Here is a 46533-nt window from a genome sequence, read left to right as displayed (position 1 = left end):
AAAATCCTAATGTCTAACTTTTTGGGTTCAGTTCAAGCATGTCCGGCCTTTTTTACTTACTTAAAGTATTTGTTTAATCCGACAGCAATGCCCGCCGCCGCTTTTTGTTGATACGTAGCTGTTTTAATAATACTTACTTCTTTCGGATTGGATACAAAGCCTAGTTCTACTAATACACATGGACGTGTATTCGTACGAAGCACTTGTAAATTGTTTGGTCCAATTCCACGGTTTGTTAAACCGGTATATTTCACAATACCCGACTGAATATACGAAGCCATATTGCGATATTTTGAGCCTTGTTGATAATACGTTTCCAAGCCATGTCCTGCACTTGGACCTGAATTATAATGAACAGCAACGAATGCATCAACATGGGCACGATTGCTCATTTGTGGACGCTCAGCTAGTTCAATGAATACATCTGAAGAACGTGTCATTAATACTTTAGCACCCGCCGCTCTTAACTTACGCGCTAAAATAATCGACGTGGAAAGTGCTAGGTCTTTTTCATAAACAACCGATTTATAACCAACGGCTCCTGAGTCATGTCCACCATGACCTGGATCAATCATAATCGTTTTTCCTTTTAAGTGTGAAAAATTCGAAGGTAGATGCTGACCGCCATCGTCTTTTGGAATTTTCAAATAGGAAATGTAATGTTTATTTACCCAGCCTTTAATGCCTTTGGGCGTTTTAATATGCAACCAGCCATTTTTGCTTGAATATACCGTTACTTTATCCGCTTGATTCACTTGAGTAACGACTTTATAGCTTGTTCCTGCATTTGAACGAACATTGAGGTCATTAACGGTTACATAACCTGTTTTTGTAGCTAACGACTTTACTTCATCTGTTTTCGGTGGTGTGTTAAGGACGTAGCGTTTACTCACCCAGCCACATTCTCCACTCTTTGTTGTTACGTATAGCCAGCCGTCTTTTTCTTTTGAAACCGTTAATGGGTCACCCACCTTTAGCTTCGAAACGACGTGTCCAGCTGTAGAAGCGGTATCACGAAGGTTGAGTGTGCCTGAACCAACATATACGATAATGGTTTCTGGTTTCGGTTTCGGCTTTGGTGTTGTTTTCTTACCAGGCTTTTTCGCACTCAGATACGAGGCAGCAACCCAGCCTTTTTTTCCGTTTACTTCAACGTATTTCCATTTTCCTGATGTGGAAAGGACGGTTAACTTAACACCTGATTTTAATTTCGCCAGTGATTTAGAGCGAGTCGAAGGTTTTGCGCGTAACGTAAGATAGTCTGATACTTTTACATACGCATATTCTTTTTTTGCAGGTTTCTTCGTTGGCGCTTTGTTGGATACATAGCGATTAGAAACCCAGCCTACTTTTGATCCTTTTTGAATCTTCGTCCAAGAACTTGTTGTTTGTAAAATCGTTACCTTGTCACCTGTATTGAGTGTCATACTAACAGCACTAGATGTTGTTGCTTTCTTGCGAACATTTACTGCTTTAGCAGTTATGTATCCTACTTTGTGTGTTGGGGTCGTTTCTTTCTTTAAATACTGCGAATATACCCAACCTGTCCCTTTTTTCACAATGATTTTTGACCATTTACCCATTTCTGAAGCAATCAGAACGGTTTCATTTTTCTTCGCTTTACCGATTACTTTACTTTTCAAATCTGGCTTTGATCTGACATTTAAACTACTGGCTGTTACTTTTGCTTTCGTATAAGCTGTTTCTTTTGCCGCATAAGCGTGCGGAGTAAAAAGTGAAACAATAAATGTCAAAACGAGAGCCAATGAAGTCAATTTCTTCAATGCAGTAAGCCCCCTTTATCTCTCTCTTTTTCAAGATGTGATGATATGCGTTTACAAGATCGTTTTTTCCTTAAGTACCATCTCCTTACGACCTTCTATAAATCTTCTAATCTACTTGCATAATCTTCAATGCTATTCATTATACATTAGAAATAAAGATTTGGTAGACATTATATAAAAATGGCTCTAGAGCCCTATTTTGTACAACAAAAATAACATTTTTATAACGTTTTTCAAGGCAAACATTACAATCATTACGAACTCAGTAACAAACATTTACTGTAATAATTTGAACAGTTTACCTTTTTATAAGCCAGTAGAGTTTTTTCTCGCCTCATTGTCTACAATTGTTTCCTCTAACGCTCTTTCATACGGTTCTCGTTAAAGCATACAAAAAAGGAGCTCCATCATCACTAAGTGATCATGAAGCTCCTTGTCTTTTATTTCGAAAGCTCTTCAGTTGTGCTTCCTTCTTTTTGTTTCAGCTTTTCTTTAGCTTTCTTGCGTTGCTCCATGAGCTTCGCTTCAGATTCTTGCAGCTTTTTCGCAATTTCTTGCGCGCGTTCTTGAATTTTTTCAGATTCTGCTTTTGTCATGTTGTAGTTGTAATCATTGCGATCTACTGGCTTAAACCCTTTCGGTGTGTAGTAGCGCAATAAATCTTTGTATACTAGCTTATCAGACATCGCTAACGTTTTCTCAGTAAAGTTCTGAGCTTTCTTAATGCGTTTGTCTTTTTCTACAGCTGCTTCATCTAGCAATTCACCTGTTTGCGAATCATAATATTTACCATTTACGCTTGTTACAAATGGACTTACAAAGCTTCCGTTACGGAATGGAACGATTTGTTGATGTTGTTTACTTAACAAGTCTGTACCAAATTGAACGTATTTCTTCGTATCAATACCGAGTAAATGCATCAGTGTCGGCATTACGTCGATTTGACCACCATATTGGTGCATCGTGCCACCTTTAACACCTGGTGCGTGAATCATAAACGGAACTTTTTGCAATTGAGCTGAGTCGTATGGCGTAATTTCCTCTTTATTAAGTACTTTTGCCATCGCCTCGTTATGGTTTTCAGAGATCCCATAGTGATCGCCGTACATGACGATTACCGAGCGATCATATAAGCCTGTCTTTTTCAAGTAATCGACAAACTTTCGAACCGATTCATCTAAATAGCGAGCAGTTTGGAAATAGCGGTCAACGGAACCATCTCCTGTGTCAGCAGGCTCAATAGACGATTGATCTTCCGGTGTTGTATACGGGAAGTGATTCGATAACGAAATAAATTTCGCATAAAATGGTTCTTTTAAATCTTTCATAAGCGGTAATGCTTCGTTAAAGAATGGTTTATCTTTCAAGCCGTAATTCAATACGTCTTGATCGTTCATATCAAAGAAACCAGCATCATAGAACTTGTCATAACCGAATGATTTATACACTTCATTACGGTTCCAGAACGTTTTCTTATTTCCATGGAACACTGCAGATGAATAGCCTTTTTGACCAAGAATTGCAGGTGCTGCTTGGAACGTATTCGTAGAGTTTGTCGTAAATGCTGATCCTTGCGGCAATCCGTAAATAGAGTTTTCTAACATGAACTCAGCATCAGACGTCTTCCCTTGTCCTGTTTGGTGGAAAAAGTTATCAAAATACATTGTGTTCTTATTTTTCGTAAAGGAATTTAAGAACGGCGTAACTTCTTTTCCATGTAGCTTATAGTTGATCAAGAAATTTTGGAAAGATTCTAAGTGAATATAAATAACATTCTTCCCTTTTGCTTTACCAAAATACACTGGATCTGGTTTTGCATAGTTGGCGTTTTTAAAGTTTAAAATATCGCCTAAGTCGTTAGAGCTTGCAGATGCTTTTTGCGCAGAAATACGCAGATTTTGCACAGCGTCATACACGATAAAGTTGTACGTTCCTAAATATTTAACTAAATAGTTACGATCAAATGTACGTGTTAACAATTGCGGGCGATCTGTTTCTGCTAAACCAATGTTTACAATTAAGAGAGCAATAGCAGATGCTAAAACGATTTGTACTTTCTTTAAGCCCATGCGAACAGGCGCTGGTTTAACGACCTTCGTTGCTACTAACACAATCAAAATAATCGTATCTAGGAAGTAAATTGGATCGTAGAACTTAAGAAGTTCCCATACACTTCCACCTAGACTGCCGAAGTTATTTGTTTGTGTTAACGTTGGAATCGTAATAAAGTCGTTGTAAAAACGATAGTACACAATATTTGCAAATAGGATAAAAGAAAGAATAAAGTTAAAGATAATCGTCCAAATATACGCTCTTCTTCCTTTTGCAAATAACGCTAAGCCAAAAATAAATAAGGCAGAGCTAATTGGGTTAATGAGCAGCAAGAACTTTTGCATCCCATTATCAATACCAAGTTTAAATTCAAATTGATAGCCAAAATACGTTTTCAGCCAAAAAAGAATAACGGCTAATATAAAGAAACCAAATGATTTCTGTAGCGCGTTATGGCCGGCTTTCAATAAACCCTTCATATTCATTCACCTCTTCTAAGCACATCAATAACTAAATAATAACTAAATAACTAATAAATCATATCACGCAAAATAAGCACCTGTAAATTTTAGTCTATTTCATTGTAAATAGCAAAAGTGAAAATATGATGAAAAGAGAACATTTCATTTAAAGTTTATCTTTTTTTGCCCACATTAACCCCTGTTATCCTCGGTTTTCGTTTATTATTGTGGAATTTTAATTGTAAAGGTCGTTCCCTTCCCTACTTGTCCATCTGCTGTAATCGTACCGTTATGCGAGGCAACAATCCATTTAGCAATCGACAGTCCTAATCCGTGACCACCTAATTGCTTTGAACGCGATTTATCTACGCGGTAAAAGCGTTCAAAAATTCGTTCACGATCTTCTGGATGAATACCAATTCCTTCATCCTTTACAGAAATCACTAATATTTTGCCAAATTCCTGCCGTTCAACAGCAAGGTGAACTTCCACACATTTACATTCTGGAGAATACTTCATTGCGTTTTCTAACAAAATATAAAGAAGTTGATCAAGTCGTTGCTTATTTCCATAGACGTATAATCCTTCTTCTGGCGTTAACTTAATGGTTATGGCTTTTTCGGCCGCTAACGTTTCTAACGAATGAATAACGATCTCTGCTTCTTTTTTCAAATCAAATACTTCTTTCGTCATTGCATCTTGATCCGCATCGGAGCGTGCCAATGTTAATAAATCACCGACGAGCTGAATCATTCGCTTCACTTCATATTTCATGTTTGACAAAACCGAGGCAGAAAATTCGTCCTCTTTTAATGGCTTTTCCATTTCGAGCGCATTAATGGAAGACAACACGACACTCAAGGGCGTTCGCAACTCATGAGAAGCATCAGCTGTAAATTCACGCTGCTTCATATACGAGCGAATAATTGGTTTAATCGCGCGCTTGGACATAAAGTAACTAATATACACAGCTACAACTGAAAAAACAGCCAGCACAACCAAAAAGATTTTTAAAAGCCAACTAAAAAGCTCTGTTCGATGCGTAATACTTTTTCCCGTATAAAAGGTACCTAAGTATTTACCGTTTTTATAAAGCTTTTGACCTGTAATCATAAGATCCACTTTTTTGCTATCTGAATCTTCTACCCAAGGTACATAATATGTGGCATTCATTTTTTCATACCGAATTTCGTCTTCTTTCGGTTCCCAGCCTTTTAATCGTTTTAAAATTTGAGGGCGCATTTGATGGTATACTTCATCCCCCGCTTGATACTCGCCCTTTTCATCCACTACGTAATAAAAAAACTGCTCTTGCGAAAGCATAAAGAAATTTTGGATAGACGGTGTTCTTCCTTTGCTTATTTTCCCTTGCGCACTTTTTGCTTCCTGACTTGCGAGCTTCGTTAAGGAGTGCTCTTGATTGGCAACAATTAATCCATAGAGCGATGTATACACAATGGCCATAAACAATAGTAGAAATAATAATAAAAGTCCTGTATAAATCATCGTTAAACGCCATTGCGTGCGATCAATTAAATTCATCTTTTTAAAATAGTTAAAGCGGGAAAACACATTAATCTTCAAGGCGATAACCTACCCCACGAACACTTTCAATCATTTGGGCTTTCGTTAACTTACATAGTTTTTTTCGAAGTAACTTTACTGTAGCATCGACGGTTTTTGTAGAAACCTCCGCATCGTATCCCCAAATACGATCCAGAATCGTTTCACGTGGCAACACTTGGCCTTTGTTGCGTACAAGCAAATCAAAAAGTTGAAATTCTCTTGGCGTTAGCTGAATTTCTCGCTTTGCATTCGCTACTTTATTGCTTGTGCGATGAAGAATAAGCTCTGCTACTTCTGCTTTCTCCTCCACAATTGGCGCAAAATTGCGGCGTGAAAGTGCACGTAAGCGCGCAAGTAATTCCTCAATCTCAAAAGGCTTCACAAGATAATCATCCGCTCCGGCATCTAATCCTTGAATGCGATCTTCTACAGAATCACGCGCTGTCAAGATTAGAATCGCTTTCGTATACCCCTCGGCACGAAGCGTGCGGCAAACTTCAATACCTGTCTTTCCCGGCATCATCCAATCTAAAATGAGCACATCGAATTCTGACGCTCGTGCAGCCTCCAAGGCATCTTCGCCATTATGTACCCACTCTACATGATATTGATTTTTCTTTAACATATGAACGATAAGTCTTCCTAGCTGCAGATCATCTTCTGCGGCAAGTATGTTCATAAATGAATGTCTCCTCTCAAGCTTGTTTCTTTTTAATTGTTCATCGTAGCCTACTTTCTTACGGATCTTACATACAGTTTACCACTGTAGTACCTTTTACGAATAGCAAGGACATTCCCCTCTTGTCCTTCACCGCTTTTCTATAGTAAAATGACAAACGATGAAAGAGAGTGTGTGAAAGCAGGTTTAATTCTTTGAAAATTCGGAAATATACACATTTATAGTTCTTTTTACATAAAAAAAGGGGAGTTACCGTGACGTGTATCGAACAAATTACCCTTTATTTCGACATAATGCAGGATTTTTCATCAATTTTAACGAAAAGGTAGGAAACATGTATGAAAGGAGACCGGACAATGAGCACTGAAGTGTTAAAAAAACGGATCCATCAACATTTTGATCAGAAAAACATCAAAGATGAACAACTTGAAACGTTGCTGGTACGTTTTATTCTTTCCGTAAAAAAAGACAAATAAGATTACGATGACTGCACCTCATCATGCGACGCAGCATCTACTATAGAAATGGTTTTACTAATGAACTCATATTCTTATCATTGACAATCATACCAACGTCATTTAAAGTATGTATCAACTTAATAGGTTCTTATCCAGAGAGGCGGAGGGACTTGACCCAATGAAACCTCGGCAACAGACTCTTTATTGAGCACTGTGCCAATTTCAACAAGCGCTGCGCTTGAAAGATAAGATTTCGTTTTCAATCAAACGATGATGAATCTTACGTTCAAGGGAACGTAAGATTTTTTTTATACCTAAAACCAACTAAACCAATGGAATTAATAAAGGAGAGAACATTATGGAACAACACCGTCACTTTCTATGGAGGAACTATCACTTAACAGCAACGATTCATTATCCAACTGCCAACATTGAACCGTCCCCGCTCTTAATTATTTGTCACGGCTTTACGAGCAATCGCATTGGCATCGATCGTCTTTTTGTGAAGAGTGCCCAAGCACTTGCCGCTCGTAACTATACTGTTCTACGCTTTGATTATGCCGGTTGTGGTGAAAGCGAGGGGATTTATGGCGATCTCTGTTTTGCAGATTTCATTTCACAAACAAAAGCGGCCATTTCTTTTGCACAAACGTTACCTGGCGTCGATCCTAGCCACGTTACATTGTTAGGTCATAGCTTAGGCGGTGCCGTAGCTGTGCAAACCGCACACGAAGATCAGCGCGTAAAAGATGTTATTCTGTGGGCAGCTGTTGGCCAGCCGTTTCATGACATTGTAGCCATCATCGGCGAAGAAGAATATAAGCGCGTCCTCTGTACGGGGTCTGTCGATCATCTTGGCTACTCTTTATCCACTTCTTTTTTACAATCGCTACAGCACTATCATCCGCTTAAAAATGTTCAGGAGCTAGGTGGCAATATTTTATGTATACACGGAACGGCTGATGACGATATTCCGTTCGCCTATTGTCAGGATTATTATGAAGCAGCGCAAGCGCGTTCCACCGGTTCTGCTCATTGCAAGTTGATTGCTGGCGCCAATCATACGTTTTCTTCCATTGCTCACTTTCATGAATTAATAGAAACGACGAACCGCTGGTTAACCAACCATTCACACTATGATTCTTATCAAGCAGAAGGCTAACAATTTGCAATTTTCTAAGATTATCTAGAGCGGGCAATCATCTTGTATACTGTTACAGAGGTGAACATAATGAAAAAAATCACAGTCCTATTTAGTGCCTTACTTTTAACAATTGCACTTCTCACCGGATGTAATTCATCCGCACCATCTAAGTCGTCATCATCAGGCATTAGCACACATATTCTCGATGACATGGAAGGGCCACCGAAAAACGGTCATACTATACAAAAACATGTGGGCAAATCAGATGACGAATTAAAAAATCGCATAAAAAGTGAACATGTCTCAGCGGCAAGTACGTATTATACGAAAGACGTTGCCAACAAAGCTGTTGTGGATAGCTTAAAACAAAATGATCGTAAAATTAAGCAATGGCTAGAACAAAGCGGCCCTAATCGCCTTGTTATTAAGGCCACCCACTCATTTGCAGTTGGCAAAACAGTCGTCCGTAAAAACTTACAAATCTATGAAAACGTAGAGCGCACGTTAACTGTTTTACAACGTGACGCAAAAAGCAAGCTTCATTATAAAATTGTAACATCCTATCCGATCCAACGATAAGAGGTGATTGCCTTGGAAACCGTCTTTCCGTATTTTCTTGAAGCATACTGCTTTCAAAGTCTCGAAACAGAAGAACTCCCAGAAGCCATTGCCTCCTTTAAAGAAGGAGAAACGCTGGCAATGCAAGAGCAACTCATTTCTGAATTGCAACAGCTCCTCCAAAATCACAAGCTATCTCACGCCCAGCAACTCATTGAAACGTATGGCAGTCGAAGCTTCTCTTTACAGCACACACAGCAATGGCTCACATACTTGCTAACTGCATTTCAATCGTAACGAGTAAAAACTTAGGAATTTCCTTTGTTTTATGGCGCATTCGAGGACTTGAATCTTGGTTTGAGTGCGATTGAACCTGGTCTGCGCGCGAATCGAAGGCCCCTGCGCGCGATTGAACCTGCTCTGCGCGCGAATCGGAGGCTCCTGCGCGCGATTGAGCTTGGTCTGCGCGCGAATCGGAGGCTCCTGCGCGCGATTGAACTTGGTCTGCGCGCGAATCATTCTTTTTGCCGAAATTAAATGATTTTCATTCTATTTTCAATCGATTTCCGCTGCGTTTGAGGGCTCAGATTCTGATTTGCCCGCTTCTTCCCCCTCTTGCACATGCTTTTTTGCTTGATTTGTCTGGTCTGCGCGCGAATCGAAGGCCCCTGCGCGCGATTGAACATGGCCTGCGCGCGAACCGAAGGCTCCTGCGCGCGAATCTGGGGCTCCTGCGCGCGATTGAGCTTGGTCTGCGCGCGAATCAACCTTTTTGCCGAAATTAAATGATTTTCATCCTAATTTCAATCGATTTCAGCTGCGTTTGAGGGCTCAGATCCTGATTTGCCCGCTTCTTCCCCCTCTTGCACATGCTTTTTTGCTTGATTTGTCTGGTCTGCGCGCGAATCGAAGGCCCCTGCGCGCGATTGAGCTTGGCCTGCGCGCGAATCGGGGGCTCCTGCGCGCGAATCACCCTGGTCTGCGCGCGATTCACTCTTTTTGCAGTTTCAATAAATGGCTTCCACGCTTTGTCTACATCTATTCATTCCTTTGACATGCTCTTGTGTTTCACAACTTCACAGCATAAAAAAATGGCTACATCTCCAACACGGGGGATGAAGCCATTTTTTCTTTACGCTTTTTTACGAATAGGAATTAGTAAATCCATCTGCTTTTTTTCTCCGTCACTTCGCTCGTCATACCATTCAATCTCCATCTCGCCACCATGAACATAGCCTGAGGTTGGAAACCATTGCGTAAAGATCGCCTGCCACGTTTCTTGAATGGCTTTAGCAAACGCTGCTTCACTTACTTGTGGCGTTGAAAATTGCGCAAACGTCTGTTCTGGAAACGTTCGTTTCACTAAGCCATCGGGCACGGCAGTAGACTCATCGACCTCACGACATATGAGATAAGAAAATGTTTCTTGCTCATGTTGAAAATCGGTACAAATGCCAAGCTCTACATGCGCTTCCCTCGATGGCGGCATCGCCCCTTGTAGCTGATCACTTTGTAAATACCGTTGCCAATGAAGCGGTATATCATGCTTATTTTGCTCATTTTTTGTGGTAACCGTGTAGGCATAGCCAATGACGGTAAATGCTTCTTTTACAAAAATTTTCGGTTGCACGTAGAGTCCCCCTTTTAATGAAAAAGAAGAAAGGTTCAAGGAATCAGCCAATGACTTCCTGTTTCGAAAATGACGTGGAGTTAAGCCAAATCGTTGTTTAAAAGCCCGTTGAAACACCTGCTGTGAAGAAAAGCCACAACATAAGGCTACATCAATTACCTTCTCCTCGGAATGGTGCAATAACCAAGCCGCTTTCTCTAGCCTCCGTTTACGCACATACTCCATCACCGTCACACCTGTCATCGCTAAAAATACACGATGAAAATGAAAGGGTGAAAAATGCACACGTTGCGCTAGTAATTCGAGCGAGAAAGGTTGCTCTAAATGGCTGTCAATATACTGAATCGTTTCTTTAATTTTAGCCTTGTACGGATTCATTTCACCTCTCCTTTTGTCTCTATATTAAAGGAGTGCCGCTCTTCTTTTCTTCACATATCTTGCTCTTTTTTATGTAAAAAACGACAGACCAACCGCAAAAATAACACCCGAAACGAGCAAGGTCGTCACACAATAACCCATAATATCACGTGCACCTAGACCTGCAATCGCAAGTGCGGGCAACGCCCAAAACGGTTGCGCCATGTTCATCCATGCTTCGCCGTACGCAATAGCCATGGCCGCAACGCCTGGATCTACACCAAGTTGAGAAGCCGCTGGCATAATGAATGGACCTTGAACGACCCAGTGACCACCGCCGGATGGCACAAAGAAATTCACCACACCCGAACTAAGGAACGTTAAAAACGGAAATGTCGCCTCGTTGGAAATGGAAATAAAGGCATTAGTTATCGCACCACCAAGACCCGAAAGCTCCATCATCCCTTGAATGCCCGCATAAAAAGGAAATTGAATAAGAATACCTGCGGTTCCTTTAGCCGCCGAGCTCACCGCATTCATATAGGACATAGGCGTTCCGTGTAACAATAAACCGGTCGTAAAAAACAATAAATTGACTGTATTAATATCCACTTTAAAGCCATTTTGCAAAATGCTATAAATAATATACGCGTAGCCGAGTGCAGCAATGATCACGCTAAGCAATCGACTATGTTCCATTGCGGTCGCAAACGTTCGTTTTCCTTCGACCATTGGTGTTGGTACCGCCGCTGATGCTAGTTCTTCTTGCGCTAGTAACTTCGGATCAATGCCAATGACCTCTTTGCCTGTAGGCATCATTAAACGCGTCATAATGGGCAACACCACTAACAAAGCAAGCGTTATAAATAAGTTATAGCCTGTGAAAATAGTCGAAGAAAGCGGCAGGAGACCCGCTGTTTTTTCGAGTGGATTTCCCGGTGTCGCTGCAACAAGTGGCACCGAACCCGAAAGTCCACCATGCCACGTAAGAAAACCTATGTACGCACATGCAATTAAAAAGCGATAGTCTGTGCCCGGTACGCGCTTCGCGACTTCTTTTGCAAGCAATGCCCCGACAATCAGTCCGAATCCCCAGTTAATCATACAGGCAATACCAGAACCTAACGTGACAAGCACGACTGCTTGCGCTGGCGATTGAGCAAGGGATGCAATTTTCACCATCCAGCGCTTAATGAGCGGTGAACTTGCAAGTGCATGTCCCGTCACAAGTACGAGACTCATTTGCATCGCAAAGGCTAGCAAATTCCAAAATCCTTTGCCCCAAAAGTTCACCATTTCAATCGGTGTATGATCCATAAATGCTACACCTGACAGAAACAAAACAATCGTTAATAACAACGCAAAGACGAACGGATCGGGTAAAAACCGTTGCACGAGCGCCGTAAAAAAGTTTGATAACGCTTTCATTTTAGACTTTTCCCCCTTACATTTCTTTTTTTCCTCATCATAGCACACCTTTCCAGTAAAAAAATGGCTTCTCTCTATTTTTCGACAGGTCCTGTCATCTGTTACACTATGAACTATAGATAAGGAGGAAAAATATGACGCGAACATTACTTATTACGGAAAAACTATCAAAGCAACTACTAGAGCCCATTCAACAATTGCTTTCTGATTGGCGTATCATTGCAAGCACCGATCGTGACGTTTGGCAGCAAGAAGCGCCTCACGCCGAAATTATTGCGGGCTGGCATCCGAAGCTATCCGCTGCTCTTGAAGGCAGCACCCTTCGTTGGATTCAAGCATGGAGCGCGGGCGTTAACTCCCTTCCACTAGCAACATTGCAGCAGCGCCATACCATTCTAACGAATGCTGTTGGTGTCCATGCGTATCCGATTTCGGAAACGATTTTCGCGCTTATGCTCGGTTTAACTCGTAATCTCCATACCTATGTTTCTCAACAACGGGAAAAACGCTGGCATCATGGAAATCTAAAGCTAGAGTTACACGGAAAAACACTTGGTATGCTTGGAGTAGGTGCCATTGGATCGGAAACGGCTAAAATCGCCAAAGCGTTTGGCATGACTGTTCTTGGTTACCGTCATTCTGGGCAACGTGCGGACCATTTTGATCACATGTATACGACAGACGAGCTTCATCAGCTCTTGCCGCAGTGTGACTACGTTGTCGCAGCGCTTCCTTCTACAGAAGCTACACAACAGCTTTTTGGCGAAAAAGAATTTGCGCTCATGAAGCAGTCAGCCTTTTTGATCAATGTCGGTCGTGGCGATCTCATTGACGAAGGTGCCCTCGTCCATGCATTGCAAAACGGTACGATTCTTGGCGCTGGCTTAGACGTTTTTGCTGTCGAACCACTTCCACAAGAGCACCCTTTTTGGAATATGCCGAATGTAATTCTTACGCCACATACTGCTGGCAGCACCGAACATTACAATGAACGCGTCGTCCACGACATTTTTCTACCTAATCTACAAAACTACTTGAATGACGCTAGTCCGAACATTAATGTGGTCGACTATTCAAAAGGTTATTAACTAAGAAGGGCAAACGCTTCCACGTAGAAGTGTTTGCTCTTTGTTTGTCAATTTTTACACATATAAAAAAATCTACAAATTTCCCGAAATTTCGTGTATATTTTATCTAGCAGTTTAAAAAAAATGAAAGGCTGTGAATCTATGTCATTTCAACGCTCCATGAAGCGCGTGCTTGCTTCTACAATGGCGGTTGGTTTAGTTGCAACACAAGCTTGGAATCCAACGCTTGCAGCAGCAAAAAAACCGAGTAAAAAACCTGCATTTGATATGTCAGCTCCGTATGTAGAGTATGGCAAGAAAACGCATGCAACGGTAACCGTTAATCCGCTTGCTGGTAACCCTGGTAAGGAGGCTGTTGTCTTCCAACTAATGGACGGTAACAACGTCATTGCCCAAACAGCAGTCGAGTCAAACATTACAAAAAAAGCAAAATTCTCCGCGCATTTTAGCAAAAGCAATCCGAATTACTGGGTAAAAGTATCGTTAGTAAAAAATTATAACGGTCACAAAGATCATCCAGGCACTGATTTAATTTCTCCAGTATCCAATGCACCAACACAGCTTCGTATTATGGAAACAACCGATATTCATACGAATTTAGTAGCGTATGATTACTACAAAGCAGCACCAACAGATACAGTCGGTTTATCGAAAACAGCATCGCTTATTAAAAAAGCACGTAAACAAGTAAAAAACAGTGTGCTTGTCGATAACGGTGATCTAATTCAAGGAACGCCGCTTGCGACGTATAAAGCGAAAATTAAACCGCTTAAAAAAGGTGAAGTTCACCCTGTTTATAAAGCCATGAATCTCTTAGGCTATGATGTTGCCACTTTTGGAAATCATGAATTTAACTATGGTTTGGATTTTCTAAACAACGCGATTAAAGGTGCGAACTTCCCGTACATTAATGCGAACGTTTACAAAAAAGATCGCGACACGAACCCAAGCAATGACAAAAACGAATTTACACCGTACAGAATTATTAAGAAAACGGTCACTGATGAAACAGGTAAGAAAACAACACTTAAGATTGGTTACATCGGCTTTGTTGCGCCACAAATCATGGACTGGGACAAAGCAAATCTTGAGAAAAAAGTAACAGCTCGTGGCATTGTGGAAACAGCAAAAAAATTCGTGCCAAAAATGAAAAAAGAAGGTGCCGATCTCGTTGTAGCTATGGCACACTCTGGCTTTAACGTTGATAAAAAGAACAGCGAAGATACAATTTATGCCCTTACTGAAGTAAAAGGCATTGATGCGGTGACATTCTCTCATACGCATAAAGTCTTCCCTGCTGCAGACGAGCAATCACTCGATAGCATCTTTAAAGACAAAGAAGGCAAAGCGCTTCCTGGTGTAGATAACGCAAAAGGAACGATCAATGGCGTACCAGCCATTCAATCTGGCTTTGGCGGTAGCAACCTTAGCATGATCGACCTTTCTTTGAAAAAGGTTAAAAACAAGTGGGCAGTAAGCAACGGTTCTGCGTCTACAAAAGCGATTTTCAATAAAGCAACAGGCTATAAAGCGCCTGAAGATTCTAAAGTGGTCGATGCCGTTCGCAAAGATGTGAATGCAACGGATAAATATGTGAATACGCCGATTGGTAAAACAACGGATAACATTTACAGCTATTTTGCCCTTGTAAAAGATGATCCATCCGTACAAGTCGTAACCAATGCCCAAAAATGGTATGTTGAGAAATATGTGAAAAAGAACAAGCCACAATATAAAGACTTGCCAATTCTTTCAGCGGGTGCACCATTTAAAGCTGGACGTAACGGTCCTGAAGAATATACAGATATTAAAAAAGGCAATCTAACCATTCGTAGTGCAGGTGATTTGTACCTATACGATAACACGCTAAAAGCCATTAAGGTAAAAGGCTCTGACGTAAAAGAATGGCTAGAAATGGCTGCCGGTAAATTTAACACAATTGATCCTAACAAAAAAGAAGCACAAAAGCTTCTTAATGATACGTTCCCTGTCTATAACTTTGATGTGATTGATGGCGTAACGTACAAAATCGATGTAACAAAGCCCGCTCGTTATAACGAAAAAGGCTTAAAAGTAACAGATTCAAACCGTATTAAAAGCTTAAAATACGACGGAAAACCAATTGATCCTGATCAAGAATTTATCGTCGTTACGAATAACTACCGCGCATCTGGTGGTGGAAACTTCCCAGGCACTAAAAACGCAAAATACGTTGTAGACTCTCAAGAGGAGAATCGTCAAATCCTCATGGACTACATCACAGAGAAAAAAGAAATTACACCAACAGCTGATAACAACTGGTCCATTGCGCCAATCGTTGGTGATGCGCAAGTAACCTTTACGTCTTCTCCTGCTGCTAAAGACTACTTAGGTAGCGATAGCAAGATTACCGATACAGGTAAAACAGACGAAAAAGGCTTTGAAGTATACAATTACGATCTAAAGGGAGAGGCACCGAAGAACTATCGCCTATCCATCCTACACACAAACGATACACATGCTCATACAGATACAGTAGCAAAACGCATTACAGCCATTAAAAATGCACGTACAGCAAAACCTAATGCGCTTTTATTAGATGCAGGGGATGTGTTCTCAGGCTCTCTTTACTTTAATAAGTATCTAGGACAAGCTGAACTTGCTTTCATGAACCTTGCTAAGTACGATGCAATGACGTTTGGTAACCATGAATTTGATCTAGGCGAAAGCCCAGATGGTCACAAAGCGCTTTCTGAATTTATTAGCAAAGCGGACTTCCCATTTGTTAGTGCCAATGTGGATTTCTCAAAAGAAAACCTAATTAAAGGCATGCAACAAAACATTTTCACCGATGCTCCGAAAAAAGGCACGATTTATAACGGCATTATAAAAGAAGTAAATGGCGAGAAAGTTGGAATCTTCGGTATAACGACAGCCGAAACAAAAGACATTTCAAGCCCTGTTAATGTGAAATACAACGACTATATAGCCTCTGCAAAAAAAGCAGTCAAAGCGTTTGAAAAACAAGGCGTTAACAAAATCATTTCATTAAATCATATCGGCTTCGATGATAGCCCTGATTATGATAATGACCAAGAGCTTGCGAAGCGCGTTCCTGGAATTGACATTATTGTCGGTGGTCACAGTCATACAAAGCTTGATAAACCTATTGTTGTAGACAAAGACGTAAACGACAAAGCAAAAGATCCAACAGTCATCGTCCAAGCATTCCAATATGGTGAATTCGTTGGCGATCTTGATGTTGATTTTGATGAAGAAGGAACTGTTGTAAAAAATGAAGGTAAGCTTATTAAAGTAAGCGACCAAACAGAAGATCCAGAAGCAGCTGAGCTTCTTAAGCCTTATGCTGCTGGCATTAAAGAACTGAAAGAAAAATCTACAGGCGCTACAGCTGTAAACGAACTTCCAAGCCCACGCTCAAATGGGGATGGACCGACTGTTCGTGGTACTGAAACAGCACTCGGTAACTTAATTACTGACGGCATGCTTGATAAAGCAAAAGAGTACGATAAAGATACGACAATCGCCCTTATGAACGGCGGCGGCATTCGTGCAGCAATCGACAAAGGCGACATTACGTATGGCGACATTCTAACGGTGCTTCCATTCGGTAATACTCTTGCAACGATGAAAATCAAAGGCTCTGAGCTAAAAGAAGCAATGGAGCATAGCATTAAAGAAGAACCGAAAGAACACGGTGGCTTCCTTCACATGGCTGGCATGAAGCTTGTCTATGATAGTACGAAACCAGTAGGACAACGTGTTGTTTCTATGCAAGTGGAAGAAGCTAAAGGTAAATTCGTGGATATTGATCCTAACAAAACGTACACTGTTGCGACCAATGCTTTCACAGCTAAAGGTGGAGACGGCTTTACCGTATTTGAAAAAATTTATAAAGCAGGTCTTGTAAAAGATCTTGGTCTTTCTGACTGGGAAAACTTACGTGACTATGTGATCAAGCTGAAAGACGTTGAACCTAAAATCGAAGGTCGTATCGTTGATCAAGCGAAGAAATAAGCAAAAGTCCCCATTCCGGGGACTTTTTTTGTTAAGTATGTATTACTCTATAACCGCAACTTGTTGTATGGTTAAACCTTTTTGATGAAGATTTAAGGGGAGATGCCCTTCTACTTGGAGTAGAGGCTGATGAGGATATTCATTGTACACATGCACGATTTGCGCTTTCTTGCCATTGAGCAATGTAATCGGTCGTTTCATAAGCTCCTTCATCACCGCTTCGCAAAACGGAACAACTATGCTGCGATCTAGGCCTCCCGCACTCACTTCATTCATCAATCCTTCTACAGCAACAAAGAAGGATACGCGTTTCTTCTGATGATCGCGCGAACAAATCTTATCAAACCTATTCGCTACGGTTAAAATGCGAACGAGATAAGGAACCTGTTCTTTTATCCCACGAGGATAACCTGAACCATCGAGCCGCTCATGATGCATATACGCGCCGAGTAACACCTCATGTGGCAGCCCTGCACTTTGCAATAAATTAAAGCCAAATTCCGGATGTTTTTTTACCGTTTCTTGTTCCTGTCGACTTAGTGACGCTGACTTTCTCAGCAAATAGTCATCCAACTGAAATTTCCCAATGTCATGATAAATGCCCATCTGTAACAACACGTGCTGCTCTGCGCTACCTAAGCCGAGCAAAGCCCCAATATTTTTAGCGAGCAAGCCCACATTCACACTATGCTGATACAAATCGTCATCCCCCGCTATTTTTTCCTTTAACGACACGGGTGTTAGATTTTGAATGGCTGCTAGTAAAGCAACAGCCTGCTCCATTTGCTGGACGTCTTCTGCTGACAGTTTTGTTTTTCCGTAAAGAGCTCTATACGCTTTTTTTAAGGCTTGGAGCGCTTCATCATACGGGCCATTTTCTTGCGAAGATGCCTCTTCACGAGCGATGTGCACTTCATACTTCGCTAATTGAGCCACATGCTTTTCACTCACAATCGTCCCTTTTCGTAACAGTAAAATATCCTTATCAGAATACACATCATAGTTAAGCTTCGTACCGATTAAACGTTTCAATACAGGCTCCCCCACTCTCTATTTACTTGGCCGGCAGCTGTTGTACTTGATTCCGTCCCATTTGCTTTGCGCGATATAATGCTTGATCGGCCACTTCAATGAGCATACCTGCCTTGACAGTTGGATAGTGGGCCAATCCGATGGAGATTGTGACGCTTACCTTCGTTCCTTTTTGCAGTAAAAAGGAATGATGTTGAATGTGCCCGCGAATGCGCTCAGCTACTTCGAACGCCTTGGCTGGCGGACAATCTGGCAATAGAACGCTAAACTCTTCACCGCCATTTCGACAAACAATATCATAGGAGCGTGTAAGTTCTAGCAAGACTTTTCCTACTTCTTTTAACACATAATCACCTTCTGCATGACCGTGCGTATCATTAATATTCTTAAAATGATCGATATCTAAATAGAGCAACGAAAGTTCCTCATCTTTTCCGCGAGCATTTTCAAGACATGCTTGATACACTTGACGAAAATAACGCACATTGCCGAGTCCCGTAAGTTCATCTCGATACGACGCTTCTTCGTACGTTTTAAACAAGGAATGACGCTGATAGGTGTGTTCAAATAACGTGATGGATAACCACGTACCTAAACTATACACTAGTGTATAAAGTGGTATAATGCGTACACTCATCGACCATTCATCAAGAACAGCTATTAATAGAAGCGACGTACTAATAATAACAACCACAGCCATGGCAAAGGCTTTAATGCTAAAGCGCCAGCGCGTTCGTTGCACAAACCATAGAACAACAAACAAACAACAGCTAAGAAGCGTCGTCATGATCGCTACCGTCGTAACGCCATACAGCAATCGACCCGCTGCAACCATCACCATTGTAACGAGTGCGCTCGTCCAGCCACCATACAGCATCGCAATAATCATAGGAATATGTCGCAAATCGACACGAATATCACCGGTCAATTGAATGGAATAAATCATTAAAATATTGCCAAGTAAGCCGCCATATAGGCCGCCGAGGATTCTCGTCACGAGGGTTGATTGTTGATTCAGAGGATGATTCTTGCCCACTTCACAATATAAAAATAACAATGAAATTAAAATGGTACTGTTTATAAAAAAATCATTGATCATTCGCTATCGCCACTTCTTTCGTTCAAGTGAACATCTTTTAGAACTCCAAGCCTTCACCTTCTACTTTTCTTTATTTTATCACGAAACTAAAAAGGGACATGCTTAGAGAATAGGTTGCGTATGTTGTAGTATACCCAACTTAGGCTAGTAGCTATGAAAAACGTGCGCTATTCATTTTTCTACTCTTACTATCGGCATCTTTTTCCAAATGATTAGTAGAATGACAAAAAAAAATCTCCTCACGAATGAGCGTGAGTGAGACTCGGTAGCTAGCGCTGGTAAGCTAGCGTCTGTTTTTGTTGCTCTAGCTCTTTTGGTTGTGAAACGCCACAAATGGTACGATAAAACATCTTCATCGCCTTTTCATTGTAAACGTGATAGTGGAAAGGTTTCTGTGTGAGCGGATGCTCAATAAACTGGCGCATTCCGTCTTGTAATCCGTGGATATCATTCGTAACAAGCGTACCATAGCCCTCTTGTAAAATGCTGCGCGAACCAGCAATATCGGTCGCAATAATCGGCAATCCAAGCACGAGCGCTTCAAGCAACACCATCGGCTGTCCTTCATGATTTGAAGAGAGCACAAAGCAATCGCAATGACTCATCAGAAGAAAAGGATTGGCTAACTGTCCAGTAAAGATGACATGAGACTGTAAATTCAATTGTCTAACGAGTGATTTTAACTCTTTTTCTAACACACCTTCGCCAATAATATAAAGTCGCGCGTGTTCATAGGCTTTGACGATCTCATTAAAAGCTAGAAGTAGCTTTTTTTGATCTTTTTCTGGTGAAAGCCGTCCCATCGTTACGAAATTGATGTGTTCTTTATGAGGCAGCGTCACGCCTTCAAGATGAAGAGTACCTTGCTCTGCTTCATACTGCGTTAATAAATAGCGTTCATTGCTATGCAAATACACTTCGCCATTGCTCTTTTGCTCTAACAATTTCTGCGGATTAATGGCATTGTGCACATACACAGCTTGCTCTTTTCGCAAGAAACACGCCAAGTTTTGCACATTTCTATTACGTGTATGTTCGGCGACAGAAGCAACGTTATGAAAATAGTGATACAGCGGAAAAATAATATTTAAGCTTTTCACATGCTTTCGTTTTCCTTTAATTACTTTTTCATATTCAGCACCCATATCATTATGTTGATAAATTGCTTTATGATGCGAAGGAAAGAAGGCAAACACCAACGTCCAGAATGGCACATAACCACTAAAATCAATTACGACATCAAAGTGCGTATCTCCAAACAAGCGCGCTCGTTCTCGTTCATAGAGAGCAGGCTGTAGCATCCGTTTACCACGCTTGTTTATTAAGCCTTTACGAACCACATACTCATGTCCGTATGATTCCAGTAACGTTGTATTCATTGCACCCACTCGGTAAAATGTTTTTACATTGGGATGTAGTTTACGAAAATTAGCATCACTAACCGCATCATAGCTGCCTTTATCCACAACGGCGACATTATAGCGTGCATAATCAATGTTATTTAATAAGTTAATGGCTGAGGTTGTAATACCATTGTTTAAAAAACCACCACAATACATGAGAATATTTGTTTTTCCGTCGTTATTGACGGTATAACAGTTGTCCGTTCGTTTTCCGCCAAAGATAATCTCCACATTGCGTTTCGTCGCTTCCCCATCATCTAACGCAGAAAACGTTGCTTGCACCTCGCGATAACGTGCTTGATAGTGACGTTGAACACTTTCTAAATCATGAAGATGTGAGAGCACTTCAGACGGCGTATAACATAACGGCCCTGGCATCTCTTTCATTTTTAAATACAGTCCGCGCGTTGCTTCGTATTCAAGATAATCATACACATAAAAAAGAAGCGGTCGACCAGTTGCTAAGAAATCAAACAGCAAACTTGAATAATCGGTAATGAGTACATCCACGACCGCTAATAATTCATTTGTATCGATCCAATCTGGTACACAAACTTGGCGCAAACGGTCATCGTCTTGAAGCTGTTTATACAAAAGCGTATGAACTTTAAAGATGAGTTGCTGATCGCTTGGCATACTGTTTTGCATAGCCCGCAGAGAGGCAATGATATCATCCATTGTAGATGCTACATCATTGACATTTCCTCGCCACGTCGGAGCGTATAGCACGATTTTTTTCGTAAGATCTATAGGAATGGTGCGCTGTAATTCTTCTTTCGTAAACGTCGAATGAAGCAACAGATCCATACGCGGATAGCCTTCGTTCACAATGAGCCCCTCATATAAGCCTTCAAGATCGTGCGATTGCACGATTTTATCGGCTGTATACTGATTGGGCTGCAATAAATAGTCCGCCTGAAAGAAGTTACGCTGAATATTTTTATGTTGTCCGAGCGGACCTTTCATATGTTTGCCTAACGTTTTTAACGGCGTTCCATGCCACGTATTAATGTATATTTGCCCTTGTTTTTTCTGAAAATACGGCGGAAACGTAGTGTTGTTAATTAAATACTGTGCGCTCGTTAAATAATGTAAATATCGCTTACTATGAAGCACAACAACGCGAACATTACGATACGCTTTTAAGTGCTCAACAGAGCGATGATTCAGCGATTCTACCACCCACACATGCGTATAGTGTTTAAAATCAGGATGGTTTACTAAATACAGAAACAGTGCATAGGGATTATCACCTATATTTTTCCCATGAAAATATTCATATAAGATTGTATGCTGTTCGATCGCAGCTTTTTTTAATTTCCTCGTATACGAAACGGTTCGTTGATAGGTCGTATTGCCCCAATAGTTCCATAGCGGCTTTGCTAAAAATTGCGAAATGTACTTTATCCGCTGTATTTGCTTCTTTACAACACCCACACCATCACCTTCTTCTTTCTGGTTGAAAATCAAACTATATACACTTTGACGGTATGTACGTTGCCTTCGTTACATAAAAATAACAATCATTGAAAATTCCAACCTATGTACTATTACGTTTTGCTACAAAAAAACCTGAAAGACGTTTTTAGTCCTTCAGGTTTTGTAACCACGTTTGATTTTCGATATACCACTGAACGGTTTGTTCAATTCCTTTTGCAAAAGGCGTCGCCGGCTTCCAACCTAACTCTTGTTGAATTTTCCGCGCATCGATTCCATAGCGCCGATCATGCCCTTTGCGATCGGTTACATACGTAATGAGACTTTCGGAAAGCGTAGCATCTACGTTTCTTTGCAGTACATCCAAAATCGTTTTTATAATCTCACGATTGGTGCGTTCATTTTGACCACCAATATTATAAATTTCACCGAGTTTTCCATGGTGAATGACCGTATAAATGGCCTGACAGTGATCCTCCACGTACAGCCAATCGCGGATATTCAAACCGTCGCCGTACAGCGGAATCGCTTGTTTTCGTAACCCTTTTTGAATCACAAGCGGAATTAATTTTTCTACATGCTGATAAGGTCCGTAATTGTTTGAGCACCGCGTTATATTCATCGGTAACTGGTGGGTATCATAATACGCTTTCACGAACAAATCAGCACTCGCTTTGCTTGCTGCATAAGGACTATGCGGATCGAGTGGCGTCGTTTCTGTAAAAAGCCCTGTTGCTCCTAAGGATCCGTACACTTCATCCGTAGATACCTGAAGGAACTTCTTGCCCGTAGCATATCGCCCATCTGCTGTACGCCATGCTTCCTTCGCCATTCGTAACAAATTCACTGTACCAAGTACATTGGTAGTGACAAACGCTTGAGAATCCTCTATGCTCCGATCCACATGAGATTCAGCAGCAAAATGAACGATCACATCAATCTCATAGAGCTGAAACAATTGTTGTAGCGTTGGATCACAAATGTCTTTATGAACAAAATGATAACGTGGATCCTCGTTCATAGACGCTATGTTTTCTAAATTGCCCGCATACGTGAGCGCATCAACGTTAATAATCGTCGCCTGTGGCTCTTGTTTTCGTAAGTAATGAATAAAATTCGAGCCAATAAAGCCTGCTCCCCCTGTAATTAAATAGGTTTTCATCGCTTCCATTCCTTTACGAACTTCTTGTTAATACCCCTAGCAAATACGTCTTATATGCACTATTCTCCATGTTATGAGCGAGCTTAAGCAATTGTTTCTCTGTAATATAGCCTAATGTAAAGGCGATTTCTTCAAGACACGCTACATAACACCCATATTGTTGTTGCACGGTTTCAATAAACTGACTTGCTCGTAATACACCCGCTGGCGCAGACAAATCAAACGTTAACATTGCTTGATTCATCGTTACAATCTGAAGTGCATGCTTCGCCGCATACAGCTCGTGAAGCGTTGTATCTTTAGTAGCTAACACGTGCCGAGCAAGCGTGGTCGCTTTCTCATCATAAACTGCTAAAGGCGACGAATGCACGGCATCCTCTTTCACAAAAAGCAACGCCCCTTTATTTGCTGTTAGTGAGGCTGCTATTTTTTCAGAAAAGGAAGTACTATATAGCAGTGACATGCCTTGCAGCATCGCTACTGGTTCATGATCAATAAACTCCTCCGCTAACACTATACTTTCTTCTAACGACGTCTGTTCCGCTTGCACAGCATACGAAATCGTAATACCTAGATGCTGCCCATTTGAAAGCAGTGATTGATAATGAAATAAATACTTCGGTTTCACAATGATTAATATTTCTGTAATTCCCGCTAACAAAAACACAGCTAATGAATAATACACCATCGGTTTATCATATACAGGCACAAGCTGTTTGGCTACTGACGTTGTCATCGGAGCTAGCTTCGTTTGTGCGCTCTCCGTCATAATAATTCCCTTCACGATTTTAACTCCCTACTAAAAAAGCATTCTCTTGACCTTTAATCCTACCTCATTCGACAAATTTTTCAAAACTTAGCTTTTTTGCCTAGAAAATGAACCTTTTTCATTTTGTCTTTTTCAAAGTAACTGTTTATCTAGCAATATACCTACAAATAGTTAAGCTAGAGAAACAAATTTTACAGGTAGGACGCAATCGGTACACTTAAAATCCCGTTATGTAGTTCTTTTTCCTTAAATTTCACCAATGTTTGTCTTAACGTACGCATTAAAAAGACAGCAGAACGTATACATCCTGCTGTCATACTTATTAATTTTTTTTGGAAACGTTTATGTTGAGTATAAGTTTTTTACCATACACTTCTGGCTCAAGATTCCATGTTTGTTTTCCGCTTTTCTTAAAATAAATGGAGACATCTTTAAAGGTAACAAGATCGGTCTTAACAAACAAGCGATCGGCTACTGGCTTCGCATCATGTTAATCTTTGCGAACGAACAAAGCGATAATTATAATGATCAGCTATCATTGAACCATATTTTGAAGAGAGCGTACGATTACGAATGGTGGCTGTTTCATTAAAATAACATTGTGATGGTTGTAGCACCGTTTTAATTGTTTTGCCATTCATAGAACCGAGCATTAGCCTCGATAAAAAGTGACCCGACCCATCATGCTTGCCTTATCCAGCACGATTTACAACAACTCTATTTCCATCCGTCACGTACTATTTATCCTGAGCATTCTCCACTTGCACTTTCACCCTGCTACGATAAAAAAAGAAGGATGCGCTCATCAGTCACTTTACTCTGTCACTTCTATTTTCACTTTGATTTTCTTTCCATAAGCTTCAGGCTCGATCACCCATGTATCATAGCCACCCTCTAAAAAATACAGATTCGACCCTTTGAATTGAACGATTCGATTGCCAACAAACAAGCGATACGCTACAGGTTTGTTATCGCGCTTATCTTTGCGAACGAACGCGGCGGTTTGGGTAACATTAAAGTACGGGATATGATGCTGATCAAATACAGTTGCCCCATTTTTTTTATGATCAAAGTATAAATAATGATCCACGTTACCCGCAGCGATGCGGTCATCAGCGCCCGTTCCTTTAGAACGTACAAAACGGTTTTTTTTAAAGGTATAGCGATCGGCTACAATAGAACCATTTTTCAAAAAGAGCGCATGTTTACGAATCGTAGCACTTCCTCCGAAGTATTGATGAGAAGGTTGGAGCAGCGTTTTTACGGTTGTTCCATTGAATGAACCAAGCACAAGCGTTGATAAAAAACGGCCCGTACCATTATGTGTGCCGAGGACAACCTGTTCTTTTTTATGATCGAGTAGCTTTCCTTTTGTTTGTAGAGAATACGGTTGATCACCGTTCTTTTTTATGACTTCGTACCGTTTGTTCCACTTTTTCGTTTTCAAATCATATTGATAGATACGAATCATAGAATCTATGAAACCCTTATGATTACGCACGTAAATCGCTGTAATTTCTGGGATCTTTTTTCCGGTCAGATGAGCAGAGACAAACTTCTCTGCTTTATATCCTCCCTCGGGACGAAGAGAGTTCAAGGTTTGCATTTCTTTTTGAACAATTGAAAGGGTAGTAGGCTTTGAAGCAGCGAATGCTTCAGAACTACTTGAAAGTAGGAGACCGCCAAGTGCTAGTGTTGAAAATAAACGTAAGACTCTTTTCATATACTACACCTCATCCATCCATCATATTAGGAAATATCATCTTCATTATAATTACAATTATTACATATGTCTACCTAATTTGTAACATTAATGTAACAATAAACACAATAAGGTAACATTGTTCTGTTTCTTTCTCTGTCTCCCAGCCTCACTATGCAACCTTTCACCTGTTTACAGTAGCGGTCCTCTACCTTATTACATAGCTTTCATAAAAAAATTATAGGAATTTTTCCCTTTTCGCCTATTTTTTTCACAAAAGACATCAAAAATATGCCATAATCAAATAGGCTTACTTATAGATTAAATTTTTTTGTGCAAACTGTGCAACTAGAGGTTGGTATTTTATGGATTATGTGGTACGCTTAATACAAATTAATTCTGGTAAAGTTGCAGGAGTGGAGCTTCATTATGCTTGCATATGAAATCGTACTAAGAGAGTTGATCGAAGTAAAAAGAGAAGAATTGATTACGACGGGAATGACAAAAGGGTTAAATTCCGACGAGGTACTAACAATCAGTCAAGAGCTTGACTTGTTACTTAATATGTATCAGTTGATTACAGCACTCTTCGTTTCCTTTTAAAGGTGTCATGACACCCCCTTCCTGGGTAGAACGTGTAATCTTTCTTCCGATTACTTTGAATTTAAAACTATTATAAGGAAAGTTTAATATTTTCACTATTTATTGAATTTTTTTGACAACGCTTCCAAACAGTTGTATACTGACAGCAACAAGTTAATTGGATGGAGACTGGAGAATCATACCACTTGAGGCGCTATCATATGATGATAGTGTCTGTTGACGTATGATTTTTTTTAGTATTTTCTACGCCTACAACTTGATACTACGAATAAAAGGGGGATTACGATGCTTAAACTGTTTAAACCAGCAGCGGCCATTGATCGACTGCCGGCGGAAAAAGTTGATGCAGAGTATAAAAAACTGCGGCTACAAGTTTTTATTGGGATTTTTATTGGCTATGCGGGGTACTATTTATTACGAAAAAACTTCTCGTTAGCGATGCCTTATTTGCAACAAGAAGGATTTACGAAAGAACAACTTGGTTGGGCACTATCTGCTGTATCCATCGCCTATGGGATTAGTAAATTTTTAATGGCAATGGTATCAGATCGAAGTAACCCAAAATATTTTTTACCAGCGGGTCTCATTCTTTCTGCTATTACAAGTCTATTCATGGGGTTTGTACCTTACTTCACCTCAACAATTAACATTATGTTTGTTATGCTTTTTTTAAACGGATGGTTTCAAGGAATGGGCTGGCCTCCATCAGGGCGAGTTCTTGTTCATTGGTTTAGTGTCAATGAACGTGGTAATAAAACGGCCATTTGGAACGTAGCACATAACATCGGCGGTGGTCTAATGGCCCCAATTGCTGTAGGTGGAGCAACATTATTTGCTACATTATATGGTACTTCAAAAGGTTCTTTTGAAGGTACTTTTATCCTTCCTGCTCTAGTCGCAATTGTCGTAGCTATTATTGCATTTATACTTATTCGTGATACACCGCAATCTAAAGGGTTACCGCCGATTGAGGAATATCGTAACGATTATCCTAGTAATAAAAGAGAAACAATTGAGCGAGAGCTTTCAGTTAAAGAGATTCTTTTTAAATATGTTTTAAACAATAAATGGGTTTGGGCGATTGCTATAGCTAACATTTTTGTTTACTTTGTCCGTTATGGTGTACTTGATTGGGCCCCTACTTATTTAAGCGAAGAAAAAGGCTTCAATATGAATAAATCCAGTATAGCTTATTTTCTTTATGAATGGGCTGGTATTCCTGGAACACTACTTTGTGGTTATATTTCCGATAAAGTATTTAAAGGGCGCCGAGGGCCCGCTGGCTTTGTCTTTATGATTGGTGTATTAATTGCCGTGCTTGTTTATTGGTTAAACCCTGCGGGGCACCCAATCATTGATATGATTTGCCTAATTGCCATTGGGTTCCTTATTTATGGGCCAGTTATGTTAATTGGGTTGCAAGCGCTTGATTTTGTACCAAAAAAAGCCGCTGGAACAGCCGCTGGACTTACTGGGTTTTTCGGTTATATATTCGGTTCTGTTACCGCTAATGGTGTAATGGGAACTGTCGTAAGCAAATCCGGATGGAATGCTGGCTTTATCCTTCTAATCAGTTCTTGTTTATTAGCAGCCATCGTCTTCGCCATTACGTGGAACGTACGTGGTCAAGAAATTGTGAAAAATAACTAATAGCAAAAGCCGCTTTCACCCTTCTCTTACATGGTGAAAGCGGCTTTTTTTACAGTGGTTCCATTAAACTCTCAGGCTTTATGCGCATTCGCTGCTCTTTAACACGGCTTAGAAAAAACATCACAAACGAAACGTTATCAAAGGGGATGCGCAAGTAATCTTCATCCGCAATCACATTCGTTAGACGATGTACAGCGTGATAAAACGATAACGCAATAAAAGAGGTTGTGTCGGGTGACGATAAAGAGGCGAACCAAGCGAGCCTATGCCCACTTGGTGTATCTCCATCAACAATGATAATATGAGGCTTATTTTCTATGAAATATTTGCTGTAATCTTCTTCATTCGCTATTGATGTAACCTGAACATCATGCAGTGCCATCTCTTCAATAAGAGCGTGTAACAAAATATGAATGGGATCGTATGAATGAAAAATGAGTACATGGACCATCTCCATAAGCCGCTACTAGAAATAGAAGCATTCATTCTAGCAGCACTCCACCTCTCTTTCGTATCAAATGAAGTTCACGCCAACTTGCTCTTCATCCTACTAGAGTTCATGAATGGTGCATTTGTCGTTATAGTGAAATCGTGGCATGTGGCTTTCCAAAATAATAGCCTTGGCCGTAGTCACATTGTAACGCTGCTAGCTGCTGCCATTGTTTCTTTGTTTCAATGCCTTCTGCTAGCACTTTTATATTTAATTCTTTTGCCAAGCGAATGACGGCTTTGACGATAATCAAATCCTTTTCATCTTCTAAGCGATCGACAAAGTTCTTATCAATTTTCAAGATGGCAACTGGCAATTGCCGTAAGCTATCAAGCGAAGAGTAGCCTTTACCGAAATCATCCATAGCAATCCGGACGCCATGATTCATTAACTCTTGAAGCATTTCCCGACAGAGCGCTAGATTGTTCATTATACCTGTTTCGGTAATTTCTAGGACGAGTCGATCCGGCGGAAAGTTCACACGCTGTAAAATACACAGGATTTTAGCGACCAAGCCAGGATCATTGAACATTTGGGCTGATAGATTAACGGCTGTATAAAAATGTGGCATGTCTTGTAAAACCGGCTTCATATCCGTAACCGCTTTCTCAATCGCCCAATACGTCATTTCCTCGATGGCTCCACGACGCTCTGCTTCTGGAATAAATTCATTAGGTGAGATGAGACCACGCTGTGGATGACGCCATCTCATTAATGCTTCTGTTCCAATAGTCCGGCCATCATGTAACGATACTTTTGGTTGATACACGAGAAAAAGCTCGCCTCGTCGCAGTGCCCAATCAATATCAGCTTTTCCTTCCGCTACTCCCTCTGCTCGTTCACCAAACGCCAGCTGTCGAAGTTCATTTTCGTAATCAATGCGCTCGGTAATATCTTTAATAGAACAAACAAGTTCTCGCGTTACTGTATTGTGTGGTTGAGAAAAACGCTTCATAAAAATTTCTACAGTCGACACTTGGTCACGAACGGTTAACCGACAGACGATGACTTTTGACGCACCTGTTTGCAGGACAGCGTAAGCCATTTTTTCAAATAGGTCATAATCCTCACCTACCATACAGAATTGTTGCTCTTTTGTTAACAATTCTTTAGGGTTTCTTCCCTCACAATAGTCGTACACCGATTGCGAAATATATTTAACGCTCAATTGCTCATTTAAAACGATGATCGATTGAGGGCTTAAAGAGGCCAGATGCCCATAAGCCTCCCGCTCCGACTTCCTGCGCTCGTAGCGCGCACTTATAAGTAGAAACATAAGCAGTCCAATAAACAGTAATAGTAAGCCTACAATTAGAACATCTCGACTAACAAAGCTTGCCAATAACATATATCCAACTTCTCTATTCATATGAAACGTTAAGCCCCTTTGCAGAAAATCATACGTTCTTCATTTTCCTACGAATGGATTTGCGAAAGCAGGGAATAAATCCCCCTACAGGTATATCTTACTACAATTAAACCTGTTCGTCCTACCTTTCAAACTAGAAAACGAAAAAAATATTATTTCGATATAGTCTGAAAGTTTCAGATAAAATGGCTCGTTGGATTCAACCGTTCGCGAGATTGTGTAGCAGATACCATCAGTAAACGTTTATGAACTTCGTGAATCTTAAGCTTTGAAACATGCGCATGTTGCTTATACTGATGAAAATAGACAAAATACGTTTCATTGCGTGGGGTAATGTGGGATACCTTCGCTAGATTGATAATGTTAGAGCGATGTGACATATAAAAGGGATCACCAAGTTGCTGATACAACTCTCCGATATTTTCATACACATCATAGGTGAAGTTCATCGTATGAATAAAACATTTCTTTCCTACTTTTTCGATAAAAAAGATATCCTTTTTTTGTACATAATAGAACGAACCTTCATATTTAATCGCTAAAACTTCCGGTTGGCGATCTAACCGTAACGCAGCCCTTCTCACCGCCTCCTGAAGCCTAGCACTTTGCAGAGGCTTCACAATATAATCTACGGCTTCTAGACGAAATGCCTCAACGGCAAAAGCTGGCTCACTCGTTACAATCACGATGAGTAAAGAAGGAAGCAGCTCTTTACAACGTTGCATGACTTCCTTACTCGTAACGTCTGACAGTTGTATATCTAGTATGACAAGCTCTGGTTGTAGCTCCGTAATTTTTCGGAACAGCTCCTGTCCATTACGTGCTGTATCTATAACATCTAACCGTTTCTCCTGATGTAACTGCGACTGTAATTTTGTTAATGCATCCTGATCCTCGTCAGCAATGATCGTCCTCATCGGAAGCATTTCTTTCATCCTTTCTTTATCGTACCGATCCATTAGGCACACTACCTATTCCACTATTTTGTAGAAAAGAATACCAAATAGCTACCACTCTGTTATGAAATGGAGAGATTACAGTGTGAAATCTCTCCTATATGTCTTTATGTGCATAGGGAAAACATTCCTTATTTAGGACTTTTACTATAGAATACCAGTATTTCAAAAGAGAAATTCTTAAATCTTCCTCTTAAATCGTTCTCCCTACTCTTAGCATCGGCAGTTCTTGAAAATTGTTTAGCATAATTATGAACAAAGGCCCAATAACAGGAATATATACCTAAAATAAGGATTTTTATTTTAGATTTCCTATAGTGCTATAGTCAACATTTTCTAGAAAAAGAGGAAAAGAAATGGAAGTATACAAAATGACATGGCATAATGGAAAAGGGATTTTACATAAAAGGGGAAAACATATGAACAAAACATGGCTCGTTGCTGCAACCCTTCTATCAAGCGTAGCACTATCAGCTTGTAGTAGTAATAGTACAGCGAACACAAAAGGCACAACGAAACAGACAAGTGAAACAAAGGAACAGCAAGAGGTACGAACGTATGTGAAGACAACAGGACCAAATTATCTAAAAGAATTTGAAAAGATTGAAGCCGCCATTAATGACACTCGCAATGCACCATTTTCACAACAGAAAGAGTTTGCGAAAAAAAATCATTTCCATCTTTCCGAGCACTTCTAAAAAAAATCAATCAGGCTACGTTCAAAACAGAGGACATAGCAGACGTTCATGAACATATGAAAAAATATGTAGAACATACGATAACCTACTTTGAAGCAGGCGTAAAAGCTAAATCCGCTGAGGTCTTATATCAAAAAATGAGAACAGTTAAAGATCAAGGCGAAAAAGAAAGAGACAAGTATACCTCTGGCCTGACTGAACTAAAAATCAAATTTTTAAGACCACATTAAAAGGACACCGTTGTCCCTTAACAAAGCTTAAAAGGAGCATACATCCATGAAAAAAACTTGGCTCATTACGGCCGCACTCTTATCCAGTGTGGCCCTATCCGCTTGTAGCAGTAGCGATACGACCAAAAAAGCAACTGCTGCACCGAAAAGTACAGAAAGTGAAAGCAAACCGGATCCAGCGGTAGAAAAGGCCGCACAGGAAAAGAAAGAATTCGATAGCTACTTGAATATCGAAGCTATTGCCTTCGTGCAGGAGTATCAAGATATTACAAATAGAGCGAACAAAAGCATTAAGAAGACGAACAATCGTACAGAACAAGTCGCTTATATAAAGAAAACATTGATTCCAGAGTTAAAGAAGTTAGAAAAGCTCGTAAAAGATAAAAAATACAAATCGCCGAACGTAAATGCCGCTCATCAGCATTTAGTGAAAATCATTACGATTGACAGAGAAGGCACTGAAAAGCTTACAAATACTTCTAACCCTGCAACGTTTCAAAAAGAAAAGGCGAAGTACAAAGCACAAAATAATGTGGCAGCAGATGCGTATGATCGCGCCATTAAAGATTTAGCCATCACACATCAAATTGATACAACTAAATTTTACAGAGTCCTCTTGGCAGGGAAATAAGAAAGGAATTTTACAATGAAAACAACGAAACTTGGATTACTCGCACTTATGCTCACAACAAGCGTTAGCCTTGCTGCTTGCGGCCAGTCTTCTTCATCTTCTTCTTCGTCAGAGAAAAAAGAAGCTTCACAAGAAGACACGCAACAAAAGCAATACAAAAAAGAATATGAAAAATACGTGCACACATGGCTACCACAAATCAAGGAATCTATTAGTAAAGAAAACATGATAAAAACCGTGGATTTAACAAAAGCAACCGATCCAAAAGCATTGGCGAAATTTAAAAAAGAAGCGATGCAAGAAAAAATGGATGCTACGAAGCTCATTATCTTGCGCGTGAAAGATATTGATAAAGAATTAACCTATCCGAAGCTAAAAGCGGAAAACAAAAAAATCCAAACATTGTATGAAGATTATGCAAAAGGTTTAAAAAACAATAATCCATCTCTCAATGTTTTACTAGATTTCGATACAATCAAATCAGAAATTAAAGATCTCGCTAAAGATGTAGACGTAGATCCGAAATCCTTTTTTATCTAAACGTCAAAGAGACTGGGACCTAAACAGCCTTAGTACATAAAAAATGGCTTCATCATCCGTTTCGGTGATCAAGCCATTTTTTCATGTCGCTCGTTTGATTTTAGATTGTCTTGCGTGTAGAAGCAGCCATCGAATGCACTAAACATTGGGGTAGAGAACAAGCTCTTCTGTCAACGCGCACGGGCCGTCCGTTCGCGCGCAGGAGCCTTTGATTCGCGCGCAGACCAGGTCCGTTTGCGCGCAGGTGGCCTTGATTCGCGCGCAGACCAGGTAAATTGCTTCCATTATCGTAGGTATTCGATGAAAAATAGAGAAAATGAAGAGATCATATCGCAAATACGCTCAAAAATGAGAAGAAATAGCGTAAAAGCTCTTCAATGACGGTGAAAAGAGTAAACACACAAGAGATTCCCGGTTGGCGCACAGACCAGAGTCAATTGCGCGCAGCCAAGTCAATTCCCCTCATGCGCCACGAAACAGAGGAAATATTGTATCCCCGTCTCTTCTTTTTTGTGTAAGAGCCGTGACAATGTTTCGTAAGAATTCCCTAGGAATACGATCAGTTCGGCAATAGGATCCGCCTTTAAGCTTGGTTACAAACGATTTGTGTGTTAAAGCACTAAACGAGCTTGCTCATTACAAATCACCGCGCTGTTCCTTGTAGGTATAGTGAACAACACACCGCTGTAGCAATGACTTCTTTTACCTCCACAAAGCGATGGCACTTCCCCCACTTTTGCTGGTAAGAAATGCGTTTCTTCTATATAAGGAGTACGTTGACCTAAACGCGCGCGTAAAAAAAAGACATACGCTAACATCAGAATCCTTCCATCACCTCCTAAAAGGATCGACATATCCTCTAGCAACCCGCCCGCTACAAGAACAAGCTCTTTCTCTCCTTTTGCTAAAACCATGATTTGCATTCCTTGCAGTGTAGAAAAACTTAACAGATTACATAACGAGGACTCATCAAACGTTAGTGGCTGAATTAATTCGTTGTGACAAGCAATCTCTGTTCCCCCTCTGGATGTGATTCTAAAAAAATCAGAAGACAGTAAGGCGCCTCTTTGAAGAAGTTCTTGATCGAGTAGCTCAAGTGTTCATCAAGCAGCAGCAAACAGGCTGTCCTTTTTTATAGAGGTTAGAAGCGGCAGCATAGCTATGAATGAGTGTCAGAGCCTTTCGCTCATAACCCTCACTATTATGGAAGAATAATCTTGCAGATTAGCGGTAATGGGCTACACTTTATAAGTAGATAGACCTAGATTGATACAAAGGAGCCCACTCGCATGAAGCTATGTTTTTCTGTCCTTTTAAGCACACTCATCTTCATTAGTCTTCCTACCCACTCCACCCATGCGCAAAGCAAAGACCGCTATTACATTGAATTGTACCGTAAATCTTCGCAGCAATCCTTTGCACACCATGCAAATGTGAACCATGTCTTTACCTATCTCCCTGCCCTTTCCATATACCTTACCGCCCGAGAAGCAAAAAGATTCAAAGCTAATCCTGCCGTTAAGACCATCACTAAAGAAAAAGTATTCTCGCAGTCCTCTCAAAAGCAAAGCTGGGGCTACCGAAAACTGGGCTTTGCTACGTCCTATCACAACGGCTTAACAGGGGAAGGCGTTAAAGTCGCTGTGCTTGATACCGGCATTGATCGGCATCATAAAGATTTAAAAGTACGCGGTGGTGTCTCCTTTATTTCGAAATCCTATAATGACGATAACGGTCATGGTACCCATATTGCTGGCATAATTGCCGCGCAAAATAATACCTTTGGTGTCATTGGCGTCGCACCGAACGTGCAATTATATGCCGTCAAAGTACTAGATGAGGAAGGCGAAGGCTATGAGTCCGATGTAATCGCCGGCATTGAATGGTGCATCCAACATAAAATGGACATCATCAACTTAAGTTTAGGAGACGAAGGGGCTCACGATCTAACGGCCATTGTAAAAAAAGCGACGGCAAAAGGGCTTCTTTTAGTCGCAGCCGCCGGAAATGATGGCAAAGCCAATCATAATGATTATCCTGCTAAGTTTAAAGAAGTCCTATCCGTCGGCTCCATTGACGAAAACAGGCGCCTTTCCTCTTTTTCTAATCGTGGCAAAGTCGACGTCGTTGCCCCAGGGGATTTTATTTATAGTACGTATGCGAATCAATCCTATGCCTTCATGAGCGGAACATCGATGGCCGCTCCGTTTGTAACAGGCACGCTAGCATTATTAAAACAAGCACATCCGCTCTTCTCAGCAAGCGAATTACGTAAACAGGTAGAGCAAGATGCTCTTGATTTAGGGGCACGGGGGAAGGATTCAAGTTATGGGTATGGATTGATTCGGAGGCCATAAAGAAAAAGAAGAGTTTCCTGAACAACCAGGTAAACTCTTCCTCTTTTATTTTTATTTTACAATTAAAGGTTAAAACTGTATACTATTTTCATAGGCCTATATAACTACTGTTCTTTTCAAACTTCATAAGGAGAATTAACATGTTTAAAAAACTACTACCTTTATTCGCCGTACTAATTATATCTTTAGGCGCGTTCTTAGGCTATATCTTTACTAAAGATGATTCGACACCGACAACAGCAAGTGCACAAAAAGTAAAAACAGAGGCAATCACGCAAAAAGACACGAAGCAAGAGACCAAGCAAGAAACGAGCGCGCCAAAAACGCCTGCAAAAATTGCAAAACCAGTTCCTGCACCCGTAAAAAAACAGGTTGCTCCACTATTAACGGCAACACAAGCTGGATTAATCTCGGATTCACTCTTTAAAAACATTTATAACGTATTAGATCAAAAAATCAATCAACAAAAAGGGACGCTAAAAACAGCTACGCCCGCTTTAAGAAACTACATGACACAACATTTCTTACAAACAAAGATGCCTGCTATTGTGAAAACCATGTGTTTTAGTTGTGACAGTCCTTCTTTTCCAATAAGTTCAAAATCAGGTTTGCAACTTAAAGTTATTCAACAAAATGCACAAAGAATAACCCTTTCTAATTTCATACCTGCTTCTGATATGGGTACAGACAATGACTTTACTACAATTACCCTTGTTAAAGAAGAAGAAAAGTGGAAGGTCTTTAACTTCACTAGTAAAACACTAAAAGATGCCGATTTACATATCTCAAAAGAAGAAATTACGAGATATCTTAAAAAAACACATAAAAATGTTGTCTATGTCTCTACAAAAGAAGGATTATATAAAGGAAAGAAACATCGTAAAATGTTCATATTTAAGCATAAAGAAGGCACATTTGGCGTGTATTCTGATTTGGCAGATACTACCTATACTTTAGACGAACTTCGTTAAAACATTCTTCCTGCTCTCCATCCTTTATATCGGTTTCTTTTATAAAATCTTTACCCAAAATGTGAAAAGCAGCGCTTGTCGTAGGACAAGTGCTGCTTCAATGCTAGTTCTCATTCTTTTTTATCTTACTCGGATTGTTAATTTTCAAGCGATTTTCATGATTGGTCAGCTTCTTTTTCACCATTTTCGCGTCAAACGTTAACACGTCTTCTTCTTGTAGCTCATGCTTTTTTAACGTTTTACTATAGCTACACCACGCTTCTCCATACGGAACCACGTCTTCGCCTAATAACTTCACGTCTTTTAGTAGTACAATTTCATCTTCATCGTCAGAAAATGGATTGGGAACGGTCGTAAAGCCGGCAATGGTTGCTTGCCAATGGCATTTATCTTCTGGAATGGAGACGACAAGTTGCTTGCTAGCGGCTGGTTTTTTAGTGCATTTTTCGGGTGCTTTTTTCACTGGGGCAGGCTTCGCTTCCGTACCCGCTGACTCTCCAGTGACTTCGGTTAGTTCGAGTTGTTCTTTACCAAAACTTGGGCTTTGCATTTCTTTTAAGTAGGAAGGATGGATGCATGTTTGTGTGCCATCTGTAAACGCAACAACCGCCGAAAGAAAGCCGTCATGTTCCTCATACCCTTCTAAGGTAACTTGAAATTTCTCTGTTCGTGTTTTATACCAAAACTCATGCTTTGGTGTTTTTTGAAACAGGCCCCACGCACGTCCTGTTTCTTCATATTGAGCTTCATTGTCAAATGCTTGAAACGCTGTCGGCGCAATGGCAAATGATAGATTTGACATGTGTTTCACCTCGTCTTTTTCTAGAGTATATCATTGATTGACTGCAAAAAGAAAACAGGTTGGAAATAGGCCTTTAGCATCATGATTGCCAAAATTAACCACATTATAATAAGATAGTGCAAACGGATATGTTTGCAACAAAAGGAGGAAGATCTTTTTATGAAAAAGCAAGCCTCAATGCTTTTCGTTGCATCTAGCTTATTTTTCACAAGTCTTGTCGGAGGTTCTATGGCTGAAGCTAAAGCGCCGCAAGCAACCTCTCCACAATCGCTAACAACAAAGCAAGCAAGTGAACGTGTTGATTATATTTATGCAAAGATTAACCAAACCATTGGCGACGCGATTAAAAAAAATCATTGGCGTAAAATGACAAAAAAACGCTATAACACATTGAAACCAGCACTACGTAAATTGGCAACTGCCAAGCTCGTTGATCGTGACCTGGAGGATTATGCCTTCTCTTATGATGAAAAGTTCTGCAAAAAATACCCGTGTATGCCAGATTCTCCATCAAAAGGCGTCCGACTTTCCTATAAACAAGCTTCGAAAACAGAAGGAACCGTCGCCCATGTTGTTCCTGATACAACGAAGAACTACGGAGGTTATACGGTAAAAGTCGATCTCACAAAGTCAAAAGGACAATGGCTTCTTCAAGACATTCATTTACAAGTACTTTCCGGTGACTTAAAGCTCTCTAAAAAAGAAATCCTTGCTTATTTAAAAGCAAATGGCCATCGTGCTACTTATGTGAAACAAAAGCACCTCGTTAACAAACAACCACTTTCTAAAAAGAAATCAAAACGTACGCTGCTTATTTTTAGCGAAAAAGGCAAACGCTTTGGGATCTATACTGATGTGGCGAATTGGGAATATAATAAGAAGCTTGTGAAGTAAGAAAAAGCCTCCGCTGATTGTGTTCAGTGGAGGCTTTCATCATTTATTTCCCAAAATACACTTGAATCCCTTTTACAATCCCTCGCGCTGCTTGATCTTGAAAAACAGCTGTTTTCATGGTGGTCGCCTCAAGTGGATTGGATAAAAAGCCAAGTTCTAAAAGTGTGCTTGGCACTGTATTGTAGCGTAGGACCGCTAAGTTTCCAAAGTTCGCTCTTCGTTTTATAAGACCTGTTTCAGCCACGTACGAATTTAACACTGCTTCCGCTAAAGAACTACTTGTTCCTTGATAATAAAAGGACTCCGCTCCCATTGCATTGCTACTCGCAGAATTCGTATGAATACTAATAAAAGCATCGGCATGATTATCTTTCGCTACATCCGCTCGACAGCGTAAATCGGCATCAAGTGATCCATTTCCTTCACAATCACTGTCACCATCACGCGTTAAAATGACTTCTGCGCCTTCTCTATTTAAATAGGCTTGTACTTTCTGTGATACTGTCCAATTTAAATTTTTCTCCACAAGGCCATTTCCCATGGAACCTGGGCGCTGATTACCGTGACCAGGATCAATGACGATGATTTTTCCTGCTAGTGACTTCGGTGGTGTTGGCTTTGGTGGTACATCTGGCTTTGGCGGAGGCGGTGGTGGGGTTGTTACACCTACAAGCTTTATGTATGATCCGTTCACATAACCTGTTTTTTGATCGTACTTCACTTTATACCAACTGCCTGCTTTCTCAACAATCGTCACTATTTTACCCTTTTTCAAGTAATCAATTGCTTTAGCTGAGGCTGAGTCTGTCTGGCGTACAGTTAACCACTCAGCTTGTACCGTTCCTTTCACTTCCTGCTTCGTATGTGACTTATGCGGCTTCTTAACAGTCGTCACAGACGTTAAATACTTGCTATACACATAGCCTTTCATTTTACCGAACGAAACGTACGTCCATGCCCCTTTTACTGAAAGTACAGAAACAACAGCCCCTTTTTGTAAACGTGTAAGGACTTTACCTTTTAATGAAGGTGTTGTTCGTACATTTAGATTACTCACTTCACTTTTCTTCTGCGCAGCCTGAGCGACTTGTCCTAACGACAAAACGGAACTTGCTACGAGCGATGACGCAATAAATACTGTTGCTTTTCTGTTCAAAATTATCCTTCTCCCCTTCAATCCCTATCCAACTACCCCGGATTCTTATATAAAAATAATAGAAAAATCAACCAAACTATCTATAGTTTACATAAATTTATAAAAGATTCCTAGTTCTTTTTTAGTAGTTCCCCCGTTTTTTTACTCCTAATATTTTCCTAGTTATTTCTGATGCACATCGTTTCATCAGCTTTCAACTTGTACTTAAAGTGTGAAAAATACTAGTCAGCATTATTCCTTGAACCAACGAAACATTTCTGCTTATATATACTATCGGGTATCTTTTTCTTTTTTTTAGATAACTTAGGAGAAAAAAAAAGAAACCGATCCCACAACACCCAGATCGATTACTTCATTTAAACTCTTAAACCGTTTTATACCGGTAATGTAGTTCTCTCTTCACTTCGAACACTCATTTCAACTTTGGGACTTTCATGCATGTTGAGATGGGTAATCGTAATATAAATTTTCTCTGTATCTTTCAGTGGTACTTTTAATGAAACGGTTATTTTCCCTGCTTGTTGCACAGATGTTGTACCTATCAAATTATTTTTAGCGTCATATACTCTAATCAAATCTCGTTTTTGAACGCCTTCTACCACAACCGTATCTGGCATGCGAACATTGTTAAATACAGTAATGACTTTAGCATCCAATGCTGTAGAGATAACTTCAGCTGGAGCCTCCGGTGCTAAAACTTTATCTCCTTCTTTGCTATTTACATTGGTTAATGTAACTCGAACAACCATACGTGCAGTAAGTTGAATTTTTAAAGAGATGAGGAGGTCACCGTTTTTCAAGGCTTGTGCTTTACCAATCAGTATTCCTTTCTCATCATATACTTTTATAATATCGTTCACTGCCACCCCTTTTACGGTCACTGTATCTGGTGAACCAACATTATTTTGTACAGAAATGGTTCCCGCAATTAAAGGTGAGCTATTGCGCTCTGCTCCGGCTTTTATGGTTACTACAGAACTTTCAACACTATTATCTTCTGTCACTGAAACCCCTAGAACTTGTCCCTCAGCAAGCGACTCTTTTAAAGATACAATTAGCTTTCCATTGCGCTGCGCCCTAGCACTTCCAATGGTTTTAACGCCAGCGTATATTTTTACTAGTGCTTTTGCTTTTACATGTTCAACGGTTACAGTATCTGGCTTTCCAACATTGTTTTGCACACTAAGATTTTCCTCAAGTATAGCTATACTCTTTTGTTCCTCACCAACCGTAATCGTAATCGCAGCACTTTCTACGCTATTATAGTGTGTTACTTTAACTTGTAGCTTATCATCTTTAAGGACTTGTTCTTTTAGCGGAATAACAAGTATTCCTGATCTTGGTGCAATTGCGGTACCAAGCAATTTATTACTTGCATTAAAAATCCTCACCACATCTTTTGCTGCAACGTTTTGGGCAGATACTGTATCAGCCTTTCCAACATTATTGTTCACGCTAAACAAGCCTTCCTCTGGCTTTGGTGTTACTTTTTCACTAGGAACATCCGCGACAACTGCTACACTTTCAAGCTTATTGACTTTTGTTAACGTTACTTTGACAGTAGCTTCCTTCAATGGCTCCTTCAATTTCACCGTCACATTCCCAGCACGCATCGCTGTTGCACTTCCTAACAACTTACTTCCATCACTACTGTACACCTTTACTAAATCATGAGCTTCTGCACCTTTAAAAACAACGGTATCTGCCATTCCTACATTATTATTCACTTCAATATAACTAGGCGTCGCCGCATGCGTTACTATTGCATGCGATGGTAAAACGAAGCTTCCCACTAGAAGAACTGCAGTAAAAACTTTGAACAGTAATCTTTTTTTCATGCTTACATCTCCTCCCTTTCATTCTTTTTTAATATCGGTAAATAGAAGAAGGTTTTTGAATGAGAAAAGAAAAGGGCTGCGTATCAGTCTGCAGCCCTTCTTTGATAGCTATAAATTAGATAGTCCATAAAAAAAGACCCTACATAAAGTAGAGTCTCTCGTAAAGATTAACGAAGAAGTTGAAGTACGCCTTGTGGTTGTTGGTTTGCTTGAGCAAGCATAGCTTGAGCAGCTTGAGAAAGGATCGAGTTCTTCGTTTGTTCCATCATTTCTTTCGCCATATCTACGTCACGAATACGAGATTCAGCAGCAGAAAGGTTCTCAGAAGATGTATTTAAGTTGTTAATTGTGTGTTCTAAACGGTTTTGAGTAGCACCTAGTTTAGAACGCTCTGCAGATACTGTACCAATCGCTGTTTCAATTGTAGAAATCGCACTATTAGCACCCGCCTTTGATGCAATATCAAGTCCATCTTTAGTTACAGCTAGAGTACCACCTGTGGCAGCTGCGTTTGCAGCATCTGCTCCTGCTACACCAAGAGATGTTGCATCCATTGCTTTAATTTCCAAATCAATTTTTTGATCTTTATTAGCACCTATATGAAAAGTCAGTGCTTCTTTACCTGTAACTGATGTCGATGAATCAGCAGCACCTGTTAGTAACTTCTTAGTGTTAAACTCAGTGGTATTAGAAATTCTAGTGATTTCTTCCGCTAATTGGTTTACTTCTTTTTGAAGTTCAGCTCTGTCATCATTTGTATTGCTGTCGCTTGAAGATTGAACAGCTAGTTCACGCATACGTTGAAGAATGCTATGCGTTTCGTTAAGAGCACCCTCTGCTGTTTGGATCAAAGAAATACCGTCTTGTGCGTTTTTAGAAGCCATGTCTAACCCACGAACTTGACCACGCATTTTTTCAGAGATCGCAAGTCCTGCCGCATCATCTCCTGCACGGTTGATACGTAGTCCAGAAGACAATTTCTCCATAGACTTACCTTGTGCACCATTTGCACTTGATAGTTGGCGGTATGTGTTCATAGCCGCGATGTTGTGATTGATTCTCATTTGTTTCTACCTCCATGTGTTTTAAAAGTAGCTATACATCCATGTGTAGCCCTTATGTACCAAGGGATGCGCCCCGTTGGTACTAGTAATATCGACTTACTTTTGAAATTGTTTAGTATTAAAAAATCATTAAATATACAAGTTTTGTCTTTAAATTTAACATTTGTTACCGATATAATAAAAAAATGGTCATTGTTTATGACCATGCATGACTTCTTGGAGGGATATAGATGAAACACTGGCTAATAACAGCAATTCCAGAATACAACGTAGCACAAGCTTTTAAAGAGCTAGGAATGATTGATCGCACATTAAAATACCTCATTAAGAAGGGCGACGTCGTTTATATTTATGTGGGAGGAAATGTTCGGAAGATTATATTTAAGGCGCTATGCGTTATGGAGAAAGTTCCGCAGGATCAATGGATTGATGACTCTGCGTACTATGCAGAAGATACAGCCGTTCGTAAACGTTCGTCATGGAACACGGTACGGTTATTTCCTCTTTATAATTTTGAAACAGAGCTAACAGATGAGCTCTCTCTTGAGGCGCTGGATCAGTATGGCCAATTAGGAATGATCCGCGGCGCACGTATACTAGAAAACAGCCCTCTCCTTTTAGAGTACATACATTCTGTCGAGCAAACCTTAAAGCAACAAAGCAGTGAACAACAAGGACCAGTTCCTACTCCTGCTTAATTGAACGCTTAGAACCATTGCTTTATCATTCGAAATATAGAAACTAGCATAATGGTTAGCGTTATACCATATATACCGAAACCAATAATGGTTGCGATGAAATCTCGTAATTTTTGTTTGTTTTCGTTTATAACCATGTTCGTTCACCTACACTTCTTTCTATAAGTTATATCGGCTCCTATTCTTTATTTTTTAAGGTAAATTTGTAATTGTCTGTAATTTATTTTTTAACTAAAAAAAGAAGACCTAGCCGCAATTGCCGCTAGGTCTTCTTACGTTATAGTTTAAATTTCCCCATTGTGCCTTGTAGCTCTTCTGCCAGCTGTGCTAGTGCTTCGGCGGAGGCTGTTACTTCTTCCATCGTTGCGAGTTGCTCTTGAGACGCAGCTGAGCTTTGTTGGGTCGCTGCAACACTTTCTTCAGAGATGGTGTGCATTGTTTGTAATGAATGGGAGATGCCACCACTGACTGTCGCTAACTGTTGAACCGATTGCGTCACATCGTCTACTTTACTCGTTACATTCGCTACCGTATGAGCGATGCGCATAAAGGCTTGGTTCGCTTCTTCTGTATCTTTTAAGCCTTCTGTTACTTGAACCTTCCCGTCACTCATTGCCAGAACAGCTGCTTTTGTTTCCTGCTGAATTTTCGCAATCATATCGGTAATTTGGTTCGCTGAATGCTTCGACTCTTCGGCAAGCTTACGTACTTCACCAGCAACGACAGCAAAGCCTTTGCCATGCTCACCGGCTTGTGCCGCTTCAATGGCTGCATTAAGCGCTAACAAATTCGTTTGCCCGGCAATGCCCGTAATAATGCTTACAATCTTACTAATCTCTGTTGCTCTCGTTTCTAGCGATGTCATTAACTTGGAAACTTCAATTACAGAGTGATTAATATGATTCATTTGCGTAACTACGCTGCCCACCGCTTGGGTTCCCTGCTCTGAAAGTTGCGTTGCTTCCTTCGCTGTCGCTAGCATTTCCGCAGAACTTCCGGAAATCGTTGTAATTCCTGTTGCCATGTCATCCACGGCAGAAGCAATATCTTGAAAACACGTAATCTGTTGTTCAGCACCAAGCGCTGTTCGTTGCGCAATCGTTGCCACTTGTTCAGCGGATGCGGTACTTTCCTCAGCACTTGCACTCAACTGCTGACTGCTGGCCGCTACTTGATCAGACGCGTGATGCACTTCTCCTACAACGGAGCGTAAGTGATCCACCATCTCATTCATCGAATGAGCCATCGCCCCAATTTCATCTGTATTGCGTAGCGTAAGCTTCTCTACCGTAAGATCCCCACCAGCTATTTGCTTCAAGTTAGCAGAAGCACGCAGGACAGGTGTGGAAATGCTGCGGCTAACAAAATATGCAAGTACAATCGCTATAACTAACGCTACAATCGTATAAAACAAGACCATCTCTTTAGACTCTTGCATATAATCGGTTACGACAATACTCTCCGTTTCAAGCTTCTTCTGCTGATACTTTACAAGTGCCTCCATCTTATCGTTAAATGTAATCGCTAGCTGCTTCCCCGATCCATATAGAATAGCGAGCGCTTCTTTTTGCTTTTTCTTACCAGATAGCTCTAACACTTTAGTGGCTGTCACATCGAAAGCCGCCTCTGCCCCTTTTAACTCCTGCAGCAGCTGATTGCTTTCCTTCGAATTAGATACTTTTTTATACTCACTAAAGATCCGGTCATACTCACCCTCTGCTTTCTGGTATTCAGCGAGCATAGCTTCTTCACCCGTCAACATATAGTTGCGCAACTGAATGCGTGCATCTTTTAACGACAACTGCAAATTCTTTACAAGCACAATCTTATGCACCTGATCGTCAATCAACTCTGAATTGCGCTTATCCACTTCTCCTAACTTATAGTAGCCAATGCTGGAAACTACGCCGAGCAATACAAGCACCACAAAAAAGCTAGCAAATAATTTCTTCCCAACTGTCATCTTCATCCTCATGTCCTTCACCTCTAGGTCGGTATGTTGCTTATGTTTAGTAGAATACAATGTCCTTAAAAGTGTTATCGGTGGGAGGGGTATGATTGTTTACTTTTGGAGAGTTTGTGGGGAGTAAAATGTACTATTTTACTAAGTTTTAATGTGATTTTTGACCAAATTGTTGTCAAAGTTAAAAAGTTACATGAACTTTAAATAATCTCTGCCGATACTTTATATGGCGCTCTATTCTGTGAGTTAGGAGGAAAGAAACGAAGCAAAAGTAAAAGATAGCGTTCCGCTAAGCATGTAGAAGGAGCAAAAGATTTTTTATGCAGCAGCTTCAAAACTTTCAGAAAGGAATGTAGTTATGGCTAGTATTTTCAGCAGACTTCTGCAGCTATACAAAGTAAAAAACAAGACTGGAAAAACTCCCCTTGAGGATTTTATTACAGAGGTATTGGCAGGTATCTTACAAAGCAATCAACAATTACTCGATTCCTTTGTCAATGATGTCTTACATATCGAGGGCAGCAACTTTAAGGTTGAATCACAAGTTCCCTTCACACTTGAATGTGATAAAAATTGTATCATTGATCTCGTTTTTGAAAACGAGACGACCATATGCTTTTTAGAAAACAAGGTGGCTAGCGATGAAGGAGAACGGCAGTTAGAACGCTATGCTGCTGTACTGATTAAACTAGCCAAACTCAAGTTTAAAGACACTCATCTTCGGTACTGCACAAAAAGATACGATCCTAAGACAGTATCATCTTGTTCATTTAAACAATTTCGTTGGCAACAAATTTATGAATTTTTATACAAACAAGAAGAGACAGAAGTAATTAATAATTTTCTACAACTATTAAGGAGTGAAAAAATGGCAGGCATAAAAGATTTTCAAATCGAGGATGTACTTGTTATGAAAGGCTTACAAGCTGTGATGAGTAAGATGGATGAAATGTTAGAATTAGTGTTACCAGACTTCACCAAAAATTTCGGTGTACCTCATCAGCGTGGATATGGGCATTTAAAGCAACTCCCTCTTCATAATCAATATTGTATGTTGACTACAAACTATAACGAAAGTTTCATTGAAGTAAAAGTTGGATTTGAAATGGAAAGTGTAACAGATCATCCTTCCCCTATTCTTTTTGTTCAAGTTCACTGTGACAAGGACATTAACTTTGCCCAAAAAATGAAAAGTCACTCGGAAGGAGAAGATACCAAATTTGATTTCTATCAAATAGAAAATGAAGAAGTCTATGCATGGTTTGAAGAAACTTTACTAAACTTCTTAGCATCTAGTCGTCAGAAAGAAGAGATTATTGAATGGTTTGCAAGGAAAATGGGTGTTACCAAAAGGATTATAGATCAGGTATATGATAAAATTCATTGATAATCCTGCGAAAAATTTTAGAAGCTACTTTCTCTTATGTGTTCTTTCTATACTAAAATGGATTTAGATCCATTTAACCGCTCCTCTTTCTATATACTCATATATAATTTGTTTTATATGTACTAATACGAGTACAATGTAGTAATTCACTTTCATGTCGTGTGTGCAAAGTTGTTCATGTCCTTCAAGGTTTTGCACCATGCTTGAAGCTTTTTAGAAACAAGGTATATCTAGGGATATTTAATACATTAAAAAGATGACTTCGGTTACGTTCCGAAGCCATCTACTTACTAATAGAATTAAATTATTTACTTAATACAATACCGACTGCTTGATCATTACCGGCAACATCTAAGATATCAGAAACTGTAGGAGTCGTTGTCTTTAATTTAGCAACCATTGAAGCATCA

General features: G+C 40.2%; 40 protein-coding genes and 1 riboswitch (1 of these 41 running past the window's edge). Of the genes, 17 read left to right on the top strand and 23 right to left on the bottom strand.

Annotated elements, in window-relative coordinates; translation table 11 throughout:
- Positions 1–56: 56 nt before the first annotated feature.
- From A374_RS06795 to A374_RS06780, 4 genes are all read right to left on the bottom strand, one after another.
- A complete protein-coding gene (locus A374_RS06795; protein WP_007201460.1) occupies positions 57–1784 on the bottom strand; it encodes an N-acetylmuramoyl-L-alanine amidase family protein in 1728 nt (575 codons plus the stop codon).
- Between the two features lie 440 nt (positions 1785–2224).
- Complete coding sequence (ltaS, locus tag A374_RS06790) at positions 2225–4315, bottom strand: lipoteichoic acid synthase (RefSeq protein WP_007201459.1); 2091 nt, start codon at positions 4313–4315, stop codon at positions 2225–2227.
- A 204-nt stretch (positions 4316–4519) separates the two neighbouring features.
- Positions 4520–5881 carry a sensor histidine kinase gene (locus A374_RS06785; protein ID WP_007201458.1) on the bottom strand — a complete coding sequence of 454 codons (1362 nt, stop codon included), beginning with the start codon at positions 5879–5881 and terminating at the stop codon, positions 4520–4522.
- Positions 5871–6542, bottom strand: a complete 672-nt coding sequence (locus A374_RS06780; protein WP_007201457.1) for a response regulator transcription factor — start codon at positions 6540–6542, stop codon at positions 5871–5873. The genes A374_RS06785 and A374_RS06780 overlap by 11 nt, the downstream gene beginning before the upstream one ends.
- A 603-nt stretch (positions 6543–7145) precedes the next feature.
- A riboswitch (SAM riboswitch) is annotated at positions 7146–7252 on the top strand.
- Positions 7253–7358: 106 nt separating this feature from the next.
- Between A374_RS06780 and A374_RS06775 the strand changes: the two genes are divergently transcribed.
- The 4 genes from A374_RS06775 to A374_RS20525 all read left to right on the top strand — a co-directional run bounded on the left by A374_RS06775 (position 7359) and on the right by A374_RS20525 (position 9239).
- Positions 7359–8162, top strand: a complete 804-nt coding sequence (locus tag A374_RS06775; protein ID WP_007201456.1) for an alpha/beta hydrolase — start codon at positions 7359–7361, stop codon at positions 8160–8162.
- 69 nt (positions 8163–8231) lie between these two features.
- Positions 8232–8723, top strand: coding sequence for an RNase A-like domain-containing lipoprotein (locus A374_RS06770; protein WP_007201455.1), 492 nt, complete (start codon positions 8232–8234; stop codon positions 8721–8723).
- Positions 8724–8735: 12 nt separating this feature from the next.
- A complete protein-coding gene (locus tag A374_RS06765; protein WP_007201454.1) occupies positions 8736–8999 on the top strand; it encodes a hypothetical protein in 264 nt (87 codons plus the stop codon).
- Between the two features lie 60 nt (positions 9000–9059).
- Positions 9060–9239, top strand: coding sequence for a hypothetical protein (locus A374_RS20525; RefSeq protein ID WP_156793161.1), 180 nt, complete (start codon positions 9060–9062; stop codon positions 9237–9239).
- Between the two features lie 595 nt (positions 9240–9834).
- Here the strand turns inward: A374_RS20525 and A374_RS06750 are convergent.
- The gene (locus A374_RS06750) at positions 9835–10710 is read right to left on the bottom strand and encodes an AraC family transcriptional regulator (protein WP_007201453.1); all 876 of its coding nucleotides are present in this window, start codon (positions 10708–10710) and stop codon (positions 9835–9837) included.
- A gap of 69 nt (positions 10711–10779) precedes the next feature.
- A complete protein-coding gene (locus tag A374_RS06745; protein ID WP_007201452.1) occupies positions 10780–12117 on the bottom strand; it encodes a TIGR00366 family protein in 1338 nt (445 codons plus the stop codon).
- A 134-nt stretch (positions 12118–12251) separates the two neighbouring features.
- Here A374_RS06745 and A374_RS06740 point away from each other — a divergent pair, with 134 nt between their 5' ends.
- Positions 12252–13205: a D-2-hydroxyacid dehydrogenase gene (locus tag A374_RS06740; protein ID WP_007201451.1), complete on the top strand. Its 954-nt coding sequence runs from the start codon at positions 12252–12254 to the stop codon at positions 13203–13205.
- Positions 13206–13346: 141 nt separating this feature from the next.
- On the top strand, positions 13347–17222 hold the full coding sequence (locus A374_RS06735; protein ID WP_238535163.1) for a bifunctional 2',3'-cyclic-nucleotide 2'-phosphodiesterase/3'-nucleotidase: 3876 nt from the start codon (positions 13347–13349) through the stop codon (positions 17220–17222).
- A gap of 42 nt (positions 17223–17264) precedes the next feature.
- On the opposite strand, the gene A374_RS06730 is transcribed toward A374_RS06735, so the two are convergent.
- The 7 genes from A374_RS06730 to A374_RS06700 form a co-directional block, all read right to left on the bottom strand.
- Positions 17265–18254, bottom strand: coding sequence for an HD-GYP domain-containing protein (locus A374_RS06730; protein WP_007201449.1), 990 nt, complete (start codon positions 18252–18254; stop codon positions 17265–17267).
- Positions 18255–18276: 22 nt separating this feature from the next.
- A complete protein-coding gene (locus tag A374_RS06725) occupies positions 18277–19353 on the bottom strand; it encodes a GGDEF domain-containing protein (RefSeq protein ID WP_007201448.1) in 1077 nt (358 codons plus the stop codon).
- Between the two features lie 269 nt (positions 19354–19622).
- Positions 19623–22226, bottom strand: a complete 2604-nt coding sequence (locus A374_RS06720; RefSeq protein WP_007201447.1) for a glycosyltransferase — start codon at positions 22224–22226, stop codon at positions 19623–19625.
- A gap of 115 nt (positions 22227–22341) precedes the next feature.
- Positions 22342–23355 (bottom strand): dTDP-glucose 4,6-dehydratase, encoded by a 1014-nt coding sequence (gene rfbB / locus A374_RS06715; RefSeq protein WP_050979721.1) that lies wholly within the window; start codon positions 23353–23355, stop codon positions 22342–22344.
- A gap of 13 nt (positions 23356–23368) precedes the next feature.
- A complete protein-coding gene (locus A374_RS19460; RefSeq protein WP_007201445.1) occupies positions 23369–24139 on the bottom strand; it encodes a sugar phosphate nucleotidyltransferase in 771 nt (256 codons plus the stop codon).
- 470 nt (positions 24140–24609) lie between these two features.
- Positions 24610–24765, bottom strand: a complete 156-nt coding sequence (locus A374_RS20520; RefSeq protein WP_162098288.1) for a hypothetical protein — start codon at positions 24763–24765, stop codon at positions 24610–24612.
- 173 nt (positions 24766–24938) lie between these two features.
- Complete coding sequence (locus tag A374_RS06700) at positions 24939–25847, bottom strand: hypothetical protein (RefSeq protein ID WP_007201444.1); 909 nt, start codon at positions 25845–25847, stop codon at positions 24939–24941.
- 408 nt (positions 25848–26255) lie between these two features.
- Here A374_RS06700 and A374_RS19910 point away from each other — a divergent pair, with 408 nt between their 5' ends.
- Positions 26256–26429 (top strand): aspartyl-phosphate phosphatase Spo0E family protein, encoded by a 174-nt coding sequence (locus A374_RS19910; RefSeq protein WP_007201443.1) that lies wholly within the window; start codon positions 26256–26258, stop codon positions 26427–26429.
- A 285-nt stretch (positions 26430–26714) separates the two neighbouring features.
- On the top strand, positions 26715–28079 hold the full coding sequence (gene glpT / locus A374_RS06695) for a glycerol-3-phosphate transporter (protein ID WP_007201442.1): 1365 nt from the start codon (positions 26715–26717) through the stop codon (positions 28077–28079).
- Between the two features lie 49 nt (positions 28080–28128).
- Here the strand turns inward: glpT and A374_RS06690 are convergent, their stop codons facing one another.
- The 3 genes from A374_RS06690 to A374_RS06680 all read right to left on the bottom strand — a co-directional run bounded on the left by A374_RS06690 (position 28129) and on the right by A374_RS06680 (position 30897).
- On the bottom strand, positions 28129–28530 hold the full coding sequence (locus A374_RS06690) for a hypothetical protein (RefSeq protein WP_007201441.1): 402 nt from the start codon (positions 28528–28530) through the stop codon (positions 28129–28131).
- A 127-nt stretch (positions 28531–28657) separates the two neighbouring features.
- Positions 28658–29938 (bottom strand): sensor domain-containing phosphodiesterase, encoded by a 1281-nt coding sequence (locus A374_RS19455; protein ID WP_007201440.1) that lies wholly within the window; start codon positions 29936–29938, stop codon positions 28658–28660.
- A gap of 176 nt (positions 29939–30114) precedes the next feature.
- On the bottom strand, positions 30115–30897 hold the full coding sequence (locus A374_RS06680; protein ID WP_007201439.1) for a LytR/AlgR family response regulator transcription factor: 783 nt from the start codon (positions 30895–30897) through the stop codon (positions 30115–30117).
- A 416-nt stretch (positions 30898–31313) separates the two neighbouring features.
- Here A374_RS06680 and A374_RS06675 point away from each other — a divergent pair, with 416 nt between their 5' ends.
- The 4 genes from A374_RS06675 to A374_RS06665 are packed head-to-tail and all read left to right on the top strand — an operon-like array spanning position 31314 to position 32993.
- Positions 31314–31592, top strand: a complete 279-nt coding sequence (locus tag A374_RS06675) for a hypothetical protein (protein ID WP_156793159.1) — start codon at positions 31314–31316, stop codon at positions 31590–31592.
- Between the two features lie 56 nt (positions 31593–31648).
- A complete protein-coding gene (locus A374_RS20515; RefSeq protein ID WP_156793158.1) occupies positions 31649–31822 on the top strand; it encodes a hypothetical protein in 174 nt (57 codons plus the stop codon).
- Between the two features lie 46 nt (positions 31823–31868).
- The gene (locus A374_RS06670) at positions 31869–32453 is read left to right on the top strand and encodes a hypothetical protein (RefSeq protein ID WP_007201437.1); all 585 of its coding nucleotides are present in this window, start codon (positions 31869–31871) and stop codon (positions 32451–32453) included.
- Positions 32454–32468: 15 nt separating this feature from the next.
- Positions 32469–32993, top strand: a complete 525-nt coding sequence (locus A374_RS06665; RefSeq protein WP_007201436.1) for a hypothetical protein — start codon at positions 32469–32471, stop codon at positions 32991–32993.
- Positions 32994–33604: 611 nt separating this feature from the next.
- Here the strand turns inward: A374_RS06665 and A374_RS06660 are convergent.
- The gene (locus A374_RS06660; RefSeq protein ID WP_007201435.1) at positions 33605–33907 is read right to left on the bottom strand and encodes a hypothetical protein; all 303 of its coding nucleotides are present in this window, start codon (positions 33905–33907) and stop codon (positions 33605–33607) included.
- Positions 33908–34282: 375 nt separating this feature from the next.
- Here A374_RS06660 and A374_RS06655 point away from each other — a divergent pair, with 375 nt between their 5' ends.
- Entirely contained in the window at positions 34283–35350 is a 1068-nt protein-coding gene (locus A374_RS06655) for a S8 family peptidase (RefSeq protein WP_007201434.1), read from the top strand.
- Positions 35351–35490: 140 nt separating this feature from the next.
- Positions 35491–36321 carry a hypothetical protein gene (locus tag A374_RS06650; protein WP_007201433.1) on the top strand — a complete coding sequence of 277 codons (831 nt, stop codon included), beginning with the start codon at positions 35491–35493 and terminating at the stop codon, positions 36319–36321.
- Positions 36322–36424: 103 nt separating this feature from the next.
- Here the strand turns inward: A374_RS06650 and A374_RS06645 are convergent, their stop codons facing one another.
- Positions 36425–37123 (bottom strand): hypothetical protein, encoded by a 699-nt coding sequence (locus A374_RS06645; protein ID WP_007201432.1) that lies wholly within the window; start codon positions 37121–37123, stop codon positions 36425–36427.
- A 159-nt stretch (positions 37124–37282) separates the two neighbouring features.
- Here A374_RS06645 and A374_RS06640 point away from each other — a divergent pair, with 159 nt between their 5' ends.
- Complete coding sequence (locus A374_RS06640) at positions 37283–38017, top strand: hypothetical protein (protein WP_007201431.1); 735 nt, start codon at positions 37283–37285, stop codon at positions 38015–38017.
- A gap of 43 nt (positions 38018–38060) precedes the next feature.
- Here A374_RS06640 and A374_RS06635 read toward each other — a convergent pair whose 3' ends face one another.
- From A374_RS06635 to hag, 3 genes are all read right to left on the bottom strand, one after another.
- On the bottom strand, positions 38061–39173 hold the full coding sequence (locus tag A374_RS06635) for an N-acetylmuramoyl-L-alanine amidase family protein (protein ID WP_007201430.1): 1113 nt from the start codon (positions 39171–39173) through the stop codon (positions 38061–38063).
- Between the two features lie 374 nt (positions 39174–39547).
- Positions 39548–41011, bottom strand: coding sequence for a hypothetical protein (locus A374_RS06630; protein ID WP_007201429.1), 1464 nt, complete (start codon positions 41009–41011; stop codon positions 39548–39550).
- A 167-nt stretch (positions 41012–41178) separates the two neighbouring features.
- Positions 41179–42075, bottom strand: coding sequence for a flagellin Hag (gene hag, locus A374_RS06625; protein ID WP_007201428.1), 897 nt, complete (start codon positions 42073–42075; stop codon positions 41179–41181).
- Between the two features lie 230 nt (positions 42076–42305).
- On the opposite strand from hag, the gene A374_RS06615 reads away from it, so the two are divergent.
- Positions 42306–42773 (top strand): hypothetical protein, encoded by a 468-nt coding sequence (locus A374_RS06615; protein WP_007201427.1) that lies wholly within the window; start codon positions 42306–42308, stop codon positions 42771–42773.
- Positions 42774–43050: 277 nt separating this feature from the next.
- Here the strand turns inward: A374_RS06615 and A374_RS06610 are convergent, their stop codons facing one another.
- A complete protein-coding gene (locus A374_RS06610; protein WP_083841969.1) occupies positions 43051–44748 on the bottom strand; it encodes a methyl-accepting chemotaxis protein in 1698 nt (565 codons plus the stop codon).
- Positions 44749–45094: 346 nt separating this feature from the next.
- Here A374_RS06610 and A374_RS06605 point away from each other — a divergent pair, with 346 nt between their 5' ends.
- Complete coding sequence (locus A374_RS06605; RefSeq protein ID WP_007201425.1) at positions 45095–46123, top strand: PD-(D/E)XK nuclease family protein; 1029 nt, start codon at positions 45095–45097, stop codon at positions 46121–46123.
- 304 nt (positions 46124–46427) lie between these two features.
- On the opposite strand, the gene A374_RS06600 is transcribed toward A374_RS06605, so the two are convergent.
- On the bottom strand, positions 46428–46533 hold the 3' portion of the coding sequence (locus tag A374_RS06600; protein WP_007201424.1) for an Ig-like domain-containing domain. It continues 2759 nt past the right edge of the window; 106 of the gene's 2865 nt are visible here — the last part of the coding sequence; its start codon lies beyond the right edge, outside the window — the gene reads right to left on this strand; it ends in the stop codon at positions 46428–46430.

Source organism: Fictibacillus macauensis ZFHKF-1, assembly GCF_000269865.1.
Lineage (GTDB): Bacteria > Bacillota > Bacilli > Bacillales > Fictibacillaceae > Fictibacillus_C > Fictibacillus_C macauensis.
Note: the sequence above shows the minus strand (reverse complement) of the source record. Positions and strands in the feature narration are given on the sequence as shown.

Coding starts and splice junctions, on each gene's coding strand:
- A374_RS06690 (WP_007201441.1), bottom strand. CDS start 28,530: ATGGTCCATGTACTCATTTTTCATTCATACGATCCCATTCATATTTTG.
- A374_RS06740 (WP_007201451.1), top strand. CDS start 12,252: ATGACGCGAACATTACTTATTACGGAAAAACTATCAAAGCAACTACTA.
- A374_RS06750 (WP_007201453.1), bottom strand. CDS start 10,710: ATGAATCCGTACAAGGCTAAAATTAAAGAAACGATTCAGTATATTGAC.
- A374_RS06615 (WP_007201427.1), top strand. CDS start 42,306: ATGAAACACTGGCTAATAACAGCAATTCCAGAATACAACGTAGCACAA.
- A374_RS06675 (WP_156793159.1), top strand. CDS start 31,314: ATGAACAAAACATGGCTCGTTGCTGCAACCCTTCTATCAAGCGTAGCA.
- A374_RS06655 (WP_007201434.1), top strand. CDS start 34,283: ATGAAGCTATGTTTTTCTGTCCTTTTAAGCACACTCATCTTCATTAGT.
- rfbB (WP_050979721.1), bottom strand. CDS start 23,355: ATGAAAACCTATTTAATTACAGGGGGAGCAGGCTTTATTGGCTCGAAT.
- A374_RS19910 (WP_007201443.1), top strand. CDS start 26,256: ATGCTTGCATATGAAATCGTACTAAGAGAGTTGATCGAAGTAAAAAGA.
- glpT (WP_007201442.1), top strand. CDS start 26,715: ATGCTTAAACTGTTTAAACCAGCAGCGGCCATTGATCGACTGCCGGCG.
- A374_RS19455 (WP_007201440.1), bottom strand. CDS start 29,938: ATGAATAGAGAAGTTGGATATATGTTATTGGCAAGCTTTGTTAGTCGA.
- A374_RS06770 (WP_007201455.1), top strand. CDS start 8,232: ATGAAAAAAATCACAGTCCTATTTAGTGCCTTACTTTTAACAATTGCA.
- ltaS (WP_007201459.1), bottom strand. CDS start 4,315: ATGAAGGGTTTATTGAAAGCCGGCCATAACGCGCTACAGAAATCATTT.
- A374_RS06660 (WP_007201435.1), bottom strand. CDS start 33,907: ATGGTTTTAGCAAAAGGAGAGAAAGAGCTTGTTCTTGTAGCGGGCGGG.
- A374_RS06680 (WP_007201439.1), bottom strand. CDS start 30,897: ATGGATCGGTACGATAAAGAAAGGATGAAAGAAATGCTTCCGATGAGG.
- A374_RS06605 (WP_007201425.1), top strand. CDS start 45,095: ATGGCTAGTATTTTCAGCAGACTTCTGCAGCTATACAAAGTAAAAAAC.
- A374_RS06735 (WP_238535163.1), top strand. CDS start 13,347: ATGTCATTTCAACGCTCCATGAAGCGCGTGCTTGCTTCTACAATGGCG.
- A374_RS20520 (WP_162098288.1), bottom strand. CDS start 24,765: ATGAATGGCAAAACAATTAAAACGGTGCTACAACCATCACAATGTTAT.
- A374_RS06775 (WP_007201456.1), top strand. CDS start 7,359: ATGGAACAACACCGTCACTTTCTATGGAGGAACTATCACTTAACAGCA.
- A374_RS20515 (WP_156793158.1), top strand. CDS start 31,649: ATGAAAAAATATGTAGAACATACGATAACCTACTTTGAAGCAGGCGTA.
- A374_RS06745 (WP_007201452.1), bottom strand. CDS start 12,117: ATGAAAGCGTTATCAAACTTTTTTACGGCGCTCGTGCAACGGTTTTTA.
- A374_RS06670 (WP_007201437.1), top strand. CDS start 31,869: ATGAAAAAAACTTGGCTCATTACGGCCGCACTCTTATCCAGTGTGGCC.
- A374_RS06645 (WP_007201432.1), bottom strand. CDS start 37,123: ATGTCAAATCTATCATTTGCCATTGCGCCGACAGCGTTTCAAGCATTT.
- A374_RS06630 (WP_007201429.1), bottom strand. CDS start 41,011: ATGAAAAAAAGATTACTGTTCAAAGTTTTTACTGCAGTTCTTCTAGTG.
- A374_RS06725 (WP_007201448.1), bottom strand. CDS start 19,353: ATGATCAATGATTTTTTTATAAACAGTACCATTTTAATTTCATTGTTA.
- hag (WP_007201428.1), bottom strand. CDS start 42,075: ATGAGAATCAATCACAACATCGCGGCTATGAACACATACCGCCAACTA.
- A374_RS06650 (WP_007201433.1), top strand. CDS start 35,491: ATGTTTAAAAAACTACTACCTTTATTCGCCGTACTAATTATATCTTTA.
- A374_RS06640 (WP_007201431.1), top strand. CDS start 37,283: ATGAAAAAGCAAGCCTCAATGCTTTTCGTTGCATCTAGCTTATTTTTC.
- A374_RS06780 (WP_007201457.1), bottom strand. CDS start 6,542: ATGAACATACTTGCCGCAGAAGATGATCTGCAGCTAGGAAGACTTATC.
- A374_RS06610 (WP_083841969.1), bottom strand. CDS start 44,748: ATGAGGATGAAGATGACAGTTGGGAAGAAATTATTTGCTAGCTTTTTT.
- A374_RS06665 (WP_007201436.1), top strand. CDS start 32,469: ATGAAAACAACGAAACTTGGATTACTCGCACTTATGCTCACAACAAGC.
- A374_RS06700 (WP_007201444.1), bottom strand. CDS start 25,847: ATGAAAAGAGTCTTACGTTTATTTTCAACACTAGCACTTGGCGGTCTC.